Raw genomic sequence first — 41,804 nt, 5'->3', positions numbered from 1 at the left:
TCGAAGAGGCGCCCGGCGGCGACGAGCTCGGCGCCCAGGTCGGGCAGGCGGGCGGCCGCGGCGTCGGCCGCCTCGTGGGCGGTGCGCGCTGCGCGCTCGTCGAGCACCGTGCGTTCCTCGAGCCCGCGCACGATCGCGCGGAACCGCTCGACGACGGCCAGGGTCCAGTCCCCGGCACCCGCCGCGGCGTCCGCGGCCCGCCGGATCTGGTCCGAGGTCCGGGAGTCGTCGGCGKCGAGGACGCCGCGCTCGGACGCGACCCTGCGCGCACGGCGCACCGGACCGTTCAGGACGAAGGCGATGGCGACGACGATCGCGACGACGGCGACGACCGCCAGCAGGACGAGCGGCCGGGGGACGCCGGGCGCCCGAACGCCGGAGATCTGGTCGGCGAGCCACTCGAGGATCCGGCTGAGCAGGGAGGGCTGCCGGTGGTACACGGGATCGAGGAGCTCCTCCGTGGCCCAGCGGCGCGCGGTGGCGGCGTCGGGGTCGACCGGGACGGACACGGGCAGCCGTACCGCACCGCTCACCGCCCAGGCCGACAGGATCACGCGGTCTGCTCCGCCGCGCGCGCGAGCTCGACGTCGAGGCCCTCGCGACGCATCCGGACGTCGATGTACAGCAGCGCGGTGACGGCGGCGACGAACGTCGTCGACAGCGTCAGCGCGATGATGTCGGCGATCCCGAGGATGACGATCGACGCGAACGAGCTGCCCGCCTCGTCGCCGAGGAAGAGCGCCGAGAACAGGGCGGCGGGCACGGTGAAGACGTAGCTGATGATCGAGGCCAGGATGGCCGTCAGCAGCCAGATGCCGAGCAGCCGCCAGAAGCTGCGGCGTGTGAGGCGCCACGCGCGGGCGATCGTCGGCCAGAACTTCTTGCCCTCGAGCATCAGCGCGGGAGCGGCAAGCAGCGTCCGGACCGTGAACCAGATCGCGACGACGAAGAGGGCGACGGCGCTCAGGATGCCGAGCGCGACCGCGAGACCGACGCTCCCGTTGACCGCCAGGACGGCCACTACCCCGACGACGATCCCGACCACGACGATCGACGCCAGGGCGAGGAGCAGGGAGAACGCGACGACGAGCCACACGCGCCTGGACCGCAGGACGTCGCGGATCGACACGGTCTGGCCGAGCACGGACCGACTGACCGACACGATCAGGAGTCCGGTGAGGATGGTCGTGGCCAGGGAGGTGATCGGCAGCCCGGCGATCGAGCCGGTGCTGGCGCTCCACTGGTTCTCCAGGCCCATGGTGCCCTGGGGGTCCGCCTCGCTCGCGATGTCGGCGATCTGACCCGCGACGACGCCCTGGACGTACCAGGCGATGAGCGACTGCAGCGCGACGGCGATGGTGACCACCAGCGCCGACATGCCGAACATGACCTTGGGGTTGGCGCGGATCGCGCGGAACGCGCCGTCGTAGATCTCGCCGAGGCCGATCGGCCGCAGCGGGATGATCCCGGGCTGCAGCGCGGGGGGCCGCCACGAGGCGCCGGGCGGAGGAGCCATCGGCTGACCCCACCCGGGCGCGACCGGAGGTCCGCCCCAGCCCGGGGGCGGCGGGGGCTGCTGGCCGTAGCCCGGAGGCTGGCCGTAGCCCGGAGGCTGGCCGTAGCCGGGGGGCGGCGGCTGCTGGGGATAGCCCGGCGCGGGCTGGCCGTAGGCGGGCGGGTAGCCGGGGGCCGGCGGGGTGGGTGCCGGCTGTCCGTAGGGCGGCGGCGGGGTGGGTACCGGGGGAGCCGGAGGGGTGGCGTCGCTGCTCGGACCGGTCGGGGAGGCCCAGGTCGGCTCCTGCGGCACTTCGTCGTGCGGGCTCGTCATGCGAGCACTGCTCCCTCGGCTCGGTGTGCGTTCGCGCGGGAGCCTTCTCCGGGCCCCCGCGGAGGAATCATCGTGCCACGGCGGCCGGTGCGCGGGAGGCGCGACCGGGTGATCTGTGAGCGGCGTGCCGCATCGCGGACACGTACTGGCCATCGGTAGGCCGCTGTGGTGCGAGAATGCGCGCATGAAGGGACGCGTGCTGGTGGTCGACGACGACACCGCGCTGGCCGAGATGATCGGCATCGTGCTGCGCTCGGAGGGTTTCGACCCGGTGTTCTGCGAGGACGGTGACGAGGCGCTGGGTGTGTTCCGGGCGACCCAGCCGGACCTCGTCCTGCTCGATCTCATGCTGCCGGGCAAGGACGGCAACGAGGTCTGCCGCCAGATCCGTGCCGAGTCGGGCGTGCCGATCGTGATGCTCACCGCCAAGAGCGACACCGTCGACCTCGTGCTGGGCCTGGAGTCGGGGGCCGACGACTACATCTCCAAGCCGTTCAAGCCCAAGGAGCTCGTCGCGCGGGTGCGTGCCCGCCTGCGCCGCAGCGACGAGCCGGCCCCCGAGCACCTCTCGATCGGCGACGTCTCCATCGACGTCCCCGGTCACCGCGTCTCGCGCGCCGGCAAGCCCGTCTCGCTGACGCCGCTGGAGTTCGACCTCCTCGTGGCCCTGGCGCGCAAGCCGTGGCAGGTGTTCACGCGCGAGGTGCTGCTCGAGAAGGTCTGGGGCTACCGGCACGCCGCGGACACCCGGCTGGTGAACGTCCACGTGCAGCGGCTGCGCTCGAAGATCGAGAACGACCCGGAGCAGCCGGAGATCGTCGTGACCGTGCGTGGCGTCGGCTACAAGGCGGGCGTGGCTTCGACGTGATCCTGGCGGGGGCGGCGCCGTCGTGCGTGTGAACAGCGCGTGGCGGCTGTTCCGGGCCCGCACGATGCGGCGGGTCCGTTCCGGCGCGCGCAAGTGGCGCGGCTCCCTGCAGGTCCGGGTCATCACGACGACGATGGCGATCGGCCTGGTCGCGCTCGCGGTGATCGGCGTCTACGTCAGCGAGCGCATGCGGGACGGCCTCTTCACGGCGCGGGTGGACCAGGTGCTCGAGGAGAGCGCCCGCTCGACGCTCGCGGCGCAGGCGACGCTCGACGCCTCGACCGCCACCTCGGGCATCGACGTCCAGAACCTGCTCGTCGCCGTCGTGCGCGCGCAGCGTGCAGGCGGCTCAGGGGAGCGGCAGGTCTTCCTTTTGCGGGCGCCCGGACAGAAGGGCGGCGGCGTCGCGACCGTCGGCGCGGCGTCCGACCCGGCACTCATCCCGCTCGTCTCCGGGGAGCTGCGCGTCGCCACGGCGACCGGCGGCCAGCACTGGCAGTCGGTCGCATGGCCGGTCGAGTCCGGTGAGGAACCGGCTGTGATGGTCGGTCAGGACGTGGACGTCCGGGTCGTCGGTACGTACCAGCTCTTCTTCCTGTACAGCCTGCAGTCGGAGCAGGACCGCCTCGACTTCCTCCAGCGCACGCTGCTGCTCGCCGCCGTGGCCCTCGTCGCCCTCCTGGGCAGCATGACGTGGCTGGTGACTCGGCAGGCGGTTCGCCCCGTGCGCCGGGCCGCCGAGGTGGCGGAACGTCTCGCCGACGGACACCTCTCCGAGCGGATGCCCGAGCGCGGCGAGGACGAGATGGCGACGCTGGCCCGCTCGTTCAACGAGATGGCCGCGAGCCTGCAGGACCAGATCCACCGGATGGAGGAGCTCTCGCTGCTCCAGCGACGGTTCGTGTCCGACGTGTCCCACGAGCTGCGGACGCCGCTGACGACGGTCCGGATGGCGGGCGAGGTCATCTACACGGCGCGCGGCAGCTTCGACCCGGCCGTGAAGCGTTCGGCCGAGCTCCTGCAGACGCAGCTGGACCGCTTCGAGGAGCTGCTGGCCGACCTGCTCGAGATCAGCCGGTTCGACGCCGGCGCCGCGGTGCTGGAGGCGGGCGGGCGCGACGTGCGCGACGTCGTCGTCTCGGCCGTGGACCACGCCACGCCGCTGGCGGAGCGCCGCAGCACCTGGCTCCGGGTGACGGTGCCCGAGATGTCGTGCGTGGCTGACATCGACCCGCGCCGCGTCGAGCGGATCCTGCGCAACCTGCTGGTCAACGCCATCGAGCACGCGGAGGGGACCACCGTCGAGGTGACGGTCGGGGCCGACGCGCACGCGGTCGCGGTGACGGTGCGCGACCGGGGCGTCGGCATGACCCCCGATGAGGCGCTGCACGTCTTCGACCGGTTCTGGCGGGCGGACCCCGCGCGGGCGCGCACGACGGGCGGCACCGGGCTCGGGCTGGCCATCTCGCTCGAGGACGCCCACCTGCACGGCGGCTGGCTGGAGGCGTGGGGCCGGCCCGGTCGTGGGGCCAGCTTCCGGCTGACACTGCCGCGCCGGGCAGGCATCCGGCTCACGGACTCCCCGCTGCCGCTCGTCCCTGACGAGACGCCGACGGTCGAGGCAGTGCGCGTCCCACTGGTCCGCGCGAGCACCGACCCCGCAGCACTCCCGGAGCTCGGCAGCCAGGAGCCGGACGACCGCGCCACTGGACCCGTCGACGAGCGGCAGGAAGTCCGATGAGCACGAACAGTCGTCGGGCAAGGGTCGCGGGCTGGGCCGCGACCGTCGTCCTGCTCCTCAGCGCGTGCGTCGCAATGCCCACGTCCGGCCCCGTGCAGGAGAGTGACATCAAAGTGTCGACGCAGGGCGACGTCGACGTGCTCGCGCCGGGGCCTGAGATCGACGACACGCCGCAGGAGATCGTCGACGGCTTCCTCACGGCGAGCGCCGCGGGGACCTCCGACGGCTTCGTCCGCGCCCGGGAGTACCTCGCCGGGGCGGCCAAGACGGAGTGGCAGCCGCTGTCGGGCGTGGTCGTCGCCGGTCCGATCGAGTGGGGCGCGAGCGGTAGCGACGCGCAGATCGTCGGGAACGTGCCCGTGATCGCTCGCGTGGACGGCGACGGGCTGTACGTCGAGGCGCCACCGAACGCGATCGAGTCCGTCACGTTCGACCTCGTACAGGACGACGCCGAGCAGTGGCGGATCTCCGGGGTCCCGGACGGCCTGATCCTGCAGGAGCAGGACTTCGAGCGGACCTTCCAGTCCACACCCCTGTACTTCCTGTCGCCCGACGAGACGTACCTGGTGCCCGACACCCGGTGGTTGCCCAAGAAGAACCTCCCGACGGCCGTGGTGCGCGAACTGCTCGGCGGCCCGTCGGCGTGGCTCAGTGACGCGGTGACCACGGCGATCCCCGAAGGTGTCGCGATGAACCCAGAGGCAGTGCCCGTCGACTCCGACGGCGAGGTGCTCGTCGGACTCAGTCCGCAGTCGGTCGTCACCTCGGCGAACCGGCCGCTGCTGCTCGCGCAGATCCAGGAGAGCCTACGGACGGTGCCGGGCGTCGGGTCGGTCCAGGTCGTGGCCGTCGCGGCGGGCGGGAACGCGGTGACCGACGGCGTGCCACTGGGCGAGGCAGCCCAGCTCGAGCGCGGCTCGGCTCCGTCCGGCAACGTCGAGTTCCTCCAGGCGGACCGGCTGGTCTCGCTCTCCCGCGACAACGTGACGCCGGTTCCGTCGGTCGGCTCGCTCGAGGACCTCGACCCGCGTAGCCCCGCGAGCAGCGCGGACGGCAGCCTCCGGGTGCTCCTGTCGGGGCCGGACGAACTCGTCAGCGCACCGACCGCCGTCGCGCCCGCGACGACCCTCTACACGGGGGCAGCGCTCGCCGCGCCCTCGATCGACCGCTTCGGCTGGACCTGGACCGCCTCGTCGGACGACGGGATCGTGGCGGTCAGGGCGGGCTCGTCGACGGTGTCCGTCCAGGCCGACTGGCTGGTGGGCCGCACCGTGCGGGCGGTCCGGGTCGCCGCGGACGGCACCCGCATCGCCGTGGTCTCGGCGGGAGCCGACGGCGTCGCGATCGACGTCGCGGGCATCATCCGCGATGAGTCCGGGTCCCCGCAGCAGCTCGGGATACCGCTCCGGGCGGGTGCATCGATGGTGGACGCGACCGCCGTCGACTGGGTTGACGAGTCGACGCTCGGGGTCCTCGGACGCAGCACGGGCGAGGCCACCGTGCACAAGGTTCCTGTGTCCGGGCCGACCGAGTCGTTGCCCGAGGTCGCTGACCCGACCGCGATGGCGGGAGGCACGGTCATCTACGTGACGACCCTCGACGGGGGCCTGAGCCGCAACGTCGGTAGCACCTGGGCGCCGGTGGCCGGGGTCACGGGCGCGTCCTATCCCTCTTACCCCGGCTGATCCGTCCCCAGCCCGTGGCGGCGGGCGAAACAGTCGCGCGGGCGGGTCACGGACGGGTCGTCGGCCCATGCTCGACGGGTGCTCTCCGTCCTGCGCGACCTCGTGGGGCTGGTGCTGCCGGTCGAGTGCGCCGGGTGCGGTCGCGACGACGTCGCCTGGTGCCCGAACTGCGCCGCGCTGCTGGCGGGCGAGCCGTGGCGGTGCGAGAACCGGGCCCCACGCCTCGACCGGATGGACGGGCGCGGGCCGCTGCCCGTGTGGACGCTCGCGGACTGCTCGGGGGACGTCCGGCGGGCGGTCATCGCCTGGAAGGACCGGGGCCGGGTCGACCTGACCGGCGTCCTGGCGCACGCGATGGCCCACGAGGCGCGGCACGTCGCGGGCGCGCTCGCGCCGGTCGCGCCGCTCCTGGTCGTCCCCGCGCCGTCGACTCCCGCCTCCCGGCGGCGACGCGGCGGCAACCTGGTCGACGCCCTCGCCGCGGCGGTCGTCGGTGGGCTCGTCGACGGCGGGGTCCCGGCCGAGATCGGGCGCGTGCTCCGCCGGGCCCGTGGCGGCGACCAGGTCGGGCTCGGCGCGCGGGAACGCGCCCGCAACCTCTCCGGCCGGCTGTGGGTCCCCGGTCGCTGCGTCGGTGCGGTGGCCGGTCGTCGCGTCCTGCTCGTCGACGACGTCCTGACCACCGGAGCGACGTTCTCCGCGGCACGCAGCGCGCTCGAGCGGGCCGGCGGCGCCGTCGTGGCCGGCCTCACGCTCGCCTCCACACCGGGCCCCGCGCGGTCGCCGGCGCTGCCGGACCGGCCGGTTGTCCGCCCCTCGGACGCATGGGGGTGATCACCGGCGTGGGAGTGGTCACGGATGGGTCACGGGGTTAACGTGGGGAGCCAGAGCCGGCGCCGAACCGGGGGGACCTCAAAGGTCGTCCGGGCTCGGCTGCGGGAGGAGGTGACGCCGCCCGACTGCCCTCAGGGCAGCCCAACGCATGTCACCCCGGGCGGGCGAGTCAAGTTCCGCCCCCGACCCTCGCAGGAGGCTCACATGGAGATCGTGGTTGCCGGCCGGCACACCGAGGTGCTTCCGAAGTTCCGGACGCACGTCGAGCAGAAGCTCGCGAAAGTCGAGCAGCTGGCCCCCCGCGCCCAGCGGATCGATGTCGTCGTGTCGCACGAGACGAACCCCCGCCAGTCCGGAAGCTCCGAACGCGTCGAGCTCACCGTGGTGGACCGAGGTCCCGTGATCCGCGCCGAAGCGTGCGCAGACGACAGGTACGCCGCTCTGGACATGGCGCTCGGCAAGCTGCTCGAACGGCTTCGTCGCACCCGTGACCGGCGCAAGGACCACCGCAACCACACTCCGATCGCCCCCGTCGACGTCCGGCCCCCCGAGCCCGAGCCCGAGGCGGCCGCACCCGTGGACCCGCAGGCCGCCGTGGAGACGACGCTCGGCGACTCGCCGGTGATCATCCGCGAGAAGGTGCACGCGGCCCAGCCGATGACCGTCGACGACGCGCTCTACGAGATGGAGCTCGTCGGGCACGACTTCTTCCTGTTCATCGACGCGGAGACCGCCCAGCCGTCCGTGGCGTACCGCCGGCGTGGCTGGAGCTACGGCGTGATCAAGCTCGACACGGCCGTCGCCACGAACCACGTCCCGCAGGCGGTCGGCGTCGGCTGACGCACCTCCCCATCTGCACACCTTGACGCCCGGCCGGCMGCAACCGGCCGGGCGTCGTCGTTCCCGTTGGGTCCGTCGGCGACGTGCCGTGTGGTCGTCCCATGTCGGAGGTGGACGGCAGGATGGCCCCGTGACCGTCGAGCGCCTCAGCCTGTCGCAGGCCCGCCGCATCACCCTGCGCGCCCAGGGGCTCGACGCGCCCCGCCCCAGCAGGGCCGCGCCCGCGAACATGAGGCAGTTCCAGCACGTGGTGGACCGGCTCGGCGTCCTGCAGATCGACTCCGTCAACGTCCTGGCCCGAGCGCACCTGATGCCCGCGTACTCGCGCCTCGGCGCCTACGACCCGGCACTGCTGGACCGGGCGTCGGGGCGGGCGCCGCGGCGGCTCGTCGAGACGTGGGCGCACATGGCCTCGTTCGTGCCGCCCGAGACCTACCGGCTGCTCGTCTGGCGGCAGCGCGCCTACCTCGACGAGGCGTGGGGCGCGATCGCCGACGTTCCCCTGCAGCACAGCTCGATGGTCGACGAGATCCGCGCAATCATCACGGCGCGCGGCCCGATCACGGCGTCGAAGGTCCAGGAGACGTTCGAGGCCGACCACCCCACCACCCGGACGGAGTGGGGCTGGAACTGGACCGTCGCCAAGCGGGTGCTCGAGTTCCTGTTCTTCACCGGCGAGGTCACCTCGTCGGGTCGCAACGGGGCGTTCGAGCGCCAGTACGACCTGACGTCGCGCGTGCTGCCGCCGGAGCTGCTCAACGCACCCGACTTGCCCCGCGACGACTGCGTCCGCGCCCTGGTCGAGATCGGCGCGCGTGCGCACGGCATCGGCACGGTGCGCAGCTTCGCCGACTACTTCCGCATCAAGCTGGCCCCCGCCGCCCGCGCGATCGCCGAGCTGGTGGAGGAGGGCGTCCTGACCGAGGTCACCGTGGACGGCTGGAACGAGGGCCAGGTCTGGCGGCACCGCGACGCGACGCTGCCGCGGCGAGCGACCGGTCGGGCGCTGCTCAACCCGTTCGACCCGCTCGTCTTCGAGCGCCGCCGCCTCGAGGCGCTCTTCGGGCTGCGGTACCGCATCGAGATCTACGTCCCCGAGCCCAAGCGCGTCTGGGGCTACTACGTGCTGCCGTTCCTGCTCGGTGAGTCGATGCCCGCCCTGGTGGACCTCAAGGCCGACCGCCAGGCCGGCGTCCTGCGCGTCCAGGCCGCCCACCGCACCCCGGGCTCGCAGTCGCACGTCGTGGAGGAGCTCGCCGCGGAGCTGCACGAGCTGGCCGGGTGGCTCGGGCTCGGGGAGGTGGTCGTCGCGGACCGCGGCGACCTCGCCCCCGCTCTGCGAGCCGTCGTGTGAGCCACGTGAGCAGCCGCCGGGACTTCGGCCTCGTCGCTCTGGGCGCGATCCTCTGGGGAACCGGTGGCCTCGCCGGGGCCGCTCTGGCCGACTCCGCCGGCCTCGCGCCGCTCGTCGTCGCGTCCTACCGGCTGCTCGGCGGTGGCGCCGTCCTGCTCGTCGCGCTCGCGGTGACGGGCCGGCTGCGCGGCCTGGCCCGCACGCGCCCGGCGCTGGTGCGCATCGTCGTGACGGCGCTGCTCCTCGCCGTCTACCAGGGCGCCTACTTCGCGGCCGTGGTGCGGGCCGGCGTTGCGGTGGCCACGCTCATCGCCCTGGGGGCCGCGCCACTGCTCGTCGCGATCGGTACCGCCGTGAGCTCGCGCCGCGCGCCGGCCGCCCGCACCGTCGTGGCGCTCGCGCTCGCCCTGGTCGGGCTCCTGCTCCTCGTCGGGCGGCCGGGCAACGCGGGAGGCGGCGCCCCCGCGGGCGCGGCGCTCGCGTTCGTGGCGGCGGCGGCGTTCGCGACGATGACCGGGCTGAACCGCCGCCCGGTGCCCGGTCTGTCCCCCTTGCCCATGACGGCGACCGCGTTCACGCTCGGCGGAATCCTGCTGCTGCCCGTCGCCGCGGTCGTCGGCCCGACCGTCGGGCTGCCGGACGACGCACAGGGGTGGCTGCTGCTCGCCTACTTCGCGATCGTGCCCACCGCGGCCGCCTGGGGAGCGTATTTCACGGGTCTGCGGGGCGTCCCGGCCACCACGGCCACGTTGCTCGCCCTGCTCGAACCGCTCACCGCGACGGTCGGGGCGGTCCTGCTGCGCGGGGAGCAGCTCGGCGTCGCAGGCGTGGTCGGGGCGGTCCTTCTGGGCACGGCGGTCGTGGTTCTTCGCCCACGCCCCGCAGGCTCGCCTACGATGGACGGGCCCGGCCGTGCGGCCGGCACCCAAGCCGCTCCGACGCCGCGCGCGCCCGGAGTGCGAACACGTCGGGAGTAGTGCGTGCCAGCGATCCTCGAGAAGGTCCTGCGCCTCGGTGAAGGCCGGATCGTCAAGAAGCTGTCGGGCATCGCCCAGCAGGTCAACACCCTGGAGGACAGTTTCGTCGCGCTGTCCGACGCCGAGCTGCGCGAGGAGACCGACCGGTTCCGCGCCCGCCTGGCGGACGGGGAGTCGCTGGACGATCTGCTCGCCGAGGCGTTCGCCGCGGTGCGCGAGGCCGCACGCCGCACGCTCGGGCAGCGGCACTTCGACGTCCAGCTCATGGGCGGCGCCGCGCTGCACCTCGGCAACATCGCCGAGATGAAGACCGGTGAGGGCAAGACCCTCGTCGCCACGGCCCCCGCGTACCTCAACGCGCTCGCGGGCAAGGGCGTGCACGTCGTCACGGTCAACGACTACCTGGCCAGCTACCAGGCCGAGCTCATGGGCCGCGTCTACCGCTTCCTCGGCCTGACCAGCGGCGTCATCCTCTCGTCGCAGCGTCCGGCCGAGCGCCGCGAGCAGTACGCCGCCGACATCACGTACGGCACCAACAACGAGTTCGGCTTCGACTACCTGCGCGACAACATGGCGTGGAACACCGAGGAGCTCGTCCAGCGCGGCCACAACTTCGCCATCGTCGACGAGGTGGACTCCATCCTCATCGACGAGGCGCGCACGCCGCTGATCATCTCCGGACCGGCCACGGGCGACGCCAACCGCTGGTACGCCGAGTTCGCCAAGGTGGTGCGCCGCCTGCAGGCCGAGCGCGACTACGAGGTGGACGAGAAGAAGCGCACCATCGGCGTCCTCGAGCCCGGCATCGAGCGCGTCGAGGACTACCTGGGCATCGACAACCTCTACGAGTCGCTCAACACGCCGCTGATCGGGTTCCTGAACAACGCCATCAAGGCCAAGGAGCTGTTCAAGCGCGACGTCGACTACATCGTCAAGGACGGCGAGGTCCTGATCGTCGACGAGCACACCGGCCGCACGCTGCCGGGCCGTCGCTACAACGAGGGCATGCACCAGGCGATCGAGGCCAAGGAGGGCGTGGCCATCAAGGCCGAGAACCAGACGCTCGCCACGATCACCCTGCAGAACTACTTCCGCCTGTACACCAAGCTCTCCGGCATGACCGGTACCGCCGAGACCGAGGCCGCCGAGTTCCAGGGCACCTACAACCTCGGCGTCGTGCCCATCCCGACCAACCGCGACATGCAGCGCATCGACCAGCGCGACTTCGTCTACAAGAGCGAGAACGGCAAGTTCGACGCGGTCGTCGACGACATCGTCGAGCGGCACGCGAAGGGTCAGCCGGTGCTCGTCGGCACCACGAGCGTCGAGAAGAGCGAGCTGCTCTCCGCCAAGCTCAAGAAGCAGGGTGTCCCGCACGAGGTCCTGAACGCCAAGCAGCACGCGCGTGAGGCGTCGATCGTCGCTCAGGCGGGCCGCAAGGGTGCCGTCACCGTCGCGACGAACATGGCCGGCCGCGGTACCGACATCATGCTCGGCGGCAACGCCGAGTTCATGGCCGTCGAGGAGCTCGAGGCGCGTGGCCTCGACCCCGCCGAGAACGCCGAGGAGTACGAGGCCGCGTGGCCGACCACCTTGGCCAAGGCCAAGGAGTCCGTCGCGGCCGAGCACGACGAGGTCGCCGACCTGGGTGGCCTGTACGTCCTCGGGACGGAGCGGCACGAGTCGCGTCGCATCGACAACCAGCTGCGCGGTCGTTCCGGCCGTCAGGGCGACCCGGGCGAGTCCCGGTTCTACCTCTCGATGCAGGACGACCTCATGCGCCTGTTCAACTCGGGTCTGGCGGAGTCGATGATGAAGCGCGCCGGGTTCCCCGAGGACATGCCGCTCGAGTCGAAGATCGTGACGCGCGGCATCCAGTCCGCGCAGTCGCAGGTCGAGTCGCGCAACTTCGAGATCCGCAAGAACGTCCTCAAGTACGACGACGTCATGTCCCGCCAGCGCGAGGTCGTCTACAAGGAGCGTCGTCGGGTCCTGCAGGGCGAGGACCTGCACGTCCAGATCACGCACTTCCGCGAGGACGTCCTCACGGACTACGTCACGGCCGCGACGTCCGAGGGTCGCCCGGAGGACTGGGACCTCGACGCGCTCTGGACCGCCCTGAAGGCGGTGTACCCGATCTCGATCACGCCCGACGAGGTGGTCGAGGAGGCGGGCGGGGCGACCCGCCTGACCGCGGCCCAGCTCACGCGGGAGATCCTCTCGGACGCCCAGGTCGCCTACGCGGAGCGCGAGGAGTCGATCGGCGCGGACAACATGCGTCAGCTCGAGCGTCGCGTCACCCTCTCGGTCCTCGACCGCAAGTGGCGCGAGCACCTCTACGAGATGGACTACCTGAAGGAGGGCATCGGCCTGCGGGCGATGGCCCAGCGCGACCCGCTGGTCGAGTACCAGCGCGAGGGGTTCCAGCTCTTCAACGCGATGAACGACGCGATCAAGGAGGAGACGGTCGGCTACCTGTTCAACCTGGAGGTCCAGGTCCAGGTCCAGGACGAGTCCGCGCCCTCCTCGCCGATCACGCTCGACTCGATCGCCGACGCCCAGACGACCGCAGGTGCCGCGGCGGCCGACCGGCCCGCCGCCGGCAAGCTGGTCGCCAAGGGCATCGACGGTCCCGCCGAGCAGGCGCCGCTGCAGTACTCCGCCCCGTCGGTGGACGGTGACGGCGGTGTGGTCACCCGCGGGACGAACCCCTCGGGCAAGAACGGCGGCGCAGCGCCCACGGCCGGTGCGCCCACCGGCGGGCCGTCGGCGTACTCGGTCAGCCGATCTCCAGGGCCGTCGCGCGCCAGGCGCCGCGGTGCGCCTCGAGCCGGAGAGCGACGGCCCGCACCCGGCCGGAGTCGTCTGTGACGACGCTGACCTCGTGCGCGGTCGCGACGATCGGCGTCAGCCGCACGCGCCGGACCACCGGGCGTCGCTCTCCCTGCGGGGTGCGCAGCACGCGCGCGGTCAGGCTGCTGCGGACCTGCAACGCCTCGTAGACGCCCGGCGCCAACCAGCGCGCGAGCTGGGCCACCGGGCGGCGACCGGCCAGCACCTCCAGCGCGGCGAGCGCGATGGAGCAACCCACGGCACCGGGGTCGGCCGACGGGACCGCGCTCGGTACGTCCTCGTCGTCCGCGGCCGCCGACGTCTCGCGCGCCCGCAGGACCGAGATGCGCGCGGCGACCGTCGGATGGACGGGTTGGGCGGGGCCGGTCGCCCGCGGGACGAGCGCCTTCTCCGGTGAGGCGACCAGGCGGATCCGGGGCTCGGGAGCGGCCGGCTCCTCCTGGCGCACCCGGGCGAACGCGTCCTCCGCGCTCGACTGCGCCAGCTCGACGGCGACCGAGCTCATGACGCCGCCTCGTCCTGCACGACGGGCGCCGCGAGCTCTTGACCGGGGACGACCAGACCGGGGTCCGACCCGATCACCGACGCGTTGGCGTGATACCACTGCGGCCACGACGCGGCAATCTCCGCGTCGGTGGCGTCGGGCGCGAGATGTCGCGCGGCGATGGCCCAGAGGCTGTCGCCGGCGACGACGACCACGGGCTCGGACTCCGCGGGTGCGAGGGCGGGCGCGGGCGTCGACGGAGCCGCTGCGATCGCGGCGGGCGGATCGACCACCGGCTCGGCGACGGGAACCAGCGGCGGCACGGCGGCGGTCGGACCGGTCGCCGTCGGTTCCGCGCTCGTGGTGGTCGGCAGTACGCCGTGACCGGCCGACTCCGCATCGGCGCGGGTCGTCACCGGCCAGCCGAGGTCGTCAGCCGTGACCGTCGCCGGGGGCGGTGTCGGTGCGGGGGCCACCGCGGAGGCACCGGTGACGGAACCGAGCCCCACGGTCGCGCCGACCATGAGCACGAGCGCCCGACGCACGACCGCGGGAGCGCACCGGTGAACGAGCCGCTCCCCGCCCCGCCAGCTCGACCCGACGAGCCGCACGGCCAGGCAGCCCAGCGCGAGCAGGGCGGAGACGGCGAGCCACGCGGCAACCAGCGCCCCGACACCGCAGACCGCGACCTCCAGGAGCGCGTCGACCGTCCGCATCGACGAGCCGGTGACCAGCGAGAGCACGCGCATCGCGAGCACGAGGGCCAGGGCGCCACCGGCGACCGTCGCGACGAGGAGTCCGAGCGCCGCCGTGGCGACGGAGGGCCGGCGCGGGGGAAGGGGCGCGGTCCTGCTCCGGGGCGCCGTATCGATCACCATGGTTGACCCTCAATCGTGTCGTTTGATGCCGTTTGATCTCGCTTGTGCGTCATAGATGTACCTGAATGTCCGATTCATGTCCAGTGCTGTCCCACGATCGGGTCGCGGGCCCTACGGTGCTCGGATGCGATGGGAGCAGCTGTTCGCGGACATGGAGGCCCAGCTCGCGGCGGCCCGGTCGGCGGACCTGCGCGCCGAGGTCGCCGAGCTGGCGCGGGCCGAACGCGCCTCGGTGACCCTCTCGGCGCGCGTCCGCGCATCAGTCGGGCACACGCTGCGGATCCGGCTCGACGGCGCCGAACCGCTTGCCGGGACGCTGCTGGAGGCGGCGCCCGAGTGGCTCCTGCTCGCCACGCCGCCGGCGAGGCGGGCGCTCGTCCCGCTCTCGGCGGTGGTCGCGGTCGACGGGCTCGCCATCGACGCGGCGCCTGCGGCCGGCGTCGTCGAGTCCCGCCTAGGGCTCGGTCAGGTGCTGCGCGCGCTGTCGCGCGACCGGCTCGGTGTCCGGGTCGTCTCGGGTGGCGCGGAGGTCGTCGGCCGCATCGACCGCGTCGGAGCGGACCACCTCGACGTGGCGGAGCTCGGGACGCAGGGGCGGGCGCTGTGGGCGGTCCCGTTCGACCGGCTCCAGGTCGTGCACGAAGCCTGAGGTCAGGCGTCCGCGCTCGAGGTCGCGTCCGAGGTGTTGCGCGCGCGGGTCTCCTCGTACATCCGCTGGATGTACTTCTCGAGCTCGGCGGACTCGACGCGCCACTGCAGCCGCCCGCCGATCTGGATGGCGGGCAGATCGCCCGAGCGCACGAGGGCGTAGGCCTGCGGGGCCGAGATGTTGAGCACCTCGGTGACGTCCGCGAGGGTCAGGAACCGCGAAGGCATGACCGCAGTCTGGCACGCACGGACGCCAGAACCGGTTTGTCCACAATGCACCGTTCCCGCCCACGGGGGGTGCTCGGCGCGGCAGGATGCACAGGTCTGCCGACGAACAGGGGAGTCATGGACACCAGCGTCATCGATCTGCCCGCGCCCGTCGCGGCCAGGCTGCGTCGGCCGGGCTGGCGTGACCCGCGGCTGCTCGCCGGCATCGCGATGGTCGCGGCGTCCGTGCTGCTCGGCTCGTGGGTCGTGCGGACCGCGCAGGCGACGGTGCCCGTCTACGTGTCGCGAAGCGCGCTCGTCCCGGGCGACCGGCTCGAGCCGAGCCGGCTCGCCGTCGTGGACGTCCGCCTCGGCACGGTCGACCTCGACCACTACCTGCGCGCGGACCAGCCGCTCGAGGACGCGGTCGTCGTGCGCGTCGTCGGCCGCGGAGAGCTGGTCCCGGCCTCGGCGGTGGGGGATGCCGGCGACCTGGACCTGCGGCCCGTGTCGGTGACGTTGGAGCGGACCCCGTCCAGGGACGTGACCGAGGGTGCGCAGGTGGACCTGTGGTTCACGCCGACGCCGCCGTCCGGCGAGGATGCCGAGCCCGCCGAGCCGGTGCAGCTCGCGACGGACCTCGTCGTGGCCGAGGTGACCTCCCAGGACGGTGCGTTCAGCGTGGGCGGCGGGGCCCAGGTGCAGGTGCTCGTGCCGAGCGGCCGGCTGCCGGACATCCTCGCGGCGCTCGCGGCGGACGGCACGCTCGACGTGGTTCCTGTCCCCGGCTCGGGGAGCTGACGTGCCGGTCGGGGTGCTCTGCGCGGTCCACGGCTCCGCCGAGTCGATCATCGTGCAGGCGGTCGAGCGCTCCGGCGGCCGGCTGAGCGTGACGCGCCGCTGTGTCGACCTCACCGAGCTGCTCGCGGCCGCGGAGGCGGGCCTGGGGCGCCTGGCGGTCGTCTCGGGCGACCTGGACCTGCTCGACCGGGAGGCCGTCGAGCTGCTGCACCGCGCCGGCGTGCGGGTGGTCGGGGTCGGCGACGCGACGCGGCCCTGGCTCGGGGAACGGCTGTCGGCCCTCGGCGCCGACCTGGTGGTCATGGCGCCGCAGGACGAGGACGCCGGCGGCACGGTCGTGCGCGAGGCGCTCGCGATCCTGGACGCGACAGGCACACCCGAGAGTGCGGTGCCGCCGCCCGAGGAGGTCCCCGTCCGCTGGCCGGCCGCCGGTCTGGTGGTCGCGGTGTGGGGTCCCACCGGCGCGCCCGGACGCACGACCGTCGCCGTGAACGTCGCCGCGGAGCTCGCCGCCGCGGGCCGTCGCACGCTCCTGGTCGATGCCGACACGTACGGCGGCTGCGTCGCGCAGGTGGTCGGCATGCTCGACGAGGCTCCGGGACTGGCCGCCGCGGCCCGCGCCGCCGGTCAGGGCTCCCTCGACCTGATGGCGCTGGCACGGCTGACCCCGCAGATCGCGCCCGACCTGCGGGTGCTGTCGGGCATCTCGCGGGCGGACCGTTGGCCCGAGCTGCCGTCGTCGTCGCTGGACGCCGTCTGGACCGTCGCCCGCTCCCTGTCGGAGTGGACGGTGGTCGACTGCGGTTTCAACCTTGAGCAGGACGAGTTGCTGAGCTATGACACCCGCGCCCCGCGCCGCAACGCCGCGACCCTCAGCGCACTGGGGGCCGCCGACGTCGTCATCGTCGTCGGCTCGGGTGACCCGGTCGGCATCCAGCGTCTCGTGCGCGGACTGAGCGAGCTGGCCGACCTCGGCCTGGGCGGCACGCGGATGGTCCTGGTCAACCGCGTCCGAGCCTCCGTCGCCGGGGCGCACCCGGGGGAGGCCGTCCAGCAGGCGCTCGCCCGGTACGCGGGCGTGACGGACGCCCACGTGGTCCCCGACGACCGCCCGTCCCTCGACGCGGCGCTCCTGGCGGCGCGCACGCTGCGCGAGGTCGCGCCCGGCTCGCCGGCCCGACGGGCGCTCGCGGCCGTGGCGGTCCAGGTGGACTCGGTCCTGGCGGCAGTGCCGGCCGGCTGACCGGACGTGCCCGGGCGCGGGAGCGGACCGATCTCGGCTCCGCCCGGCACACTGGAGGCGTGCGCATCTACGTTCCCGCGACCCTCGACCAGATCGAGCCCGCAGCAGGCCCGCTGACGCCACGCCGGGTGCACGCCGTCACGCCGGCGCTGCGAGCGATGTTCCCCGACGAGGACGACGAGGGTCTCGAGTTCGCGGCGCAGCTCGCGGCAGCGGACGACTCGCTCGCCCTGCTCGGCGAGCTGCGGGGCGCACCGCGGGCACGGCTCGTCGTCTCGGTGGATGTCTCCGAGGACGACGTACGGCCGTTGCTCGACGACGACGAGGTGCCGAGCGCCCTGGACCTCCTGCGTGCGGTGGACCGCGACGACATCGCGTGCGTGCACGTGGACGAGCCGGGGGTGGGCGCCGACGTCGACGCCGCGATCACGGGCGACGACGCGGCGATCGAGCGCCTCGACGAGCGCGACCTGCTCTGGTACGACGCCTCGGAGCTCGGTCAGCTCAGCGCGATCCCGCGCTGAGCGTGGCATTCGTCACGGCCGACGGAGCTGGTTGGACCCGGTCCCCGCGACCGGGTAGTGTTCACCGCCGGTACGACGTCCGGTCGCACGCACACCCGCCCCGCCAGGCGGCTCGCGAGCGCCGGGCGTTATACCCCCATGGGGTATGGTGTAATTGGCAGCACGACTGATTCTGGTTCAGTTAGTCTAGGTTCGAGTCCTGGTACCCCAGCGCGGCCATGCCGTACTGATGGATGGTTCGGTGCACCGAGGTGCATCGGGTAGAGTGTTCAACCGCAAGCAGGGCCCACGGGCCTCGCAGCGTATAGGCCCCCGTTGTGTAGCGGCCTAGCACGCCGCCCTCTCACGGCGGTAGCGCCGGTTCGAATCCGGTCGGGGGTACATCACGAGAGGCCCGGTCCACTGGACCGGGCCTTTCTGCATTCTCGGACCGCGACGAAGGCGCGCGATCGCGACACCGATCGCGCTGCGTGATCGGTGGCGATGCGCACGCGTCGTTGGACGTGCCGTGATGCCGGCACCAGACTCGTCCCATGACCTCGGTCCCCAGCCTCGCCCCGCGCCGCACGGCGCTGACCAGCCCCGCGCTGGTCGTCGTGCCGCGTGCGTGTCGACGCTGTCCGGACTCGATGTCGAGCCGCAGCCTCGCGCGTCGCTGACCTCGCGCCGCCCGCTGTCGCCCGTCGGCTGAGCCGACCTCCCGACCTCCCGCCCTCTGCCAGGGCCACCTCCGCACGAGCACCGACACCCGTCTGCCTCCGAGCAGTCGGGCGCCGGTGGTGCGCGCACACCCGAAAACCACACCACCAGGAGCTCCATCGTGACCACTCGTCAGCTCAAGCTCGGCGCCGTCCTCATGGGCGTCGGCGGCCCGGGGCAGCACGCCACCTGGCTCAGCCCCGAGATCCCCGGCAACGCCTCCGTCGACATCCACTGGTACATCGAGCGTGCCCGGCAGGCCGAGGCGGCGAAGTTCGACCTCGTCTTCATCGTCGACAGCCAGTTCATCACCCCCGACTCCCCGCACCACTACCTCAACCGCCTCGAGCCGCTGACCCTGCTGTCCGCCCTGGCCGTGAGCACCAGCAACATCGGGCTCGTCGGCACCCTGACCACGTCGTACAACGAGCCGTTCAACGTCGCCCGCCGGCTCGCGAGCCTGGACCTGATCAGCGGCGGGCGGGCCGGCTGGAACGTGGTGGCGACGGGCGACGGGGGCACCGCGGGCAACTACAGCCGCGACGAGCACTTCGACTACGCCACCCGGTACGGCCGGGCCCTCGAGCACGTCAACGTGGTCAAGGGCCAGTGGGACTCCTACGAGGACGACGCCTTCCCGCGCGACAAGGAGGCCGGCGTGTTCCTCGACCGGTCGCGCCAGCACCAGCTGAACCACAAGGGCGAGTACTTCTCGGTCGTCGGTCCGCTGAACATCGAGCGCTCGCCGCAGGGGCAGCCGGTCATCTTCCAGGCGGGCGACTCGAACGAGGGTCGCGACCTGGGCGCCACCATCGCGGACGCGATCTTCACCCACGCGCCGACGCTGGAGGCCGGCCAGGCGTTCTACCAGGACATCAAGGCGCGGGCCGTCGCCCAGGGCCGCAACCCGGAGCACGTCCTGATCCTGCCCGGCGTCTCGCCGATCATCGGCGACACCGACGAGGACGCCCGCGCCAAGGAGCAGGCGATCCTCGGCAGCAAGAGCTTCGAGCGCGCACTCGCGGAGTTCGGCCGACCGTTCGGCTGGCACGACTTCTCGCAGTACGACCTGGACGCGCCGTTCCCCGAGGTCGGCGACCTGGGCGACCGCAGCTTCAAGACCCAGGCCGAGCGCATCAAGGCGCTCGCGAAGGAGAACGGCTACACGCTGCGCGAGGTCGTGCAGGTCGTCTCGACGAGCCACCGCTCGCCGTTCGTCGGCTCGGCACTGACCGTCGCGAACGAGATCCAGCGCTGGTTCGAGGGCCGGGCCTTCGACGGTCTCAACATCCACACGAGCGTGCCCAGCGAGTTCACCCGCTTCACCGACGAGGTGCTCCCCATCCTGCGCGAGCGGGGTGTGGTCCGCAGCGAGTACGAGTCCACGACGCTGCGCGGCAACCTCGGCCTCCCGATCCCCGAGAACGTGCACACCGCCGCCCGCCGGGCGCAGCGCCAGCCGTCCCTCGTCTGAAGTCCCACCCACACCAACCGGAAAGTCCCATGAGACGTCTCAGAACAGCCGCAGCCCTGACCACCGCACTCACCGCGTCGCTCCTGCTCGCGGCGTGCGGCGGGACCGCCGGCGGAGCCGCCCCGGCCGATGCCTCGCACACGCCCGATCCTGACCAGCCCCAGGTCCTCAAGTGGGCCATCGACTTCCCGGCCAGCTGGGACCCGGTGGTCTCCGGCAGTGGTGCGCAGTTCCGCATCCTGTCGCTGGCCTACGCCTCGCTGACCGAGATCGACGAGGACGGCGTCGCGCAGCCCGGGCTTGCCGAGAGCTGGGACTACAACGCGACCGGCGACGAGGTGACGTTCCACCTGCGCGACGGGCTGAAGTTCAGCGACGGGACGCCGCTGGACGCCGAGGCGGTCAAGCTCTACCTGGAGCGCGCCAAGACGCAGGAGAACTCGGCCCTCGACGGTGACCTCGGCTCGATCGCGTCGGTCGACGCCGCGAGCGCCACGGACGTCGTCGTGCACCTGACACAGACCGACTACCAGCTCCCGCTCCTGCTCGGCCAGCGCGTCGCCCAGATCACGAGCCCCGAGGCGGCGAAGGACCCGGCGAAGCTCACCACCTGGCCGGTCGGCGCCGGACCGTTCGTCGTCAAGGAGCTCGTCGCCGGCTCGCACGCGGTGCTGGTGAAGAACCCGGACTACTGGGACGCGGCGAACATCGACATCGACGAGGTCGACCTCTCGGCCGCCCCGGACCCCGCCACCGTGGTCTCGGGCATCCAGACGGGAGTCTTCGACTTCGCCTACCTCGCCCCGAGCCAGGTCAAGGCCGCCGAGGCTGCCGGTCTCGACGTCGTGAAGCAGCCCGGCTACAACGCGGCGAACATCAGCCTGAACATCAACAAGCCGCCGTTCGACGACCCCGTGGTGGTCGATGCGGTGCGCTACGCGATCAACCGCGACGAGTTCGTCAGCAAGGTCACGTTCGGCACCGGCTCGGCGACGGACCAGCCGTTCCCGGCGGGGTACATCGCGTACGACAAGCAGTCCGAGGACCTGTACCCGTACGACCCCGACAAGTCCAAGGAGCTGCTCGCCGAGGCGGGCCACCCGAACGACATCTCCGTCGACCTCGTGATCCCGACCGAGCAGCCGGCGGCCGAGATCGTCCAGTCCCAGCTGGCCGAGGTGGGCATCACGGTGAACATCAAGGTGCAGCCGGACTGGGCGACGCCGTTCTTCGCCAAGGATCTCGCCCTGTCGCTCTACGGGACGACGGGCCGGGAGTCGCCGGTGCAGACGCTGACGGCCCACTTCGGTCCGCAGGGTCCGCTGAACCTGTCGAGCCCGTACACGCCCGAGGGGTTCGACGCGGCGATCGCGCTGGCCCGTCAGACGCCGCTCGACTCGCCGGACTACGCGAAGAACCTGCAGGCGGCGACGCGTGCGGGCCTGGAGAGCCAGGCGCTGGTCTTCACGTACAGCCAGCCCAACCTGTTCGTGAAGAGCCCGCGGGTCTCCGACCTGCCGGCCATCCCCGGCCAGGTGCACTGGACCGGCGTCACGGTCTCCGACAAGTAGCCCGACCCCCGGGGGGCGCGCCACGCGCCCCCGGGGACGGACCCCGGGAGGAGGGGACTCGATGAGCAGCACCACCACGGCACGGGCGCACGGCATCACGCGCGGTCTGGGACGCACCCTGGCTGTGTTCGTCCCCGTGTTCTTCCTCGGCACGTTCATCACGTTCGCCCTGCGCCAGCTCAGCGGGCTCAGCCCCGCGCACCTGCAGCTCGGCGAGTCGGCGACACCCGACAAGGTGGCGCAGCTGGAGGCGCAGTGGGGCCTCGACCAGCCGTTCCTCACGCAGTACTGGACCTGGCTGACGTCGGTGCTGCACGGTGACCTCGGCCTCAGCTGGGTGGACGGCACATCCATCTCGTCGGCGCTCGTCGGCCGGGCGATCGTCAGCCTGTCGATCGCCGGACTGGCGCTCGTCATCGGCGTGACGCTCGGGTTCGCGCTCGGCACGCTCGCCGCCCTGTGGCAGACCACCTGGGTGGACCGCGCGATCACCGGGTTCACCACGGTCATCTCGGTGATGCCCTCGTTCGTCGTCGGCATCGCGCTCGTCGCGGTGTTCGCGGTGACGCTCGGCTGGTTCCCGTCGGCGGGGTACGTGCCCGTCTCGCAGGGCGTGACCCCGTGGTTCGAGCACATCTGGCTGCCCGCCCTGGCCATCAGCTTCGACACGATCGCGGACGTCGCGCGGCAGCTGCGGGCCGGCCTCATCGGGGCGTACCGCGAGAACTACGTGGTCGGCGCGGTGGTGCGCGGCCTCGGACCGCGGCGGATCTTCTTCGTCCACGTGCTGCGCAACGGCGTCGGCCCGGCCCTGACGGTCCTCGGCATGAAGTTCCCGAACCTGCTGGGCGGGGCCGTGGTGACCGAGGCGATCTTCGGCCTGGCCGGCTACGGCAAGTACGCCGCCGACTCGGCCCAGCGCGGCGACGTGCCCGCGGTCCAGGGCGTGCTCGTCATCTCGATCGTCGTGGTCGTCGTCTTCAACCTCCTGGTCAACACCGCGCTGGTGAAGATCACGCCCGCCTCGGCGAGAGGGGTCTGACCGTGTTCCGACGCATCCTGCGACTGCCCACCGGCCGGCTCGGGCTGGGGATCCTCGTCCTCGTCCTGTTCCTCGCGGTCCTCGGGCCCGCGCTCGCGCCCTACGACCCGCTCGAGGGTGGCGACGCCGTCCTGGCCGGACCGTCGACCGAGCACTGGATCGGCACCGACTACCTCGGCCGGGACGTGCTCAGCCGGATCCTGGCAGGGTCGACCGTGAGCGTCCTGGGTGCCGTGCAGGTCGCGCTCATCGCGCTCGTCGTCGGCGCCGTGCCCGGCATCCTGTCGGTCTACCTCGGGCGGACGTTCGAGTGGCTGTCCCTGCGGCTCGTCGACACCCTGATCGCCCTGCCGTTCCTGGTGTTCGCCGTGGCGGTCACCGCGCTGCTGGGCAACGGGATCCCGCAGGCCATGTTCACGGTCGGCCTCCTGGTGTCGCCGCTGTTTTACCGGGTGTCCCGGGCCGCGGCGCTGACGGTGTCCCGGTCGCAGTACGTCGAGGCGGCGCTGCTGGCCGGCGCGTCCGTCGGCTGGGTCGTGCGCAAGCACGTGTGGGGCAAGGTCCTGCCCCCGCTGTCGATCGCGCTCGCGACGACCATGGGCGCCGGCTTCGTCGTCGTCTCCAGCCTCACGTTCCTCGGCATCGGCGTGCAGCCGCCCGCGCCGACGTGGGGCGGTGTGCTCGCCTCGGAGCTCCAGTACCTGAGCTACCAGCCCTGGGCGCCGCTCGTGCCGACGGTCCTGATCATGCTCACCGTCTGGGCCTTCAACCTGCTCGCCGACGCCATCCGAGACGTGACCGGCGAGGCCGGCCGCGCCCGCACCCGTCCCGCTCTCGCCACCGCCTAGGAGAGACCCATGTCCGACGACGACATCGTCCTGCAGCTGCGCGACGTCACGATCACCAACACCGCCGACGGCCGCGACCTCGTGCGCGGCGTGAACCTCACGCTGCGCCGCGGCGCGGTGCTCGGCATCGTGGGGGAGTCCGGCAGCGGCAAGACGCTCACGTGCCGCGCGGTCCTGGGCATCCTGCCGCCGCGGTTCGAGGTCTCCGGCGGCGAGATCGACCTGCTCGGCGAGGATGTGGCCGGGCTCTCGTCGAGGGACTGGCAGCGGCTGCGCGGCACCGAGATCACGGCGGTCTTCCAGGATCCTGCGTCCTACCTCAACCCGTCGATCCGGGTGGGCAAGCAGATCGCCGAGGTGGTGAGGGTCAAGAAGCGTGTGTCGCGCAAGGTGGCCAAGGCTGAGGCGCTCGACCTGCTCGCCGCGGTGCGGCTGCGCGACCCCGGGCGGGTGTACGACCAGTACCCGCACGAGCTGTCGGGCGGGATGCTGCAGCGCGTCCTGATCGCCACGGCCGTCGCGCTGGACCCGCAGATCCTCATCGCCGACGAGGCGACGACGGCCCTCGACGTCACGGTGCAGGCCGAGATCCTCGACCTGCTGACCGAGCTGACCGAGCGCACCGGGCTGTCGCTGGTCGTCGTCTCCCACGACCTGGCCGTCGTCGCGCAGCTGTGCGACGAGGTGCTCGTCATGCGCGACGGCGAGATCGTCGAGAGCGGCCGCACCGACGACATCCTCTTCGACCCGCAGCACGAGTACACGCGCCTGCTGATCGACGAGCACAACCTGTACGGCCTCGACCGGTTCCTGACGCCCGAGGCCGTCCCCGTCCAGGCGAAGGAGCTGACCGGTGTCGCCTGACGTCCCGCTGCTGCGGATCACCGACCTGGACGTCCACTACGGGCGCACCCAGGCGCTGCACGGCGCGTCCCTGGACGTCCACCGCGGCGAGACCGTCGGGATCATCGGCGAGACCGGTTCGGGCAAGTCGACGCTCGCTCGCGCTGCCGTCGGGCTGGTCGCCTCGTCGGGCGGCTCGGTGACGATCGGCGGCGAGGTGGTGTCCGCGTTCACGGGCCGCCAGTGGCGGGACTTCCGGCGCCGCGGCGTGGTCCAGCTCGTGTTCCAGGACCCCCTGCGCAGCCTCGACCCGGACCTGACGATCGGCTCCTCGCTGGCTGAGCCGCTGATCCTGCAGGGTCGGTCGTCGCGGACCGAGATCGCGGACGTGATCCGGACGCACCTCGCGCGGGTCCGGCTCGACGAGGACGTGCTCGGGAGGCTGCCCGGGGAGCTGTCCGGCGGCCAGCGCCAGCGCATCGCCGTTGCTCGTGCGCTGGTCACCGGGCCGCAGCTCGTGATCCTCGACGAACCCGTCAGCGCGCTCGACTCGGCCAACCGCGTCCAGGTCCTGGAGATCCTCTCCGACCTGCGCGCGGGCGGCGTCGCGCTCGTCTTCATCTCCCACGACCTCGGCTCGGTCGCCGGCATCACCGACCGCGTCGCCGTGCTGTACCAGGGCGCCGTCGTCGAGGTCGACGCGACCGACGCGATCGTCAACCGACCCCAGCACCAGTACACGCGGCTGCTCGTCGGCTCCGCACCCACCCTGGCCACCGGCTCGCTCGACCGGGCCCGCCGCGACGAGCTGCGCGCACTCGTCTCCTGAGAGGACATCGACCATGACCGACGACAGACTCCGGGCGACCGGCGGCCGCGAGGTCGACACCGTCCGGTTCCCCATCGGACGGCCGCCGAGCGAGGTCGACGTGCTCGTCGTCGGCGCGGGCCCGGTCGGCCTGTCCGCCGCCGTCGAGCTCACCGGCCTCGGCGTCGAGGTCGCGGTGGTCGACGCCGCCACCTCCGCCTCGCTGGCGCGCGCCGGCGCGATCGGGCACACGCCCCGGGTGGTCGAGCTCTTCCGGCGTTGGGGGCTGCTCCAGCAGATCCGCGACGAGTGGACGTTCCCGCCCGAGTGGAACCGCGGCACGCAGTTCCGCACGTCCCTCGCGGGGCACGTGCTGGTCGCGCCTCCGCGGCGCGGCTTCGCGCAGTCGAGCGTGACCCCGTTCTCCCTGGCGGACTCGATCCGCCGGCCGCAGTCGGCGCTGCAGAAGGTGTTCCTGGAGCGGCTCGAGGCGCACAGCGTGAGCGTCACGGGCGGCTGGCGGGTGCAGGACGTGCGGGACACAGGCGACGGGGTCGTGACGACGGTCGTCGGCAACGGGGAGCGGCGCGAGGTGCGCTCGCGGTACGTGATCGGTGCCGACGGCGGCAGCAGCACGGTCCGGCGGCTCGCCGGGATCGGGCGGTCGGGCGAGTACGCGACGGAGAAGCACTACCGGCTCGTCGTCCGCACCCAGCCCGGCGTCCTCGGGGACGCGCCCAGCGGTGTGAACATCGTGTTCAACCAGCACGCCTCGGGGTTCCTCGCGGCCATCAGCAGCACGGACTGGCGGGTCTACTCCGAGCCCTTCGCGCTCGACGCCGAGCCGAGCCAGGACCAGCTCCTCGCCACGGCGCGCGCCGCGTTCGGACTGCCCGACCTGGAGCTCGAGCTGCTGTCCGCGACGTCGTTCTTCCGGGCCACCCGGATCGCGGACACGTTCCGCCAGGGGCGGATCCTGCTCGCCGGCGACGCCGCGCACGTCCGCACGCCGGGCGGCAACCTCGGCGAGGGCTTCGGCGACGTGGTCAACCTCGGCTGGAAGCTGGCAGCGGTGCTGCACGGGCACGGCGGCGACGCCCTGCTCGACTCGTACGACCGCGAGCGGCGGCCGCACAACTGGCGGGTCGCCGAGCACGCGCTGGCCCGCTCGCAGGCGGCCGCGTCGACGCTCGCCGAGATCCGCCGGCTGGGGGTGCCCGACGACGCGGACACCGGCGCCGAGGCGGTGGCCACCCGCGCCCTGATCGGCGGGCTCATCTCGGCGCAGTACTCACCGTCGCCCGGGGTCACGTTCGACGAGCGGTACGACGACTCACCGGTCGTCGCGTACGAGCTTGGGCAGGCCGCCGACGACCACCCGTGGGCCGCCGAGCGGTACGTCCTCGACCCGCGACCGGGCCACCGGGCGCCCGACGGGTACATCGACCCGTTCGGCGACACCCTCTACGACCGCATCGGGCACGACCTGACGCTCCTGGTGCTCGGCGGACATGGCGCGGCGTTCGAGCAGGCAGCCGCCGAGCGTGGTCTGGCCCTGTCGGTCGTGCACCTGGACGACGAGCACGTCCGGGAGCTCTACGGCGCCGATCTGGTCCTCGTGCGCCCCGACCACCACGTCGCCTGGCGCGGCGACCACGTCCCGCAGGGCGCCGACGCGGTGCTCGACGTCGTGCTCGGTCAACGCGCTCTCGCCCATCTCTGACAGTCCTCCCCACAGAAACGGTTCCCCACCATGTCCACCAGCACTCTGACGGCAACCCGGGTCCGGGTCCTGCCTCCGTCGACCGTCCGGCCTCGCGGCACCCTGCTCGTCGTGCCCGGCCGCGGCGAGCACCTCGGCCACTACGGCCGGTTCGCGCAGCGGATCGCCGCCGACGGCTACGTCGTCGACGTCCTGGACGCGCTGCCCTCCGGCGCCGCCGCACTGAGCGACCTGCTCGCCGAGATCGACGTGGAGGAGTCGGCGATCGACGGCCCGCGGGTGCTGGTCGGCGTGGACTCCGGCGCGGCCGTCGTCGTCGACGCGGTCCGCCGGGGGCTCGTCAGCCCCGCCGCGGTGATCGTCGCGGGCGCGGTGGTGGGGGAGGCCGTGTCCGAGGCGGCCGACGACGCCTCCGAGATCGCGCTGCGGACGTCGTGCCCGGTGCACCGCGGGCTGCTCGGCGAGGACCCGCGGTACGCACGAGCGTTCGGCGAGGTCACCGACGCGGCACGGGCCTGGGGGGTCTCGGTCGCCTCGCGCGAGCCGTCCGGCACCGCGAACGGTCCCTGGTACGTCGGGATCCCGGTCCTCGCGCTGCACGGGACCGACGACGAGGTGTCGCCGTTGCGTGAGGTCGTCCGCGCGCTGTCCTGGTGGCCGGACGCCGAGCTGCTGGTGGTCCGCGACGGGGTGCACGACGTGCTCAACGACGCGTCGCACCGGTCGGTGGCGGCCTCCGTGGTGCAGTTCCTGGAGCGCGTCCGCTCCGGCAACCCGCACCGCTCCATCGTGGTCCGGGTCCCGCTGGGGAACTCGGTCGAGTCCGACGGGACGGGCATCTGATGCGCTACGGCTACTGGACGCCGATCTACGGCGGGTTCCTGCGCAACGTGGGCGACGAGGGCATGCCCGCGACCTGGGAGTACGTCAAGAAGGTCTCCCGCACGGCAGACCGCCTCGGCTACGACCTGACCCTCGTGCCGGAGCTGTACCTGAACGACCGCAAGGGCGTCACGGCGCCGAGCCTGGAGGCCTGGGAGCTCGCCGCCGGCATCGCCGCGGTGACCGAGCACGTCGAGATCATGGTCGCGGTGCGGCCCGGGTTCCACCTCCCGGCCGTGCTCGCCAAGCGGGCGGCCACCCTCGACGAGATCAGCAACGGTCGGCTCGCGCTCAACGTGGTCTCGGCGTGGTGGGCGCAGGAGGCCCAGCAGTACGGCGGCATCTTCGGCGTGCACGACGAGCGGTACGCGCGCACGCAGGAGTGGGTCGACGTCGTCACCGGCCTCTGGCGCGAGACGCCGTTCCGGTACGAGGGCAGCTACTACACGGTCGAGGACGCGATCCTCGAGCCCAAGCCCCGGCGCACGCCGCCGATCTGGGCGGGCGGTGAGAGCGAGGGCGGCAAGGCGTCCATCGCGACCTTCGCCGACGCGTACGTGATGCACGGCGGCACCGTCGACGAGGTCGGCGGCAAGATCGCCGAGATGGCCCGGCGGCGCGAGGCGATCGGCAAGGACCCGTTCGTCGAGACCGGGATGGCCGCCTACGTCATCGTGCGGGACACCGAGCGTGAGGCCCAGGCTGAGCTCGAGCGCATCACGACGGTGCCGTCCGCGGGGGCCGGGGCGTCGTACGCGTCGTACCAGGAGTTCGTGCAGCACTCGCAGCTGGAGCGGTCGGTGAGCCTGCAGGAGTACTCGGTGGGCACCCGCGGGCTGCGTCCGGGGCTCGTCGGGACGGCCGAGCAGGTCGCCGAGAAGCTGCTGGCCTACGAGGACCTCGTGGGTCCCCTGGCGACCACGAGTGCGGACGTCGGCTTGCGGTGCACCGGTCAGGCGGCGACGAGGGCGCGGTCGTCCACGAGGCGACGGACCGCGGCCGCGGCCACACGACCGATCTCGGGGTCGGCGCCGCGGCGGACGCGCACCTCGAGCTCGAGGGCCTCGACCGGCGGGAGGTCGTCGCGGACCACGAGCCCGAGCGGCGGCTCGCCGATCAGTGGCAGGAGCGTGACCCCGAGGCCGGCCCGGACGGCGGCGTGCACCCCGGCCAGGTGCGGCGACTCGGCCGCGACGTGCGGGCTCAGGCCCTCCGACGAGAGCGTCTGGACGGCCCGCCGACGGATCGCGCACGGCTCGTCGAACGCGACGAAGGACGTGGTCGACCCGCGTGTCCACTGCGGCGCGGAGACCCAGACGAGCGGGATCGTGCCGGCGGAGTGCCCGGCAGGGGTCGTGCTCCCGAGCAGCAGCGCGGCGTCGAGGCTCCCGCCGTCGACCGCCTGGTTGAGCGCGGTCGTCCGGTCGAGCCGGAAGCGCAGCGTCCCGCGGTGCAGGTCGCCGAGCGCCGCGCTCACGGCCGGCAGCAGGTCGTCGGCACCGTGCTCGGTCGAGCCGAACACGAGCTCGGCGACCGGCACGCGCACGCCGAGGCTGCGCAGCGCGGCGTCGTGCGCCGCCAGGACCCGGCGCGACTCGGCGACCAGCACCTCACCGGCGACGGTGAACCGGGAACCGCGTCCGTCCTTCTCGACGAGAGGGCGACCGACGGTCTTCTCCAGGCGCCGGATGTGCTGGCTCACCGCGCTCTGCGTGAGGTGCAGCGAGGCGGCCGCCCGGTGGAACCCACCACAGTCCGCCACAGCCACGAGGCTGCGGAGCGGGCCGATGTCCAGGGTGAGGTTCACGGCGGGGAGTGTGGGCCACCCGGTGGGACGTGGCCAGGGCTGAGCGGGAACGTCTCAACCTGCGGGACGGACCACGTTTCACCCGATGGCTCAGTGCTGGCCGCGCGGCCCGCCGGAGGTCGTCGGCAGGAGGCTGACGACGAGCGCGGCGACCGCGGCGCAGAACCCGCCGAGGACGAGGCCGACGATGATCGACCCGATGGGGAAGCCGCCGCCGATGGCACTGATCACACCGCCGACGACGAACCCGCCGACGAACGACCACAGGGCCGCGCGCCGACGCTGCCGGCGTCGGGCCGCGGCAGCGCCGCGGACGGCCACGGTCAGTCCGCCGTGCGGCGCAGGACCTCGGTCAGCCGGTTGGCCGCCGAGACGACCGCGGCCGCGTGCAGGCGGCCGGGCTGGCGGGAGAGGCGCTCGAGCGGACCCGACACCGACACCGCAGCGACGATGCGGCCCGACGGCCCGCGCACCGGGGCGGAGACCGACGCCACGCCGACCTCGCGCTCCGACACCGACTGCGCCCAGCCGCGGCGGCGGACGCCGGACAGGATCGTGGCGGTGAACTTGGCGCCCTGCAGGCCGCGGTGCAGCCGGTCGGGCTCCTCCCACGCGAGCAGGATCTGCGCGGCGGACCCGGCGTGCATCGTCAGCGTCGCGCCCACCGGGATCGAGTCGCGCAGACCGATCGGCCGCTCGGCGGCGGCGACGCAGATGCGCTGGTCGCCCTGGCGGCGGTAGAGCTGCGCGCTCTCGCCGGTGTGGTCGCGCAGCGCGGCGAGCACCGGGCCGGCGGCGGCGAGCAGACGGTCCTCGCCGGCGGCCGTCGCGAGCTCCGAGAGGCGCGGTCCGAGCACGAACCGACCCTGCATGTCGCGGGCGACGAGGCGGTGGTGCTCGAGGGCCACGGCCAGCCGGTGGGCCGTCGGGCGAGCAAGATGGGTGGCGGTGACGAGCTGCGCCAAGGTGGCCGGACCGGCCTCCAGGGCGCTGAGAACGGATGCGGCCTTGTCCAGCACGCCGACTCCGCTAGAGTTGTCCATAGGTCGATATTGGCGTCTCGAAGGCTGAGATGCAAGTACGACGAACGGAGAGCCGGGAAATTCCACACTCCCGGACGAATGATCGACGAGAGAACGGACCGAGAAGATGGCCGGCACGTTGGCAGAGAAGGTCTGGGACGCGCACGTCGTGCGACAGGGCACCGACGGTGCACCCGACCTGCTCTACATCGACCTCCACCTGGTGCACGAGGTCACGAGCCCACAGGCGTTCGAGGGGCTCCGGCTCGCCGGACGCCCGGTGCGTCGGCCCGACCTCACGCTGGCGACGGAGGACCACAACACCCCGACGCTGGACATCGACCGCCCGATCGCGGACGAGACGAGCCGCACGCAGATCCAGACGCTGCGCAACAACGCGGCCGAGTTCGGCGTGCGCATCCACTCGCTCGGTGACGCGGACCAGGGGATCGTCCACCAGGTCGGCCCGCAGCTCGGCCTCACGCAGCCCGGCCTCACGGTCGTCTGCGGCGACTCGCACACCTCGACGCACGGCGCGTTCGGCGCGCTCGCGTTCGGCATCGGCACCAGCGAGGTCGAGCACGTGCTCGCCACGCAGACTCTGCCGCTCGCCCCGTTCAAGACGATGGCGATCACGGTCGACGGCGCGTTGCCGGCCGGCGCGACGAGCAAGGACATCATCCTGGCGATCATCGCCAAGATCGGCACCGGTGGCGGTCAGGGCTACGTCCTCGAGTACCGCGGCGAGGCCATCCGCGCCCTGTCGATGGAAGCCCGCATGACGGTCTGCAACATGTCGATCGAGGCCGGCGCCCGCGCGGGCATGATCGCGCCCGACGAGACCACCTTCGAGTACCTCAAGGGCCGCCCGCACGCACCCGAGGGTGCCGACTGGGACGCCGCCGTCGAGTACTGGTCGACCCTGAAGAGCGACGACGACGCCGAGTTCGACGTCGAGGTCGTGCTGGCGGCGGCGGACCTCGAGCCGTTCGTCACGTGGGGCACGAACCCCGGCCAGGGCCTGCCGCTGTCCGGCTCGGTCCCGGTCCCCGAACAGATCGCCGACGCCGACGAGCGCGGCGCCGCCGAGCGGGCCATCGAGTACATGGGCCTGACGCCCGGCCAGCCGCTGCGCGAGATCAAGGTCGACACGGTCTTCATCGGCTCGTGCACCAACGGCCGCATCGAGGACCTGCGCTCCGTCGCCAAGGTCGTGCAGGGCAAGCACAAGGCCGACGAGGTCCGCGTCCTGGTGGTCCCGGCGTCCGCGCGCGTACGCCTGCAGGCCGAGGCCGAGGGGCTCGACAAGATCTTCCTCGACTTCGGTGCCGAGTGGCGCAACGCCGGCTGCTCCATGTGCCTGGGCATGAACCCCGACCAGCTGGCACCGGGGGAGCGGTCGGCGTCCACGTCGAACCGCAACTTCGAGGGCCGCCAGGGCAAGGGGGGCCGGACGCACCTCGTCTCGCCGCTCGTCGCCGCCGCCACCGCCATCCGCGGGACGCTGTCGTCGTACAGCGACCTCGACACGGGCGTCCCGACGCCGGACGGCAGCCCCCTCACCGACCTCCAGACGGTCTGAACCACAGGAAAGCGAGACATTCGTCATGGAGAAGTTCAGCCAGCACACCGGCGTCGGCGTCCCGCTGCGCCGCAGCAACGTGGACACGGACCAGATCATCCCGGCCGTCTACCTCAAGCGCGTGACGCGCACCGGGTTCGAGGACGCGCTCTTCGCCGCCTGGCGCGGTGACCCGGCGTTCATCCTCAACCAGGACGCGTACAAGGCCGGCTCGGTCCTCGTCGCGGGCCCCGACTTCGGCACCGGCTCGTCGCGCGAGCACGCCGTCTGGGCGCTCAAGGACTACGGCTTCAAGGTCGTCATCTCGAACCGCTTCGCGGACATCTTCCGCGGCAACTCCGGCAAGCAGGGCCTGCTCGCCGCGCAGGCGTCGCAGGAGGACATCGAGCTCATCTGGAAGATCCTCGAGACCCGTCCGGGCACCGAGGTCACGGTGGACCTCGAGGCGAAGACGATCGTCTGCGACGACGTGGTCGTGCCGTTCCAGGTGGACGACTACACGCGCTGGCGCCTCATGGAGGGCCTCGACGACATCGGCCTGACCCTCGAGCACGCCGACGAGATCTCGGCGTTCGAGGCGACGCGCGAGTCGTGGCGTCCGGCCACCCTGCCGGCCAAGCACCTGCCGCCCGTCGAGATCGTCGCCGCGCGGCCCGTGGGCGTGCCGGTCGAGCTCGGCCGCAGGCCCTGACGTCCGTCTGCGGCGGGTCCCACCTGCGGATCCGCCGCAGATGACTAGCGTGAGGTCCGAGCCCGACGCGCGCGTGCGTCGGCCGACGGAGGGGACGACCATGCCCGGCAAGTCTGAGCTCGCCGACCGCATCGCAGCGCGCGGCTGGAGCAAGGCGGCGGCATCGAGCGCCGTGGACGCGGTCCTCGACGAGATCACGGCCGCGCTGGTCGCCGGTGAGCGCGTGACGCTGACCGGCTTCGGCACGTTCGAGTCCGCCGCTCGCGCGGCCCGGACCGCCCGCAACCCGCAGACCGGCGCGTCGATCGACGTCGCCGCGACGACGGTGGCCCGGTTCCACCCGGGTGCGACGCTGCGGTCCCGCGTGGCGTCCGGGACGGCCGCGCCGCTCCCCGCGCTCTCCGGCACGCCGGTCGGGGCCCTGGCTCCGGCGGAGGTCGCGACGACCCCGGCCCCGCTGGCCCCGGCGCCGACGAAGGCGAAGACAGCTGCCCCTGCGAAGCCGAAGACAGCTGCTCCGGCGAAGGCGGCGGCCCCGGTGAAGTCGTCGTCGAAGGCGAAGGCCCCGGCGAAGGCGCCCACGAAGGCGAAGGCTGCTGCGCCGGCCAAGGCGAAGGCGGACGCGAAGGTCGCGGCCAAGGGCAAGAAGCCGGCGACGAAGCCGGCGACCAAGAAGGCCGCGAAGAAGGCTGCCGTCGTCGGCAAGAAGAAGTCCGGCAAGTCCAAGGACACCAAGAAGAAGAAGTAGGCCTTCGCCAGACGCCGTGTGAATGTCCTGCACGGCTACGGCGTGCCTGACCCCGAGTGGTCAGGTGCACGAGGACCTGTGGGAGACGATGGTCGGATGAGCGATCTGCTGTACGTCGACGGGGGCAACCCGCTGTCGGGAGACATCACGGTCCGCGGGGCCAAGAACTTCGTCTCGAAGGCGATGGTGGCCGCCCTGCTGGGCGAGACCCCGAGCGTGCTGCGCAACGTGCCGCAGATCCGCGACGTCGCGGTCGTCACGGGGCTGCTGGAGCTGCACGGCGTGAAGGTCGACGCCGACGCCGAGGCGGGCACGCTGCACCTGGACCCGACGGACGTGGAGTCGGCGCACGTCGCGGACATCGACACGCACGCGGGCTCGAGCCGCATCCCGATCCTGTTCTGCGGTCCGCTGCTGCACCGGCTGGGCGAGGCGTTCATCCCGGACCTGGGCGGCTGCCGGATCGGCGACCGGCCGATCAACTACCACCTCGACATCCTGCGGCAGTTCGGCGCGGTCGTGGAGAAGACCGACAACGGCATCCACATCCGTGCGCCGCACCGCCTGCAGGGCACCAAGATCGCGCTGCCGTACCCGAGCGTGGGCGCCACCGAGCAGCTGCTGCTCACGGCGGTGCGCGCCGAGGGCATCACCGAGCTGGCGAACGCGGCGATCGAGCCCGAGATCATGGACCTCATCAACGTCCTGCAGAAGATGGGCGCGATCATCTCGGTCGACACCGACCGGGTCATCCGCATCGAGGGCGTCGACCGGCTGGTCGGCTTCCAGCACACCGCCCTGTCCGACCGGATCGAGGCCGCCTCCTGGGCCGCGGCAGCGCTGGCGACCGGTGGCGACGTGTACGTCCGCGGGGCCACGCAGCCCGAGATGACCACGTTCCTCAACACGTTCCGCAAGGTCGGCGGGGAGTTCGCCGTGGACGACGCGGGGATCCGGTTCTTCCACCCCGGCGGCGACCTGCGCTCGATCCAGCTGGAGACCGACGTCCACCCGGGCTTCATGACGGACTGGCAGCAGCCGCTCGTCGTCGCGCTCACCCAGGCCAAGGGCCTGTCGATCGTGCACGAGACGGTCTACGAGAACCGGTTCGGGTTCGTCGACGCGCTGGTCGGGATGGGCGCGACGATCCAGGTCTACAAGGAGTGCCTCGGTGGCAGGCCGTGCCGGTTCGGGCAGCGCAACTTCTTCCACTCGGCCGTGATCTCGGGCCCGACGCCGCTGGCCGCCGCTGACATCGAGGTGCCGGACCTGCGCGGCGGGTTCAGCCACCTCATCGCGGCGCTGACGGCCAAGGGCACGTCGTCGGTGCGCGGCATCAGCCTGATCGACCGCGGGTACGAGCGGTTCACCGAGAAGCTCGAGGCGCTGGGCGCGGAGTTCAGCCGCGAGCTGACGCACGCCTGAGCCCGGTAGCATCGGCTCCCGTGCAGCCCCCCGCCAGGTCCAACCGCGCCTACCGCACCGTCGCGCACATCGTCCGTCCGTTGCTCCGGGCGATGACCCGCAAGGACTGGTCCGGCGAGGAGAACCTGCCGACCGACCGCGGTTTCATCGCCGCGTCGAACCACATGACGAACATCGACCCGCTGACGTTCGCGTACTTCCTGTGGGACAGCGGGTTCGCGCCGAAGATCCTGGCCAAGGCGTCGCTGTTCAAGGTGCCGGTCATGCGCAACGTGCTGCACGCGACCGGGCAGATCCCCGTCTACCGCAACACCGTCTCGGCCGCCGAGTCGCTGACCGCCGCGATCGACGCGATCAACGACGGCGACTGCGTGGCCGTGTTCCCCGAGGGCACACTCACGCGTGACCCGGACCTGTGGCCGATGGTCGGCAAGACCGGCGTCGCGCGGCTCGCCCTCAGCACGCGGGCGCCCGTCGTGCCCGTCGCCCAGTGGGGGCCGCAGCTGCTGCTGCGCCGCTACGAGAAGCTTCTCCGGCCGTTCCCGCGCAAGACGATCACCATCGTCGCCGGGCCGCCCGTGGACCTCAGCGACCTGTACGAGAACCCGCAGGACACCGCGACGCTGCGCGAGGCCACCGAGCGCGTGATGGCCGCGATCACGGCGCTGCTGGTCGAGATCCGTGGCGAGCAGCCGCCCGAGGTCCGCTACGACATGCGCAAGCCGCTCGCCCCCGGTGAGAAGCGCGTCGGCGGCGACCACGCGACGAAGCCCGAGCTCCCGTGACGGCTCTGCGCGCCGCGGTGCTCGGCGCCGGCTCCTGGGGCACCACCTTCGCCGCCGTGCTGGCCGACGCTGGGTGCTCCGTCTCGGTCTGGGGTCGCGACGAGGCGGTGTGCCGGCAGATCTCCGACGAGCACCGCAACGAGGCGTACCTGCCGGGGATCACGCTGCCCGCCGGGATCACGGCGTCGACGGACCCCGCGGTCGTGCTGGCCGGCGCGGACCTCGTTGCGATCGCCGTCCCGTCGCAGTCCGCCCGTGAGCTCCTCACGCCGCTCGCGTCGCTGGTCGGCCCGGACACCGTCGCCGTCTCGCTCATGAAGGGCGTCGAGCTCTCGACCGACCGACGGATGAGCGAGGTCGTCGCCGAGTCCTTCGGCATCCCGGCCTCCCGCGTCGCCGTCGTCTCCGGCCCGAACCTTGCGCTCGAGATCGCGCAGCGGCAGCCCACCGCGACGGTCGTCGCGTCGACCAGCGAGGCGACCGCCCAGCTCGTCGCCAACGCCTGCGCCTCCGCCTACTTCCGCCCGTACACCAACGACGACGTGGTCGGCGTCGAGCTCTGCGGGGCCGTCAAGAACGTCATCGCGCTCGCCGTCGGCATCTCGCAGGGTCGCGGCCTCGGCTACAACACCATGGCGACCGTGATCACCCGCGGGCTGGTCGAGATCACGCGCCTGGGCCTCGCCCTCGGCGCTGACGCCGAGACGTTCCCCGGCCTCGCCGGCCTCGGTGACCTGATGGCCACCTGCGCCTCGCCCGACTCGCGCAACCACGCGCTCGGCGGGCACATCGGCCGCGGCATGACCCTCGACGAGGCCATCGCCGCCACGGGAGGCACCGCCGAGGGCGTGAAGTCGTCGCGGTCCGTCCTGGAGCTGGCCACGTCGCTGGGCGTCGAGATGCCGATCACGTCCGCCGTCGTCCGCGTCCTGCACGAGGGGCTGCCCATCGAGCAGCTCGCGGCGCTCCTGCTCGCGCGGCCGCACAAGGCCGAGGGCGTCTAGCCCGTCGCCGCTCCGGTCCGCTTCGGATCCCCGGACGTGCCGATCTCGCGGCTCTTGGGACGCGTGGGACTGGTGAGGTACCTCACGCGTCACGCCAGTCCCACCTGTCCCCAGCGCGGCTAGGTCGACACGCCCCCAGCCCCCCGCACCGGGTGCGAACGCCCGCCCGCCGTCTAGGCGTCCGCGGCCGACCGCAGGGCGCGGTCGAGGTCCGTCCAGAGGTCCTCGACGTCCTCGATGCCGACCGACATCCGCAGCAGGTCCTCGGGGACGGTGACCGACTCGGTGGCGAAGCGGCGGCGGCGTTCCAGGCTCGACTCGACGCCGCCCAGGCTCGTGGCGGGCACCCAGAGCTCGAGTGCCGCGACGACGGCGTCGGCGCACGCGGCGCCGCCGTGCGGGCGCAGGCCGATGATCGAGCCGTAGCCGTCCATGAGGCGGATGGCCCGCTCGTGGCCGGGGTCGTCGGGCAGGCTCGGGTGACGAACCTCGGCGACGGCGGGGTGGTCGGCGAGGCGGCGGGCGATCTCGGCGGCGTTGGACTGCGCGCGCTCCACGCGCAGGGCCAGGGTGCGCAGCCCGCGCAGAGCGAGCCAGACCTCGAACGGCCCGGCGATGGAGCCGTGCATCGTGCGGTAGGCGTGCAGACGGGCGTGCAGGGCGTCGTCGTCGGCGAGCGCCGCCCCCAGCACCACGTCGCTGTGGCCAGCCAGGTACTTGGTGACCGAGTGGATGACGACGTCGGCGCCGTGCTCGAACGGGCGCTGGACCAGCGGCGTGGCGAACGTGTTGTCGACGCCGACGAGCGCCCCGGCCGCGTGGGCCGCCTCGACGAGCGCCGGCAGGTCGGCGACCTCGAGCATGGGGTTCGTCGGCGACTCGATCCACAGCATGGAGGTGCCCGGCAGTGCCGCGACGACCGCGTCGGTGTCGTCGATGTCCACGAGCACCACGTCGACGCCGTGCCGCTGCGCGAGGTCCTCGGCGTAGCCGATCGTCACCTGGTAGGCGTGCCGGGGCAGCACGAGGCGTCCCCCGTCGGGGACCAGCGAGAACGCGGCCGCGACCGACGCCATGCCGGAGCCGAACACGAGCGCGGGGTGCGCCGATCCCTCCAGCCGACCGAGGGCCTCCTCGAACGGGTGCCACGCGTCGGTGTCCATGCGGCCGTAGAGCAGCTCACCGGGGCCTGGGACGCCCTGCGACACGTTCGTCGACGAGAGCACGACGGGCGGGTTCAGCGACGCGCCCTGGTTCCGCGCCGGGCGGCCGGCGCTCACGACGAGGGTCGCGGGGGACAGGTCGTCAGGCGGCGAGGAGGTCACGGTCGCAGATTACCGGGAGGCGTCCCGCGAGACCGCTCCGGCGGGCGTCCGTCACAGCGGCACCCGGGGTCACGACCGCCGGGTAAGGTTCGGGCCGATGGACATCCCCACAGACCTCCCGAACCGTCGACCGCGGGTGATGGTGCTGTTCGGCGGCCGCTCCGGCGAGCACGCGATCAGCTGTGCGACCGCAGGCGGCGTGCTGCGCGCGATCGACCGTGACCGCTACGACGTCCTCGCCGTCGGCATCACGCCGTCGGGCCGCTGGGTGCTCGCGGAGGACGACCCCGACCGCTGGGCGATCACCGACGGACGCCTGCCGCAGGTCGAGGACACGGCCGCGCACGTGCTGCTGCCTCAGGCCGTCGACGACCGTGAGGTCCAGGTGCTGGAGTCCGGGCAGCTGCCCAGGGTCCTCGGCGAGGTCGACGTCGTCTTCCCGCTGCTGCACGGGCCGTTCGGTGAGGACGGCACGCTGCAGGGCATGCTCGAGCTGGCCGACGTGCGGTACGTCGGTGCCGGGGTGCTGGCCTCGGCCGTCGGCATGGACAAGCACATGATGAAGCTCGTCCTGGCCGGCCAGGGCCTGCCCGTCGGACCGTTCGAGGTGGTCCTGCCGGGCGCGCTCGACCGCGACCCCGTGGGTGTCGCCGACCGGGTCGCCGCCCTCGGGCTGCCGCTGTTCGTGAAGCCCGCCCGTGCGGGCTCCAGCCTCGGCATCACGCGCGTCACGGACCTGGCCGACCTGTCGGCCGCGATCCGGGCGGCGCAGCTCCACGACCCGAAGGTCATCGTCGAGGCGGCGATCGTCGGCCGCGAGATCGAGTGCGGTGTGCTCGGCGGCCGCGCCGGCGAGCGTGCTCGCGCGTCGCTTCCGGGCGAGATCCTGGTGACCGCCGACCGGCACGCGTTCTACGACTACGAGGCCAAGTACTTCGACGAGGCCGGCGTCACGCTGGCCTGCCCCGCCGACCTCACGGACGAGGAGACGGCCGAGGTCCGCGACGTCGCCGTGCGCACGTTCGAGGCGGTCGGCTGCGAGGGCCTGGCGCGCGTCGACGTCTTCGTGACCCCGTCCGGTGAGGTCGTCGTCAACGAGATCAACACGATGCCCGGCTTCACGCCGTTCTCGATGTACCCGCGGATGTGGCAGGCGTCCGGCGTGACGTACCCGGAGCTCGTCGACGAGCTGATCCGGCTCGCGCTGGAGCGCCCGACCGGCCTGCGCTGACGCCCGGTCCAGAGCCGCACGGGGGCATACCCCCGGGCCGGTCCTCGGGCTCGCCCACGAGTTTGCGTTCCCCGGGCAACAGTTCCGGAAAAGTTCAGGTGGGTGCCGTACTGTCTGGGCATTCGTGGTGGACCGGCCGTGACAACGACGTGACGGATCGGCAGGCGTCTCCATCACCGTCGGGACGCCCACCAGCGTCTTTCGTACCCGCCGAGCGGTGGGTACACAGCTCGGTCGTCCAGCACGGGCGGCTCCCACGCAGATCGGTTGTGACCTTCTTGAGCGTCGTGCATCTCGCACCGCCCGTCCGCCACACCGCCCCCGGGGTGTCCGCGTGAGCCCCGACGCTGCAGGCGCCGTCCTGTCGACGCCGCAGCGCAACAATGCCCAGGACTACTCCGCTCTCGCCGCCCACGTGCGTGACTCGGGCCTGCTCCGCCGCCGCTACGGGTACTACTGGACGCGGATGATCGCGGTCGTCGTGGCCTTCGCCGCCGTCTGGGTCGCCGTGGTCGTCGTCGGCGACTCGTGGTGGCAGCTGGCCGTCGCCGCGGTGCTCGCGATCGTCCTGACGCAGGTCGCGTTCCTCGGCCACGACAGCGCGCACCGCCAGATCTTCGAGTCGAACGCCTGGAACGACTGGACCGCCCGCATCTTCGCCGGTGGGTTCGCGGGCCTGTCGGCGTCCTGGTGGCGCAACAAGCACAACAAGCACCACGCCGTGCCCAACCAGCAGGGCGCCGACCCCGACATCGCCCCCGGTGTCGTGGCCTGGACGTCGGACGTCGTCGAGAGCCGCCCGGGGTTCAAGGGCTGGTTCGGCCGCAACCAGGGCTGGTTCTTCTTCCCGCTGCTCACCCTCGAGGGCATGAGCCTGCACATCTCGAGCGTCCGCGCACTGCTGGCCAAGGGCCCGGTGCCCAACCGCAAGGTCGACGCGACGATCGTGATCAGCCGGCTCGCCCTGTACATCGCGATCCTGCTGGTCCTGCTGCCCCCCGGGAAGGCCGTCGCGTTCTTCTTCGTGCAGATGGCCCTGTTCGGGGTGTTCCTCGGCGGCTCGTTCGCGCCCAACCACAAGGGCATGCCGATCATCCCCGCCGGGATGAAGGTCGACTTCCTGCGACGCCAGGTGCTCACGTCCCGCAACATCCGCGGCGGCGCGGCCGTCGACTTCGCGATGGGCGGCCTGAACTACCAGGTCGAGCACCACCTGTTCCCGAGCATGCCGCGCCCGAACCTCAAGCACGTCCAGCCGGTCGTGCGCGAGTACTGCGAGCGGCTCGGTGTGAAGTACACCGAGGTCGGCTTCTTCTCGTCGTACCGGATCATCGTGAAGTACCTCAACAACGTCGGCCTGGCCGACCGGGGTGCGTTCGACTGCCCGATCGCGGGCACGTACGGACGCTGACGGCTAGAGGCAGGAGCGCTGCTTGTCCGTCATCGCGACGGCCGGTCCCAGCTGGTCCACGTACGACGTGCCGTCCGCCGCCACGGAGGCGGGGATGTGCAGCTCGACCGCGGGTGAGCGCCCGTAGGTCGTCAGCGTCCAGCTGCCGTCCTCGTTCTCGACCGTGACCCAGTCGATGCTGGGTCCGCCGGGCGTGTCGACGGTCTGGCAGTGCTCCGTCGTGGGGCCCAGCGGCTCGACGCCGCAGCGCAGGACGATCGGCGCCCCGGGGTCGCCCCAGGCGGTCGTCGCCTGGGCGGTCGTGTCGCGCTGCGGCAGGCCGTCGCCCAGCGAGTCGGGCATCGCCAGCACGACGCTCGCGCACACCGGGTCCGTCGCGTGCGGGGCCACGTCGGCCGCGACCGCGCTCGAGCACCCGGCCAGCAGGACGAGGGTGGCGACGACGGCCGGGGGAGTTACCAGTCGTCGGATCTGCACGGGGTCACGGTAACCCGGCAGCGCGCTCGACCCTCTACCGTGTCCGGGTGACCACCAGCGACGGCCCCCTCGTCTCGGAGCTGTCCGAGGAGGCGCTCCTGGCCCGGATCTTCCCGCTCCTGCCCGCCGGCACCGCCACGCTGCTGCCCCCCGGCGACGACGCGGCCGTGGTGGCCGCCCCCGACGGCCGGTTCGTCGTGACGACGGACGTCCTGGTCGAGGACCGGCACTTCCGGCGCGCCTGGTCCTCGGGACAGGACGTGGGCCGACGAGCCGCGGTGCAGAACCTCGCGGACGTCGCGGCGATGGGTGCCCGCCCGACGAGCCTGGTCGTCGCTCTCGTCATCCCGGCCGACCTGCCCGTGGCCTGGGTCGAAGGGCTGGCCCGCGGGCTGGCGCAGGAGTGCGGGCCGCTCGGCGTCGGGGTCGTCGGCGGCGACCTGTCCGGCGGTCCCGCGGTCGTCGTGTCGGTCACCGCGCACGGGGACCTGCAGGGACGTGCTCCCGTGCTGCGCTCGGGCGCCCGCCCCGGCGACGTGGTCGCGCACGCGGGCGTCGCGGGGTGGTCCGCGGCGGGCCTGGCCCTGCTCGACGCCGGGCGGCCGGCGCTCGACGACGGGCTCGTCGGCGCCTACCTGCAC

Annotated in this window: 40 protein-coding genes, 2 tRNA genes and 1 pseudogene; 33 read left to right on the top strand and 10 right to left on the bottom strand. The window is 72.7% G+C overall.

Annotated features, from left to right (window positions below; genetic code table 11):
• Positions 1 to 554 (bottom strand): DUF4129 domain-containing protein (locus AC1DUE_RS19760; RefSeq protein WP_477041115.1); only part of this gene is annotated, 554 nt, incomplete at its 3' end.
• Positions 551 to 1,828, bottom strand: coding sequence for a glycerophosphoryl diester phosphodiesterase membrane domain-containing protein (locus AC1DUE_RS19755; RefSeq protein WP_477041114.1), 1,278 nt, complete (start codon positions 1,826 to 1,828; stop codon positions 551 to 553). The genes AC1DUE_RS19755 and AC1DUE_RS19760, both read right to left, overlap by 4 nt.
• Before the next feature lie 184 nt (positions 1,829 to 2,012).
• On the opposite strand from AC1DUE_RS19755, the gene mtrA reads away from it, so the two are divergent.
• The 8 genes from mtrA (at position 2,013) to secA (ending at position 12,998) form a co-directional block, all read left to right on the top strand.
• Entirely contained in the window at positions 2,013 to 2,696 is a 684-nt protein-coding gene (gene mtrA, locus AC1DUE_RS19750; RefSeq protein ID WP_477041113.1) for an MtrAB system response regulator MtrA, read from the top strand.
• 64 nt (positions 2,697 to 2,760) lie between these two features.
• Positions 2,761 to 4,437 (top strand): MtrAB system histidine kinase MtrB, encoded by a 1,677-nt coding sequence (gene mtrB / locus AC1DUE_RS19745; protein ID WP_477041118.1) that lies wholly within the window; start codon positions 2,761 to 2,763, stop codon positions 4,435 to 4,437.
• Positions 4,434 to 6,122, top strand: a complete 1,689-nt coding sequence (locus AC1DUE_RS19740) for an LpqB family beta-propeller domain-containing protein (RefSeq protein WP_477041112.1) — start codon at positions 4,434 to 4,436, stop codon at positions 6,120 to 6,122. Before mtrB ends, AC1DUE_RS19740 begins: the two co-directional genes overlap by 4 nt.
• Positions 6,123 to 6,200: 78 nt before the next feature.
• Entirely contained in the window at positions 6,201 to 6,956 is a 756-nt protein-coding gene (locus tag AC1DUE_RS19735) for a ComF family protein (RefSeq protein WP_477041111.1), read from the top strand.
• A 204-nt stretch (positions 6,957 to 7,160) separates the two neighbouring features.
• Positions 7,161 to 7,796: a ribosome hibernation-promoting factor, HPF/YfiA family gene (gene hpf, locus AC1DUE_RS19730; protein WP_477041110.1), complete on the top strand. Its 636-nt coding sequence runs from the start codon at positions 7,161 to 7,163 to the stop codon at positions 7,794 to 7,796.
• A gap of 130 nt (positions 7,797 to 7,926) precedes the next feature.
• Entirely contained in the window at positions 7,927 to 9,150 is a 1,224-nt protein-coding gene (locus AC1DUE_RS19725; RefSeq protein ID WP_477041109.1) for a winged helix-turn-helix domain-containing protein, read from the top strand.
• A gap of 5 nt (positions 9,151 to 9,155) precedes the next feature.
• Entirely contained in the window at positions 9,156 to 10,127 is a 972-nt protein-coding gene (locus tag AC1DUE_RS19720; protein WP_477041108.1) for a DMT family transporter, read from the top strand.
• A 3-nt stretch (positions 10,128 to 10,130) separates the two neighbouring features.
• A complete protein-coding gene (gene secA / locus AC1DUE_RS19715) occupies positions 10,131 to 12,998 on the top strand; it encodes a preprotein translocase subunit SecA (RefSeq protein WP_477041107.1) in 2,868 nt (955 codons plus the stop codon).
• Here the strand turns inward: secA and AC1DUE_RS19710 are convergent.
• Together AC1DUE_RS19710 and AC1DUE_RS19705 are read right to left on the bottom strand one after the other, a co-directional pair.
• The gene (locus tag AC1DUE_RS19710; protein WP_477041106.1) at positions 12,907 to 13,485 is read right to left on the bottom strand and encodes an Rv3235 family protein; all 579 of its coding nucleotides are present in this window, start codon (positions 13,483 to 13,485) and stop codon (positions 12,907 to 12,909) included. The two genes, secA and AC1DUE_RS19710, sit on opposite strands and share 92 nt — an antisense overlap.
• A complete protein-coding gene (locus tag AC1DUE_RS19705; RefSeq protein ID WP_477041105.1) occupies positions 13,482 to 14,342 on the bottom strand; it encodes a LysM peptidoglycan-binding domain-containing protein in 861 nt (286 codons plus the stop codon). The genes AC1DUE_RS19710 and AC1DUE_RS19705 overlap by 4 nt, the downstream gene beginning before the upstream one ends.
• 124 nt (positions 14,343 to 14,466) lie before the next feature.
• Between AC1DUE_RS19705 and AC1DUE_RS19700 the strand changes: the two genes are divergently transcribed.
• Positions 14,467 to 14,991: a hypothetical protein gene (locus AC1DUE_RS19700; protein WP_477041104.1), complete on the top strand. Its 525-nt coding sequence runs from the start codon at positions 14,467 to 14,469 to the stop codon at positions 14,989 to 14,991.
• A 2-nt stretch (positions 14,992 to 14,993) separates the two neighbouring features.
• On the opposite strand, the gene AC1DUE_RS19695 is transcribed toward AC1DUE_RS19700, so the two are convergent.
• Positions 14,994 to 15,218 (bottom strand): helix-turn-helix domain-containing protein, encoded by a 225-nt coding sequence (locus AC1DUE_RS19695; protein WP_477041103.1) that lies wholly within the window; start codon positions 15,216 to 15,218, stop codon positions 14,994 to 14,996.
• Positions 15,219 to 15,335: 117 nt separating this feature from the next.
• Here AC1DUE_RS19695 and AC1DUE_RS19690 point away from each other — a divergent pair, with 117 nt between their 5' ends.
• The 15 genes and pseudogenes from AC1DUE_RS19690 to AC1DUE_RS19620 form a co-directional block, all read left to right on the top strand.
• Positions 15,336 to 15,998 (top strand): hypothetical protein, encoded by a 663-nt coding sequence (locus tag AC1DUE_RS19690; protein WP_477041102.1) that lies wholly within the window; start codon positions 15,336 to 15,338, stop codon positions 15,996 to 15,998.
• A gap of 1 nt (position 15,999) precedes the next feature.
• The gene (locus AC1DUE_RS19685; protein WP_477041101.1) at positions 16,000 to 17,241 is read left to right on the top strand and encodes a CpaE/TadZ family protein; all 1,242 of its coding nucleotides are present in this window, start codon (positions 16,000 to 16,002) and stop codon (positions 17,239 to 17,241) included.
• Between the two features lie 59 nt (positions 17,242 to 17,300).
• The gene (locus tag AC1DUE_RS19680; protein ID WP_477041100.1) at positions 17,301 to 17,765 is read left to right on the top strand and encodes a DUF6912 family protein; all 465 of its coding nucleotides are present in this window, start codon (positions 17,301 to 17,303) and stop codon (positions 17,763 to 17,765) included.
• Positions 17,766 to 17,904: 139 nt separating this feature from the next.
• Positions 17,905 to 17,976: transfer RNA gene (locus AC1DUE_RS19675), tRNA-Gln, on the top strand.
• A gap of 97 nt (positions 17,977 to 18,073) precedes the next feature.
• A tRNA-Glu gene (locus AC1DUE_RS19670) sits at positions 18,074 to 18,146 on the top strand.
• A 152-nt stretch (positions 18,147 to 18,298) separates the two neighbouring features.
• A complete protein-coding gene (locus tag AC1DUE_RS19665; protein WP_477041099.1) occupies positions 18,299 to 18,424 on the top strand; it encodes a hypothetical protein in 126 nt (41 codons plus the stop codon).
• A 161-nt stretch (positions 18,425 to 18,585) separates the two neighbouring features.
• Positions 18,586 to 19,938, top strand: a complete 1,353-nt coding sequence (locus AC1DUE_RS19660; RefSeq protein WP_477041098.1) for an LLM class flavin-dependent oxidoreductase — start codon at positions 18,586 to 18,588, stop codon at positions 19,936 to 19,938.
• Between the two features lie 29 nt (positions 19,939 to 19,967).
• On the top strand, positions 19,968 to 21,509 hold the full coding sequence (locus tag AC1DUE_RS19655) for an ABC transporter substrate-binding protein (protein ID WP_477041097.1): 1,542 nt from the start codon (positions 19,968 to 19,970) through the stop codon (positions 21,507 to 21,509).
• Between the two features lie 61 nt (positions 21,510 to 21,570).
• Positions 21,571 to 22,551, top strand: a complete 981-nt coding sequence (locus AC1DUE_RS19650) for an ABC transporter permease (protein WP_477041096.1) — start codon at positions 21,571 to 21,573, stop codon at positions 22,549 to 22,551.
• Positions 22,552 to 22,553: 2 nt separating this feature from the next.
• Positions 22,554 to 23,399 carry an ABC transporter permease gene (locus AC1DUE_RS19645; protein ID WP_477041095.1) on the top strand — a complete coding sequence of 282 codons (846 nt, stop codon included), beginning with the start codon at positions 22,554 to 22,556 and terminating at the stop codon, positions 23,397 to 23,399.
• 9 nt (positions 23,400 to 23,408) lie between these two features.
• The gene (locus AC1DUE_RS19640) at positions 23,409 to 24,263 is read left to right on the top strand and encodes an ABC transporter ATP-binding protein (protein WP_477041094.1); all 855 of its coding nucleotides are present in this window, start codon (positions 23,409 to 23,411) and stop codon (positions 24,261 to 24,263) included.
• On the top strand, positions 24,253 to 25,071 hold the full coding sequence (locus AC1DUE_RS19635) for an ABC transporter ATP-binding protein (RefSeq protein ID WP_477041093.1): 819 nt from the start codon (positions 24,253 to 24,255) through the stop codon (positions 25,069 to 25,071). Before AC1DUE_RS19640 ends, AC1DUE_RS19635 begins: the two co-directional genes overlap by 11 nt.
• Positions 25,072 to 25,084: 13 nt before the next feature.
• Positions 25,085 to 26,773, top strand: coding sequence for an FAD-dependent oxidoreductase (locus AC1DUE_RS19630; protein WP_477041092.1), 1,689 nt, complete (start codon positions 25,085 to 25,087; stop codon positions 26,771 to 26,773).
• Positions 26,774 to 26,803: 30 nt separating this feature from the next.
• Complete coding sequence (locus AC1DUE_RS19625; RefSeq protein WP_477041091.1) at positions 26,804 to 27,616, top strand: alpha/beta hydrolase; 813 nt, start codon at positions 26,804 to 26,806, stop codon at positions 27,614 to 27,616.
• A pseudogene (locus AC1DUE_RS19620) lies at positions 27,616 to 28,545 on the top strand (LLM class flavin-dependent oxidoreductase); the annotation flags it as partial. The gene AC1DUE_RS19625 and the pseudogene AC1DUE_RS19620, both read left to right, overlap by 1 nt.
• Positions 28,546 to 28,607: 62 nt before the next feature.
• Here the strand turns inward: AC1DUE_RS19620 and AC1DUE_RS19615 are convergent.
• The 3 genes from AC1DUE_RS19615 to AC1DUE_RS19605 form a co-directional block, all read right to left on the bottom strand.
• The gene (locus AC1DUE_RS19615; RefSeq protein WP_477041117.1) at positions 28,608 to 29,417 is read right to left on the bottom strand and encodes a LysR family transcriptional regulator; all 810 of its coding nucleotides are present in this window, start codon (positions 29,415 to 29,417) and stop codon (positions 28,608 to 28,610) included.
• Between the two features lie 135 nt (positions 29,418 to 29,552).
• Entirely contained in the window at positions 29,553 to 29,783 is a 231-nt protein-coding gene (locus AC1DUE_RS19610) for a hypothetical protein (RefSeq protein WP_477041090.1), read from the bottom strand.
• Positions 29,784 to 29,785: 2 nt separating this feature from the next.
• Complete coding sequence (locus AC1DUE_RS19605; RefSeq protein WP_028046824.1) at positions 29,786 to 30,505, bottom strand: IclR family transcriptional regulator; 720 nt, start codon at positions 30,503 to 30,505, stop codon at positions 29,786 to 29,788.
• A 106-nt stretch (positions 30,506 to 30,611) separates the two neighbouring features.
• Between AC1DUE_RS19605 and leuC the strand changes: the two genes are divergently transcribed.
• The 6 genes from leuC to AC1DUE_RS19575 all read left to right on the top strand — a co-directional run bounded on the left by leuC (position 30,612) and on the right by AC1DUE_RS19575 (position 36,719).
• The gene (gene leuC / locus AC1DUE_RS19600; RefSeq protein ID WP_477041089.1) at positions 30,612 to 32,066 is read left to right on the top strand and encodes a 3-isopropylmalate dehydratase large subunit; all 1,455 of its coding nucleotides are present in this window, start codon (positions 30,612 to 30,614) and stop codon (positions 32,064 to 32,066) included.
• A gap of 25 nt (positions 32,067 to 32,091) precedes the next feature.
• Positions 32,092 to 32,757 (top strand): 3-isopropylmalate dehydratase small subunit, encoded by a 666-nt coding sequence (gene leuD, locus AC1DUE_RS19595; protein WP_477041088.1) that lies wholly within the window; start codon positions 32,092 to 32,094, stop codon positions 32,755 to 32,757.
• Positions 32,758 to 32,857: 100 nt separating this feature from the next.
• Positions 32,858 to 33,505 carry an HU family DNA-binding protein gene (locus tag AC1DUE_RS19590; RefSeq protein ID WP_477041087.1) on the top strand — a complete coding sequence of 216 codons (648 nt, stop codon included), beginning with the start codon at positions 32,858 to 32,860 and terminating at the stop codon, positions 33,503 to 33,505.
• Positions 33,506 to 33,601: 96 nt separating this feature from the next.
• Complete coding sequence (gene murA, locus AC1DUE_RS19585; RefSeq protein ID WP_477041086.1) at positions 33,602 to 34,930, top strand: UDP-N-acetylglucosamine 1-carboxyvinyltransferase; 1,329 nt, start codon at positions 33,602 to 33,604, stop codon at positions 34,928 to 34,930.
• A gap of 20 nt (positions 34,931 to 34,950) precedes the next feature.
• The gene (locus tag AC1DUE_RS19580) at positions 34,951 to 35,715 is read left to right on the top strand and encodes a lysophospholipid acyltransferase family protein (protein ID WP_477041085.1); all 765 of its coding nucleotides are present in this window, start codon (positions 34,951 to 34,953) and stop codon (positions 35,713 to 35,715) included.
• 5 nt (positions 35,716 to 35,720) lie between these two features.
• Positions 35,721 to 36,719 (top strand): NAD(P)H-dependent glycerol-3-phosphate dehydrogenase, encoded by a 999-nt coding sequence (locus tag AC1DUE_RS19575; protein ID WP_477041116.1) that lies wholly within the window; start codon positions 35,721 to 35,723, stop codon positions 36,717 to 36,719.
• Positions 36,720 to 36,892: 173 nt separating this feature from the next.
• On the opposite strand, the gene AC1DUE_RS19570 is transcribed toward AC1DUE_RS19575, so the two are convergent.
• Positions 36,893 to 38,044, bottom strand: a complete 1,152-nt coding sequence (locus AC1DUE_RS19570) for a trans-sulfuration enzyme family protein (protein WP_477041084.1) — start codon at positions 38,042 to 38,044, stop codon at positions 36,893 to 36,895.
• Between the two features lie 97 nt (positions 38,045 to 38,141).
• Here AC1DUE_RS19570 and AC1DUE_RS19565 point away from each other — a divergent pair, with 97 nt between their 5' ends.
• Both AC1DUE_RS19565 and AC1DUE_RS19560 read left to right on the top strand, forming a co-directional pair.
• Entirely contained in the window at positions 38,142 to 39,275 is a 1,134-nt protein-coding gene (locus AC1DUE_RS19565) for a D-alanine--D-alanine ligase family protein (protein ID WP_477041083.1), read from the top strand.
• A gap of 334 nt (positions 39,276 to 39,609) precedes the next feature.
• Complete coding sequence (locus AC1DUE_RS19560) at positions 39,610 to 40,686, top strand: fatty acid desaturase family protein (RefSeq protein ID WP_477041082.1); 1,077 nt, start codon at positions 39,610 to 39,612, stop codon at positions 40,684 to 40,686.
• 3 nt (positions 40,687 to 40,689) lie between these two features.
• On the opposite strand, the gene AC1DUE_RS19555 is transcribed toward AC1DUE_RS19560, so the two are convergent.
• Positions 40,690 to 41,163 carry a DUF3515 family protein gene (locus tag AC1DUE_RS19555; protein WP_477041081.1) on the bottom strand — a complete coding sequence of 158 codons (474 nt, stop codon included), beginning with the start codon at positions 41,161 to 41,163 and terminating at the stop codon, positions 40,690 to 40,692.
• Positions 41,164 to 41,210: 47 nt separating this feature from the next.
• Here AC1DUE_RS19555 and AC1DUE_RS19550 point away from each other — a divergent pair.
• The coding region (locus tag AC1DUE_RS19550) for an AIR synthase related protein (protein WP_477041080.1) at positions 41,211 to 41,804 on the top strand (594 nt) is incomplete at its 3' end.

The sequence above is a fragment of the Cellulomonas sp. P4_A2 genome (genome assembly GCF_056402515.1).
The sequence above is the reverse complement of the archived record's forward strand: the minus strand, read 5'-3'. Positions and strand labels throughout refer to the sequence as shown.

Coding starts and splice junctions, on each gene's coding strand:
- murA (WP_477041086.1), top strand. CDS start 33,602: ATGAGCGATCTGCTGTACGTCGACGGGGGCAACCCGCTGTCGGGAGAC.
- leuC (WP_477041089.1), top strand. CDS start 30,612: ATGGCCGGCACGTTGGCAGAGAAGGTCTGGGACGCGCACGTCGTGCGA.
- AC1DUE_RS19655 (WP_477041097.1), top strand. CDS start 19,968: ATGAGACGTCTCAGAACAGCCGCAGCCCTGACCACCGCACTCACCGCG.
- AC1DUE_RS19700 (WP_477041104.1), top strand. CDS start 14,467: ATGCGATGGGAGCAGCTGTTCGCGGACATGGAGGCCCAGCTCGCGGCG.
- AC1DUE_RS19630 (WP_477041092.1), top strand. CDS start 25,085: ATGACCGACGACAGACTCCGGGCGACCGGCGGCCGCGAGGTCGACACC.
- AC1DUE_RS19740 (WP_477041112.1), top strand. CDS start 4,434: ATGAGCACGAACAGTCGTCGGGCAAGGGTCGCGGGCTGGGCCGCGACC.
- AC1DUE_RS19755 (WP_477041114.1), bottom strand. CDS start 1,828: ATGACGAGCCCGCACGACGAAGTGCCGCAGGAGCCGACCTGGGCCTCC.
- AC1DUE_RS19665 (WP_477041099.1), top strand. CDS start 18,299: ATGACCTCGGTCCCCAGCCTCGCCCCGCGCCGCACGGCGCTGACCAGC.
- AC1DUE_RS19705 (WP_477041105.1), bottom strand. CDS start 14,342: ATGGTGATCGATACGGCGCCCCGGAGCAGGACCGCGCCCCTTCCCCCG.
- mtrA (WP_477041113.1), top strand. CDS start 2,013: ATGAAGGGACGCGTGCTGGTGGTCGACGACGACACCGCGCTGGCCGAG.
- AC1DUE_RS19690 (WP_477041102.1), top strand. CDS start 15,336: ATGGACACCAGCGTCATCGATCTGCCCGCGCCCGTCGCGGCCAGGCTG.
- AC1DUE_RS19625 (WP_477041091.1), top strand. CDS start 26,804: ATGTCCACCAGCACTCTGACGGCAACCCGGGTCCGGGTCCTGCCTCCG.
- AC1DUE_RS19605 (WP_028046824.1), bottom strand. CDS start 30,505: ATGGACAACTCTAGCGGAGTCGGCGTGCTGGACAAGGCCGCATCCGTT.
- mtrB (WP_477041118.1), top strand. CDS start 2,761: ATGCGGCGGGTCCGTTCCGGCGCGCGCAAGTGGCGCGGCTCCCTGCAG.
- AC1DUE_RS19565 (WP_477041083.1), top strand. CDS start 38,142: ATGGACATCCCCACAGACCTCCCGAACCGTCGACCGCGGGTGATGGTG.
- AC1DUE_RS19640 (WP_477041094.1), top strand. CDS start 23,409: ATGTCCGACGACGACATCGTCCTGCAGCTGCGCGACGTCACGATCACC.
- AC1DUE_RS19650 (WP_477041096.1), top strand. CDS start 21,571: ATGAGCAGCACCACCACGGCACGGGCGCACGGCATCACGCGCGGTCTG.
- hpf (WP_477041110.1), top strand. CDS start 7,161: ATGGAGATCGTGGTTGCCGGCCGGCACACCGAGGTGCTTCCGAAGTTC.
- AC1DUE_RS19695 (WP_477041103.1), bottom strand. CDS start 15,218: ATGCCTTCGCGGTTCCTGACCCTCGCGGACGTCACCGAGGTGCTCAAC.
- leuD (WP_477041088.1), top strand. CDS start 32,092: ATGGAGAAGTTCAGCCAGCACACCGGCGTCGGCGTCCCGCTGCGCCGC.
- AC1DUE_RS19590 (WP_477041087.1), top strand. CDS start 32,858: ATGCCCGGCAAGTCTGAGCTCGCCGACCGCATCGCAGCGCGCGGCTGG.
- AC1DUE_RS19710 (WP_477041106.1), bottom strand. CDS start 13,485: ATGAGCTCGGTCGCCGTCGAGCTGGCGCAGTCGAGCGCGGAGGACGCG.